Source organism: Idiomarina ramblicola (assembly GCF_003987255.1).
Taxonomy (GTDB): Bacteria; Pseudomonadota; Gammaproteobacteria; order Enterobacterales; family Alteromonadaceae; genus Idiomarina; species Idiomarina ramblicola.
On sequence record NZ_PIQC01000001.1, the window covers coordinates 519045 to 576715 of the forward strand.

The following is a 57671-nucleotide window of genomic DNA, read 5'->3' on the forward strand; positions in this document are numbered from 1 at the left end:
CGGGGTTATTGGTACTGATGAATAAAACATCCAATAAAACGGTTTGACGAAAACGGGCCGTTTCAACCACTTCGTCACCATTATACAGTTTACCTTCAACTTTTAGCTCTTCGTACTGAAACAACGGATTGGGTAAAGGGTTCGCTTCAAAGCGAATATCAGAAATGACTAAGGCTTTATTTTCTTCATCGATACGTCCAGCTGCCTGCCACGGCCCTGGTTGAGGTTCCTTAATCCGGATGATGTCAAAATTTGGATCCGTATACCAGGTTACCTGTTCTTCAGGATAACGGGCGTCATACCATTTGCTGCCATCCGGCTTTATTAAAACCAACGGCTTACTTCCCGGCTCGCGAAAGAATAGTAGCGTGATCTCTTCGACATTCTCATCGATACGAAAACTTTGCCCTTTAATTGGCAACTTATTGGTAATGTCCCCTTCTATCAGGCTCATAGCTCGCTTTTTAACCTGTTCTTCCGAATCAACATCGGTAAAGCTTTGCACGGCATAAGCCTTTGAGCTACTCACTAAAACCAATAATAACGCTATGAGTCTTGCCACAGACAATGTCCACCTTCTTCTTTTACTCGCGCCAGACGCTCTTGATGTAATGCTTCTTCATCGGCTGTTGCACGCAAAACCTTTAATGCCGGAGGATGGGTCACTCGCTGATGCTCGACCTTTTGCGAACCACCCTGATTGTCTTTGCCATGACTGGCAAGGTTCAACGCGGTTTGCCCGCCGGTCATCATGAGATAAACATCAGCCAGGATCTCGGCATCAAGTAAAGCGCCGTGCAGTTCCCGTGATGAATTATCAACACCAAAAGCGCGGCATAAAGCATCCAGATTATTTTTTTGCCCCGGCCGCATTTCGCGGGCTAATTGCAAAGTATCCAGCACGGAACAAAAGTCATTGGTTAACCCAACTGTCGGTCTTATTCGACTAAACTCAGCATCCATAAAGCCCACATCAAAAGGCGCGTTATGAATAACTAATTGAGCCCCTTTGATAAACTCAATAAAATCATGGACCACTTGAGCAAATACTGGCTTGTCCGTTAAAAAATCATTGGTTATGCCGTGGATCTCAATCGCTTCCTGCTCAACCACCCGCTCAGGATTAATGTAAACATGGAAATGATTACCGGTTAACTTGCGGTTAATAAGCTCAACACAGCCTATTTCGATAATCCTGTGACCCTTTGCAGGGTCGATTCCGGTAGTTTCTGTATCTAATACGACCTGACGCATGCTGAAATCCTGATATACTCGCTGGAAACAAAGGATATAGTAGCAAGTAACATGTCGAACTCAAAAACTGTTCATTTATATACTGATGGCTCTTGTCTTGGAAACCCTGGTCCCGGGGGGTACGGAGCCGTACTGGAATACGGAAAAAACCATAAAGAGTTAAGTCAGGGGTATCGCCTGACCACGAATAACCGTATGGAAATGCTGGCGACTATAGCGGGGTTACGGGCGTTAAAACGCTCTTGTCACGTTATTCTTACCACTGACAGCCAATACGTAAAACAAGGCGTTGAGCAATGGATGCATCGCTGGAAACAGAATGGTTGGCGCACTTCCGCGCGTAAAGCAGTAAAAAACAAAGACTTATGGCAGCAGTTGGACGAAGAAGTTAATCGCCATAAAGTTGAGTGGAAATGGATAAAGGGTCACTCAGGGCATCAACAAAATGAGCGCTGTGATGAGCTGGCCCGCAACGCCGCAACGCGCGAGCCTATGCTTGAGGACAAAGGGTTCAACGGCGAATAAACTATTCGCCGGCAACCACTGGCAGCTTTTTCTCTTCCCACGCGCTCATACCGCCATCTACGCTGTATACGTTATCGAATCCCATACGCTGCAGACTTTCAGCCGCCAAGGCTGAACGTCCGCCAGTACGACAAATAAGATATAACGGCTTTTCGGCGATGCGATCCAGGGCGTTATCATAGCCCGCTACATCGGGGTGCTGATTTAACTGCATTTCTAAAACGCCACGGGGCATGTTCACCGCTTCTCGAATGTGGCCCTGACCATACTCAGCAGGCTCACGGACATCAATGACACGTGCACCCTGCTCTATTGCGTTTTGCAAATCTTCGGTATTCACTTCTTTGACATTAGATTTTGCTTTGCCACATAACTCTTGTGCTGTAATCATAGCTTACCTCTTAAATTGCTCTTAGATTTTGAAAACGGTTTTGTCGACATTGCTGTCGCTGTCTGTCTTCCATTAACAGCAAATTGCTTACGCTGAACCGATGGCTTTAACCGGTTTACTAATGTTTGCTTCCGGGCCACGATAAAATAAGCAGCGCGCAGTCCCGGTATCGTTTCGCTTAACTTCGTTGACCAGTCACTTCCCCGATGTTCACTGTGATGTAAAAAGTGCGAGACATAAAATTCGGATTCCAGTATTTCGAACCCCAAGACTTCCAGCCAATCTTTTACTCTTATCAAAGTAAAGTAACGCCCACACCAAGGAAAACTCTTTTTATGCCGGATGAAAAAACCACTGGCCACCGCCGGACTGTATGGATTAAATCCTGTCAGGATCAGCACACCATCCTCGTCAAGTACCCGAGTTGCCTCTCTTAATAACTGGTGCGGGTTCTGGCAAAATTCAAGGACAAAGGGAGCAATCAAATTATCAATGCTGTTTTCTTTTAATGCCAGTTCGGTCAATTTACTGCGCACCGCAACTTGCTGCCCGGCACCAACAGTCAACCAGTCAGCGTTGCTTCGAAAGCAATCGTTAAGGCCCGGCCCCAATGAGCCAACGACCACCGTTTTCCCCGGCTTTAGCCGTCGTTGATGCAATCGAGTCAACTCAGCAGTTTGCTCCATAATATATTGGCCACAAGCCATGTGTTGCCAATTCTGTGGAGCCGCTAAATCAATTTTCGAATACGCTGGTTTAATTAACACGGCTAATTCCTGTATTATGAATTTATCTGCAAATTACTCGCTGGGTTTCTCATCCTAGCGCTATAGGGGCTAACATGCGAGTTCACGCTATTGAAGCGTTCGATGACAATTATATCTGGGCGATTGAAACTAATAATAATGACAAAGTTATTATTGTAGACCCCGGTGAAGCGAAGCCAGTTCAACAATGGTTAGAACAAAACAGTAAAACTATCGACACCATCTTAGTTACTCACCATCATTACGACCATACGGGTGGAATAGCCGAGTTAGTCAAACAACAACCCTGCCCGGTCATAGGGCCAGATAATCCCGAAATTAACACTCTGACCCAAACAGTAACCGAGGGGGATGAACTGACCGTTGGCGGAATCCAGTGGCAAGTATTTACCACGCCTGGTCATACGTTAGATCATATTAGCTTTTATACTCCCGGCTTTTTATTTTGTGGTGACACTTTGTTTTCCGGTGGCTGTGGACGGATGTTCGAAGGTACTCCGGAGCAGTTCACACAGTCACTTTTAAAACTACGCCAACTTCCGGGAGAAACCCGGGTATTTTGTGCCCACGAGTACACCCAGGCAAATTTAGGCTTTGCACTAAAAGTTGAGCCCAACAATGCTGTCTTACAAAGTTATGCCGAAAAGGTCAAAATGTTGCGCGAACAAAATCAAATCACGCTGCCAAGCACGCTGCAGCTAGAGTTAGCGATTAATCCGTTTCTCCGTTTTGATCAAAAAAGTGTTATCTCAGCAGCCAGTAACCATGCAGGAAGTGTAAAAAATACCCCTGAGGACGTTTTTTACACAATTAGACAGTGGAAAGATAACGCGTGATTCTTTAAACTCCTCAAGATTTTAACAATTATCGGAAGTAAATTACGCATGACAGACAGCAAACGAAAGAACGCATGGTTCAAATACTGTATGGTAGCCAGTGGCCTGGCATTAGGTGGCTGCCAAAACACAATGCTGTTTAGCAATAATGACCCGATAGAAGCCAACCAACCATCTGAACTAAAGCTAACGCCCATTCCTGAAGAAGTCATTAGTCAACCGGCTGAGGAAGAAGTTGCAGCCACTGAGCCTGTAGAACTGACTCCGCAACAGCAGGATGATCTTTGGGTACGAATTCGGCAACAGTTACGCTTTTCGGTACCTGATGTACCCAGAGTGCAAAGTCAGCGCAACTGGTATGCAAGCCACCCTGAATACTTAGATCGCGTTGCCAAGCGAGCCGAACCTTATCTTCATCTGATTGTGGAAGAACTGGAAAAGCGTGATATGCCAATTGATCTGGCCTTATTACCCATAGTCGAGAGCGCATTTGATCCCTTCGCCTATTCGCACGGCAGTGCTTCGGGTGTTTGGCAGTTTATTCCCGGCACTGCGCGCCAATATGGTTTGGACATCAACTGGTGGTATGACGGTCGTCGTGACGTTTTCGCCGCAACTCATGCTGCTTTAGATTATTTACAAGCATTACACCGATACTTTGACGGAAACTGGATGCATGCACTGGCTGCCTACAATTCAGGCGAAGGCCGTGTTGCAGCCGCCATTCGGAAAAATAAACGTTTAAATAAACCAACCGATTTCTGGAACCTCTCGTTACCACGCGAAACGCGAGCTTACGTACCAAAATTATTAGCGTTAGCCGAGATACTGGCCAACAGCGATGAGTACGGTATAGCCTGGTATCCAATAGAAAACCAGCCAAAACTCGAGGTCGTTGAGACACCCGCGCAAATTGACCTGGCTTTAGCCGCCGACATGGCGGATATGCCGCTGGATCTATTGCACCAATACAATTCAGGCTATAACCGTTGGGCCACAGCTCCAAGCGGTCCGCACCGTTTAATGCTGCCGAAGCAGAACGCAGAAAAATTCAAGCTGGCTTTAAGTAAAACAGAGCCTAAAGATTGGTTAAGCTGGACCCGGCATGAAGTGAAGTCCGGTGAAAGCCTGCTGACGATTTCAAACAAGTACAATACCTCGGTTGATGTAATTCAACAGGTTAACGATATCAGCAGTCACATTATACGAGCGGGCGAACACTTATTAGTTCCTATAGCGACACTCAATATCGAAAATTACAAACTATCGAAAGACCAGCGCCGTGAAGACCGACAAGATCAAAAACGATCCGGTAAGCGTATAGAGCATATCGTTCAGTCCGGTGATACACTCTGGGATCTGAGTCGTGCCTACAGTGTCAATTTACGAGATTTGGCACGCTGGAACTCGATGGCTCCTGGTGATTATTTGAGACCAGGGCAAGAACTAGTGGTTTGGACGGAAGCTGAACCCTCTTCGGCAGTACAAAGCGGTATCAATAGCATTATGCGTAATATCAGATATCGCGTACGCAGCGGTGACTCACTGGCCAGGATTGCTGATAAATTTAATGTCACCATTCGACAAATTGAGCAATGGAATAACATTCAGCGCAATCGTTACCTGCAGCCTGGGCAAATGCTTAAGCTAAAAGTAGATGTGACTGAGGTTAGTAGTTGAGGCACTAATGAAAAATTTAAAACACGTTTTTACCATTATAGCGTTGCTCTTCAGCGGGCAAACATTAGCCGACTGGAAAGCAGAGGGTAGCGGTAAAGTCATCTACCCATCAGGCCGTACAGAGCCTTTAGATTTTGGTTTTGAGTATAAAAAAGTCTATGACACCATTATTTTTTCGGCAGGCAAGTCGCAAATGCGTACTTCAGAAATGCCGCCAAACTATATTCTCAACGTCTTTGTTAATAAAGAAGGACAAGTTTATGTGGCGGAGTTTGCCAGCGGCTTTTTCAAAGGTTTTGAATTAAGTATTGGTGATCATCAAATCAGTATAAATCACCGTCGCGAATTTGATGCGGAAGAGCCACTTAAACATCTGCGTGTACAAATTAATGATCGCAGCTACTTATTAGACACAACGCACCCAACGATAAAGTTTGAGTTTGATGAAGAAAAAGGCATAGTGAATATCAACGGTTCAGGCCTGTTAAAAGACCTGAGCTCTCGCGGACGTTAATCTTTTAGCAACTGATGTAATGCCTCTTCATCCAATATCTCAAGCCCAAGGGACTGGGCTTTTGTCAGTTTTGAGCCTGCGTTTTCACCAGCAACCAGCGCCGTTGTCTTTTTAGAAACACTGGAAGCCACTTTTGCCCCTAATGTCTCCAGCGCCGATTTCGCGTCATCACGAGTCATGGTCGACAAGGTTCCGGTAATAACATAAGTATTTCCCGCAAGACGATCACTTTGGATGGAACTGGCCTCTTCACCTTCCGGCCAGGAAATAAACTCTCGTAATTCCGTGACTACCTGCTGATTATGAGATTCATGGAAAAAAGCCACAATATGCTTAGCGACAACAGCACCAACATCAGGAACTTCCTGTAGTTGCTCGCTTTGGGCGGCAATTAGAGCGTCAAGGTTTTTAAAGTGATTCGCCAGCGCGTTTGCTGTAGCTTCCCCTACTTCCCGAATACCCAAAGCGTAAATAAAGCGGGCTAAGGTTGTTTCCTGTGTCGCCTTAATGGCATTTCGAAGATTTTCAGCAGACTTAGCGCCCATTCGCGGCAACGTTGCCAACTCGGCTTTTGATAAACGATAAAGATCAGCCGGTGATTTTATCCAATCTCTTTCCACCAATTGTTCAACAATTTTGTCGCCTAAACCGTCGATATCCATGGCTTTGCGGGAAGCAAAATGCTTAATCGCTTCCTTTCGCTGAGCCGCACAATACAAACCACCGGTACAACGGGCAACGGCCTCTCCCTCAACCCGTTCAATCTCGGATTGGCAAATCGGACAGTGCTGAGGAAATTCAATAAACTCAGTGTTTTCGGGGCGTTTATCTTTTATGACGCTAACAACTTGTGGAATCACGTCTCCGGCACGACGAATACTGACGCAGTCGCCGATTCGCACACCTAAACGAGCAATTTCATCCGCATTGTGCAAGGTGGCATTGGATACGGTAACACCGCCCACATTGACAGGCTCTAAACGCGCAACGGGCGTTATTGCCCCAGTACGACCAACCTGAAAGTCGACGCCGGTAATGGTCGTAAGCTGCTCCTGCGCAGGAAACTTACGAGCAATTGCCCAACGCGGTGCGCGGGCGACAAAGCCTAAGTCTTGTTGAAGCCGAATAGAATCAACCTTAAAAACCACGCCATCGATGTCATAATTTAACGCGTCTCTTCGATCTAAAATAGCTTCATAATAATCGTCACAGCCTTTTATTGAGTCAACCGTCTTTATCTCAATATTAACGGGTAGTCCCCAGTCTTTGAGTTGCTGCAAGCGCTGATAGTGACTGTCCGGCAGCTCCGTCGTTTCTGAGATCAACCCCAGACTGTAAGCATAGAAATGCAGCGGCCGTTTTGCGGTAATTCTGGAATCCAGCTGTCGTAAGCTGCCTGCAGCGGCATTCCGGGGGTTAGCAAATACCTTTTCCTCACGCTGCCGGGCGTTTTCGTTGAAGCGCTCAAATGCGCCAAGGGGCATAACCACCTCACCGCGAACTTCCAGCCGTTCAGGCACGTTACCAGACAGTTTTAAAGGCACATTGCGTATGGTTTTTACGTTCTCGGTAATATCTTCACCGCTCTGTCCATCGCCACGAGTTGCACCGCGCACTAACAGCCCATTTTCGTACAGTAAACTGACCGCAGCACCATCAAGCTTAGGCTCACAGCAAAAAGTCACGGTCTGATTAGTATCCAGTCGCTGTTCAACTCTTTTGCTAAAAGCCTCAAATTCATCCACCGAAAAAGCGTTATCCAACGATAGCATTGGCACTTCATGCTGAACGTTTTTGAACTGCCCCAGAGGCTTGCCGCCCACTTTCATTGTCGGAGATTGAGCATTCTTTAAGTCAGGATATTCAGTTTCTAACGTTCTTAATTCACGAAACAAACGATCATACTCAGCATCAGGCACAGTAGGCTCATCGTTTTCGTAATATTCTTTATTGTAGCGATTAAGTAATTCTTCCAGCTCTTGCATACGCTGGTGAACAGACTGATTCATAGTGACCTGTGTTTAAGCTGAATGTTTACGTTCAAACTCACGAATACGTTGACGAGCTTCGTGAATAGACTGACGAGTCAACAATTGACGCTGGCCATCCAAAACTTGCCCCTGGGGAATTTCAGTAGCGAGTTTTTTAGCCGCATTGAGCATCATGTTAAAGGCTTGCTGGCCGTCAAATTTCATGGGTAATGCCATGAAAAAAGCAACACCTTCGGTCTCAAAATTTTCCATATTATCCAAGTCGAAGGTTCCGGGATTAAACATATTCGCCACACTGAAAATCATCGACCCGGTACCGGCCGTATTTTCATAACGGTGAAAGATACCCAGTTCGCCGAATTTACAGCCCAGCTCTGTCATCATTTGCAGCAATACAGCACCCTGTACTGGCCCTTTTACATGTAACGCAATTACCTCTTCGGGAACCGTTTCGAAATCGTCTGTGGCGTCGTTTTCGGTTTGCGCTTCGTGCTCCCGTATTGTTTCGTTTGGAGGATCTAGTTCATTATCTTCCTCAAATTTCAGCTCCGTCTGCTCCACCTCTACCTTTTCGTCGTTACTGACCCGCATCGACGGTAACGAATCAGATATCGCTTCATCGCTACCAAGATCCATCGACATCTGCTCTATATTTTCGTCTTCTTCATCTTTTTCTCGCGCATCGCTTTTTGCCGGCGATACCTGAGAGTCACTTTCAAACGGTTCCTCTGCTTCGGTTGCCGTTGAAGATTGCGTCTGTTTAACCACCCGAACTTCACCAATACCGTCAGAATCAAAGTCTGTCGATTGTTGCTGACGGTTCTCCGCTACACGTTGCTCGCGCTGACGCTGTTGCTGGTTGCCTTTGCGTATTTTCCATAACCCATGCGCAACAATACCGGCAATTGCCAGAATTCCAAGAATACTGAGGGTAATTTGTAAACTGCCCATTTTCGCTCCATAAAGCCTGTTTTTAACCAGCGTCTGTCATCGCCACGGCCTGTTCGACATCAACCGCTACTAACCTGGAAACGCCGGCTTCTTGCATGGTGACCCCGGCCAGGTGAGTTGCCATTTCCATTGCCACTTTATTGTGGCTGATATAAATAAATTGCACCGACTCAGACATCTCGCTCACCAGACGACAAAATCGTCCTACGTTGGCGTCATCTAAAGGTGCGTCGACCTCATCTAACAGGCAAAAAGGTGCCGGATTCAAACGAAATATCGCAAACACCAATGATAATGCGGTCAATGCTTTTTCTCCACCGCTAAGCAAATGAATTGTACTGTTTTTCTTGCCCGGTGGCCTTGCCATTATGGTAACGCCTGTTTCCAGTAAGTCATCATCAGTAAGTTCAAGCGTAGCGCTGCCACCACCAAACACTTTCGGGAACAGAATTTGTAAGTCATGGTTTATCGCATCAAAGGTCGTTTTAAACCGATGACGCGTCTCTTTATCAATCTTTCGAATCGCGGCTTCCAGAGTTTCTAACGCCGATGATAGATCATCCACTTGTTGGTCGAGATACTGTTTACGTTCTCTTTGCGCTTCGGCTTCGTCAATTGCCGCCAGGTTAATCGCACCTAAGCGCTTTATCTTATTCTGTATTGATTCCAGCTCTTGAAGCCACGGCTTTTCATCAGCTTCAGAGGGCAATTGTTCCAGTACACTTTTCAGAGTCAGTCCGGTTTCGGCTAATGTTTCCAGCACCGCCTGACTGCGTTCCTGCAATTTAACCTGCTCAATCTCGGTGCTTTGCATAGCCTCTTTGGCCTGGCTAATTTTGCCCTGGATCGCCGATTGTCCCTGAGTAATTTGTTGTAAGTCATGTTCAAGACTCGACAATTGCTGTCGTTGCTCCTGCAATTGTTCCGCAACGTCGCCGCGTTGATCCAATAGCTCCGTTAATTGCTCATCCAACGCGCTGTCACTCTCGTCAGTACTCGCATTCTGTTGTTCATTTCGTTCTTGCAGAAGCTGTTGATAGCGCTGTTCGCTACGTTGCAGTAACTTCTGCAACTGTTCAGACTGAGCCTTCAAATTCTGTTGTTGCAGCGTCATCTGCTGCTGTTGACTGCGCAGTTGCTGTAACTGGTTATCTTCGGCACGAACTTTAGACTCCAACTGCTCGCCTTTGTCTTCATCAAGCTGCTCCGTTTGCTCCAGTAACAGTTCGAACTCTTCTAACTGCACTTCAATTTGCTGTTGCTTCTCAGCGGCATTTTCCGCATGCAGCCGCTGCTCTTGTTGCTTATCTTGCAGGCTTATTAACTGTTGCTGTATTTGTTCAGTCTGCTGTAAGTTCCATTGCAGCCGCTCTTCAACTTTACTCTGTTCGTTGCGAGTTTGCTGGACTTGCTCCTGAGCCTGTTCCAGCTGTTCTTGTGCCTGCTCAACCTGTGTCTCGGTTTGCTGCAGTTGCTGGTCGCTTTCGGACAATTTGGCAGTCAAAACCTCAACCTGTTCTAATAAAGTTTCGCGCTGCCTATGAAGATGAAGAACACTGTTATCTTCATCAATACGAGCCGCAATAAAACCGTCCTGCCAATACCAGTTTCCGGCTTTGGACACGGCAAAACTGGCATCGCTCTGTTGCAATTGCTGCCCGGCACGTGCCTCTTGCTCAATTGCCAAACACTGCTGCAACAGCGTCCAATAACGCAGTGGACCTTTGACTTTACTGGCCAAAGACCAGCTTTCCGGCTCTTGTCGATGAACAGGCCAAACCAACTTAACGCCAGAAACCGCTTCTAGTTCTTCCGGAGCTTGTTCCAGAACCACAGCATCCAGCCAGTCATACGCCAGTTGTTCAACCGCCATTTCCCAGCCGCTTTCCGCCTGCAGTAAGTCCCTTACCCGTCGACTGTCAGGATAGTTTTCTTGTAACCATTTTTCACTGCGGCTGTCGTTATTTTGTTTTCCTTCCAGCAGTTGCTCGATGGCCGTTAACTGAGCCTGAGCTTTATCTTGTTGCTGCTGAGTGTGCCGGTGTTGCTCCTGCAGCCCTTTAAACGCTGTGTGACGTTCCTGCTGTTGCTGTTTGCTGCTCTGATACCGAGCTTCATCCTGTTCCAGCTGACGTTTTAAGTCACTCAGAGCCTGGTCGTTCTCATCAACGGGTAACGCCTGTTTCTGCTGCTTTAAATCTTGATACTGACTTTGGAGTTGCTCTACTTGCTGCAGCGCATACTGCTGGCTCTGTTTGAGCTCTTGCTGTTTCAATTGCGCCTGCTGTTGCTGCTTTTCAACGTCTCGTTGTTGTTGCTGCTGCTGTCTTTGTTGCTGTTGCCACTGCCGCCACTGCTCACTGCTTTGTTGAGACTGTTCAGCCACGCTTTCCAGCTGTTCCTCAACCTGCTCCAGCTGAGGCTCCAGCATCAATTGCTGCTCTTCCAGTTGTTCTCTTTGCAAACGGTCATCCGCCAGTTGCTCATCCAGCTGGTTAATTTCTTCGTTTAACTGCTGCTGCCGCTGACTGCGCTGCTCTTTTAACTCTTGCTGATGCTTCAGTGTTTGCTCAATACGGGTTATTTCATTGCCCACCGAGAACATCTTTTCCTGCGACTGCTCAACCTTCTCGCGCGCTTCCTCAGCCTGCTCTCTCAGTTCAATAGCGCCGCGCTCATCACCGCTTTGCTGTGCCTGCCAACGTTCAAGTTCAGTCTGCTGTTCGGCGTATTGCGTCTGCAATTGCTGTCGTTGGTTATCAAGCTTCAGCCAACGAAGAGCCTGCAGCTCGCCCTTAAACTTTCGCTCATTGGCTTTCAATTCTTTATAACGAATAGCCGCGGCAGCCTGACGCTCCAGTTTTTCCAATTGCTGGGCAAGCTCTTCTCGCACATCACTTAAACGCTCAAGGTTTTCGCGCGTATGCAGCATCCGGTTTTCAGTTTCTTTGCGACGTTCTTTGTATTTCGAAATGCCCGCAGCTTCTTCGATAAAAACACGTAGTTCCTGAGGACGTGATTCAATCAGGCGGGAAATCATGCCTTGTTCAATAATGGCATAACTGCGCGGTCCCAAGCCGGTTCCCAGAAATAAATCGGTAATATCACGACGGCGACAACGGCTGCCATTCAAAAAGTAGTTAGACTGACCGTCGCGAGTCACCAGACGTTTAACTGAAATTTCATTAAACGCCGCGTACTCGCCCTGAATGCGACCAGAGCTATTATCAAACACCAGTTCAACGCTGGCCTGAGAAACCGGTTTACGGGCAGTGGAACCGTTAAAAATCACGTCACTCATGGCATCGCCACGCAGGTTTTTCGCTGAACTTTCACCCAGCACCCAACGCACGGCATCAATCACATTGGATTTGCCACACCCGTTCGGACCGACGACGCAGGTCATTTGGTCAGGAAAAGGAACTTTGGTTGGATCCACAAAAGATTTAAAACCAACCAGTTTGATGTGTTTTAGGCGCATTCAGTTGTTTTTATTCGTTATTAGCACGACAGTTTATTATCACAAGACTCTAGCAGATCCGGTAGCCATTTGTAACAATTTAGCCCGCACATTGCCATTGTATTGCCTTATTATAATAAGCAAATTTAACCCTCTGGAGTTTTCATGCAAAAAGCAGTCTACAGCGACTCGGGACTCGCTTACATCGGACGCGGATTACAACTTATCCGAACCAAGGGTCTTCGTCGTTACGTCGTGGTGCCTATTTTGACTAACCTTATCCTGTTCTCGCTTGCGTTCAGTTGGCTGTATGGCGAAGTCGACTACTGGCTGAATCGCTTTATGGGCTGGCTACCAGATTTCTTTCAATGGCTCGAATTTCTTTTATGGCCGCTGGCGGTTATTACCATTATCGCGCTCTTTTCATTTGTTTTTAGTACCATCATGCACTTAATCGCCGCACCATTTAATGGGCTGCTGGCAGAAAAAGTCGAGCGTTATGAAAGTGGAGAAAGCTTAGGTGACGAGGGCTTCTTAGGTCTTTTTAAAGATATTCCGCGAACATTAAAGCGAGAAATGCAAAAGCTGCTGTATTACATCCCGCGAGCGCTGGGTTTCTTCCTGTTGTCGCTCATTATTCCGGTTATTGGGCAGGTGCTGTGGTATATCTTTGTTTGCTGGATGATGTCGATACAGTACCTTGATTACCCATTCGACAATCACAAACTGTCGTTTCCGCGCATGCGTTCCGAGCTGCATAAACGACGCGGTAAAACGCTGGGTTTTGGATTCGGTGTGACCGTACTCACAATGATACCGCTGATTAATTTAATTATCATGCCGCTGGCGGTTTGTGGAGCAACCTCATTGTGGGTTGATCATTATCGTCGCAGCGCGCTCAATTGATAAAAACAAACGACTGAGCGTTGGCTCAGTCGTTTTTCTTATCTGCACCGTCAGACTCAATACCTTCCGGAGAGGTTTCGTCAGAATCAAGATAATCTGGATTTAACCTTTTATTGGTTTGCACACCCATCTGACGGAACTTATCGACCCGTCCAATGAGGTTGCCGCGCCCGGTACTCAGCTTTTTCATGGCTTCCTGATAACGGTTATCCAGAGTTTGTAGGCCATTACCAATTTTTTCTAAGTCTTCTACAAATCCTACAAACTTATCGTACAAACGCGCCGCATCGGTCGCAATCTTTTCAGCGTTCTGATTCTGATACTCGTACTGCCAGATGTTGTGAACCGTACGCAACGCAACCAATAAGTTGGTCGGGCTGACCAGCATAATCTGGTTGTCCAGCGCCAGCCGGATAAGCTCAGGATCACGATCAACCGCCAGCAAGAACGCCGGCTCAATAGGAATAAACATCAACACGTAATCCAGCGTGCGCAGCCCTTCCAGTTGATGATAGCTCTTTTTACCCAGCTGTTTTATGTGTTGCTTCAGCGACTGAACATGCTCGTTTAATGCCCGTTCGCGTTCTGCATCATCATCAGAATTAAAGTACCGCTCGTAAGCCGACAAACTGACTTTCGAGTCAATAACCACGTCTTTTTTATTCGGTAAATGCACAATCACATCCGGTTTGAAGGACTTGCCGTCTTCGTCACGATGATGCGCCTGTGTCTGATATTCGTGTCCTTCGCGCAGACCGGACTGCTCCAGAATACGCTCCAGTACGACTTCGCCCCAGTTACCCTGTTGCTTGGTATCGCCTTTTAATGCGCGGGTTAATGCTTCAGCTTCAGACGCCATTTGGCGATTCAAATCCTTAAGCGACATAACCTCATTTTTTAAAGCAGAACGCTCTTTGGTTTCGTCAGTATACTGCTGAGTAATTTGCTTTTTAAACGCTTCAATTTGCTGTTTAAAAGGCTCTAGCGTCGCCTGCAGAGACTGCTGGTGATGTTGCTGCAGCCCTTTGGACTTCTCATCAAAAATGCGATTGGCTAAGTTTTCAAACTGCTGAGTCAGTCTTTCTTCGCTGACTTTTAGTAAGTTTAGCTTTTCCTCGGCAGTTTTTTGCTCATGCTCTGCTCTGGCAAGGGTTTCACGTAAGCGACTGTCTTTTTCATACACTTCGTGCTGAAGCTCATCAATGCGCTCGCGAAGAATATCCGCCTCTTGTTCCAGTGCCGTATTTTGTTGATCTGACTGTAAACGCAAACGGCGCTGCTGTTGCCAAAGCAACAACAACGCCGTAATGACAGTCACAACCGGCACTCCAATTATTGCCATCCATTGCCACAGTGCCAGCGACATAATTAAGCTCCTAGTTTTTCATTAAGGTCGGCAATCTTCGCTTTCCAAATTGCAGGGCCTTGAGTATGCGCGTTTTGACCATCGCTATCCACAGCAACAGTGACCGGCATGTCTTCCACCTCAAATTCGTAAATGGCTTCCATACCTAAATCTTCAAAGGCCACCACACGAGATTTCTTAATGGCTTTAGCTACCAGATAAGCTGCTCCGCCAACGGCCATCAGATAAACGGCTTTGTGTTTACGAATACTTTCTACGGCTTCAGGGCCACGCTCTGCTTTACCGACCATGCCAATAATACCGGCTTCTTCGAGCATCTGGTCCGTAAATTTATCCATACGCGTAGAGGTTGTAGGACCTGCCGGACCAACAACTTCATCACCCACAGGGTCTACCGGCCCTACGTAGTAAATAAAACGGTTGTTGAAATCAACCGGTAACTCTTCACCGTTATCCAGCATACCTTTAATGCGCTTGTGCGCCGCATCACGCCCGGTCAGCAACTTACCGGACAGGAGCACGGTTTCACCCATTTTCCAGTCCTGTATGTCTTCTTTGGTTACTTCATCCAGGTTCACACGGCGGGCATCATCGCCCAGCTCAAAGGTGACATCCGGCCAGTCTTCCAGTTTCGGCGGGGTTAAATCGGCTGCACCACTACCGTCTAACGTAAAGTGAACGTGGCGAGTAGCCGCACAGTTTGGAATTAAGGTGACAGGTTTAGAGGCTGCGTGGGTCGGCAGTGATTTAATCTTTACGTCCAGCACCGTTGTTAAACCACCCAAGCCCTGAGCACCAATACCTAACGCGTTAACGCGGTTAAAAATTTCTAAACGCAGCTCTTCTTCAGCATTTTGCGGGCCACGCTCAATAAGCTCATGGATGTCGACAGACTCCATTAAGGATTCTTTTGCCAATACCGCAGACTTTTCAGCTGTACCGCCAATACCAATACCCAACATACCCGGCGGGCACCAGCCAGCACCCATCTTAGGCAGAGTTTCAACTATCCAGTCGGCAATCGAGTCGCTCGGGTTCAACATCGCCATTTTTGATTTGTTTTCAGAACCGCCGCCTTTTGCAGCAATCATCACTTCAACTTCATTACCCGAAACCATATCCAGGTGAACCACGGCAGGCGTGTTATCGCCGGTATTTTTACGGGCGCCCGCGGGGTCAGCCACAATAGAGGCTCGTAGAGGGTTGTCCGGATTCTTATAAGCACGGCGAGTACCTTCATCCACCATTTGCTGAACGGTCAAGTCTGTTTTATCCCATTGCACGCCCATACCCACTTTCACAAAGCAGGTCACAATACCGGTGTCCTGGCAAATTGGACGGTGCCCTTGTGCCGACATACGCGAGTTGGTCAACACCTGAGCAATGGCGTTCTTCGCCGCTTCGCTCTCTTCACGCTGGTATGCCTCGTCCAGTGCTTTAATAAAGTCCAGTGGGTGATAATAAGAAATGTACTGCAACGCATCGGCAATACTGTCAATAAAATCAGCCTGACGAATGGTGGTCATGGAACTGCCTCTTGGTTAACTTTTGCGTGGCGCTATAATAGCGTTTTCACTAACAACTGACCAGTGCCACTGACCGGTGAATATTTGCTGTGGTAGTATATCGGTCATGACTAACCAGCCCGAATTGCGAGCATGATGTGAGTGTTTTCCCGGATCTCTGTGCCATAAAACTTGATTGCCAGATTGATAACCAAAATACAGCTATTGAGTTGTTTCAACGTTGTCAGCATGAAAGCTACGCACTGCTACTGGACTCAGCCGCACAGAGCCATGAAAACGGCGCTTACGATATCATTTTCAGGCAACCAGAGCTGGTTTTAAGCTGCAAAGCAGGCAAGCTAAAAGTATCAACAAGCACTTCGTTAGAACTACCGCCTGCCCCAGAAGATGCTGCCGGGCTTTGCCGTTACGCCGAGCAACTGAATCAGTTATCCGGTCATTATTCGGGGCCTGATGAACTGCCTTTTCAGGGTGGCTTTGCCGGCGCTGTCGGCTATGACCATGGCCGCTCACTGGAAGTCATTCCTGAGTTTAATGCCGACACTTACCAATCGCCTGATGCGGTATTAGCCTATTATAGCCAGGCGCTGATTATCGACCGGCAAACCAATACCGTCTGGTTAGTTGCGCCAGTAAATCAGTCAGAAGCACTACACGAATTCTGGAGTCAGCCAGTAGCAACGAAAAAGCCTGAGGCTTTTCAATTATTAAGCAACTGGCAAAGCAACATGAACCAACACCAGTACACCGACAAATTTAATGCCGTGCAAAACTACTTACTGGCCGGAGATGCTTACCAGATTAATTTAGCGCAACGATATTCAGCCAATTACCAGGGCTGTGAATGGTCGGCTTACCTTAAGTTACGACAAGCCAACTCAGCGCCGTTTTCGGCCTTTATGCGCCTGCCAGAGAGCGCTATTTTGAGCCTGTCGCCGGAGCGCTTTTTATTAACCGACGCCTGGGGTCCGGTAGAAACTAAGCCCATTAAGGGCACCCGTCCCCGCTTTGACGATAAAGACCAAGACCAGGCCAGTCAGCAAGCGCTGTTAAGTTCGGCAAAAGACAGAGCAGAAAACCTGATGATTGTTGACTTACTGCGTAATGATCTCAGTAAAAACTGTGAGCCGGGCAGCATCGAAACGCCAAGCTTATTTGCCATCGAAAGCTTTCCGGCGGTTCATCACCTGGTATCAACCGTTATTGGTAAACTGCAGCCTGATCGTACCCCATTAAGCCTGTTTAACGGGGCTTTCCCGGGGGGGTCTATTACTGGTGCGCCGAAAATTCGGGCCATGCAGATTATTGAAGAACTGGAACCACACCGCCGTAATATCTACTGCGGCAGCATTGGTTACTTTTCTCAGCACGGTCGTAGCGACACCAGCATTACCATTCGCACGCTGCTTGCCGAAGACGGTAAGCTTTACTGCTGGGCCGGTGGTGGTCTGGTCGCTGACTCAACAGCGGCGGATGAATACCAGGAAACCAAAGACAAAGTGTCACGCATACTGCCGGTATTAGCCTCATGACCATTAATACTCGTGCAGACTTTATTCGTCGCTTTAGCCTTTACCCTTCACCACCTGTTGAGCGCAGAATTGATGAACCTTTGCGTAAACGTTTACGCCCGGCAGCGGTTTTAATTCCAATTATTGAGCGCCCTCACGGGCTGTCACTGATACTCACCCGGCGTTCCAGCAAACTGCGCAAGCACGCGGGTCAAATCAGTTTCCCCGGTGGTCGCTTTGATGCAACCGACACCGACTTACTGGATACCGCACTGCGAGAAACGGAAGAAGAAATCGGCTTGCCCCGTAGTCAGGTCGAAGTCATAGGGCGCTTACACGACTACCCTGTTTTATCGTATTTTATGATTCGCCCTTATGTCGCTTTCGTATCGCCACAGCAGCCTTTAATTGCCGAAGAAAGTGAAGTCGCTGAAATTTTTGAAGTACCGCTGGCTGATATTCTCGACCATGGGAATCACTACGTTTATCGTATTCGCAAGTTTATCTACGACCGGGTGTATTTTATCCCCTGGCAACACCGCAATATTTGGGGGGCAACCGCCGGTATCTTGCGTGAATTATCAGAACAGCTACAACCCGATGGCAAGAATCACTTCAGACCACTGAACTGATCACTTATTTTCGCTTAAAACTTGCTTCCCCCCACATGAATCATGCGACAATACTATAATAAACGAAACAAGCATGCGCGATAGGTAAGGATAACTATGATCAGCGTTTTTGATATCTATAAAATTGGTATTGGCCCTTCCAGTTCTCATACGGTAGGACCAATGAAAGCTGCTTATGATTTTTTGCATACCGCTAAAGAAGCCGGGCATCTTAATAACGCCGACGGTATAAAGGTTGAGCTGTTTGGCTCACTAGGACAAACCGGTAAAGGTCATGGCACCGGCAAAGCCGTTATTCTTGGACTAGCAGGCGAGACACCGGAAACTGTCGACACTGACAGCGTTGAAGATTTTCTGGAACAAACCCGCAAGACCGAGAGCCTGAACTTATTGGGTGAGAAGGAAGTTTCCTTCCCCAGTGAAGGCGCTATCACCTTTCACCGCCGCAAAACTATGCCCAAACACGCTAATGCGATGGAGCTTAAATTACTGAAAGACGGTGAGATCATCTATAGCGACCTGTACTACTCCATCGGCGGTGGCTTCATTGTACGCGATGAAGATTTTGACGAGACACTGGAAGAAGCGATAGAACAGTCATCTAAACCTATTCCATATCCGTTTGACAGTGCTGCAGATCTTCTGGCGCATTGCAAAGAACATGGCATGAGAATGAGTTCATTAATGATGGCCAACGAAAAAGTCTTCCGTAGTGAAGAGGATATTCGTGCTGGTTTAATGAAAATTTGGCGCACGATGCAGGAAAGCATCAAAAACGGCATTACTACCGAAGGCATTCTTCCCGGTGGACTTAAAGTACGCCGTCGAGCGTCGTCTTTATATCAGCGTCTGAAAAAAGAGAAGTCAGGCGATGCCATGCAAGTAATGGACTGGGTTGACTTATATGCCTTGGCGGTTAATGAAGAAAATGCTGCCGGGGGCCGTATTGTTACAGCACCTACCAACGGTGCCGCAGGTATTATACCGGCGGTAATGAGCTACGCTGACAGATTTATTGAAACTCTGGACGAAGACTCCGTGGTTCGTTTTCTGTTGACCTCGGCTGCTATCGGCATTTTGTACAAGAAAAACGCCTCTATTTCGGGCGCTGAAGTCGGTTGTCAGGGTGAAGTAGGTGTTGCCTGTTCAATGGCCGCTGGTGCCCTGGCCGAATTTATGGGCGGTGACCCGTCCAGAGTCGAGAATGCAGCGGAAATTGGCATGGAGCATAATCTGGGCTTAACCTGTGATCCTGTCGGCGGTTTAGTACAGGTACCTTGTATTGAACGCAACGCGATGGGCTCAGTTAAGGCCATAAATGCTGCCCGCTTAGCCATGCGCGGCGAAGGTGATCACAAGGTGTCGCTGGATAAAGTGATTAAAACCATGTGGGACACCGGCAATGATATGAAAACCAAATACAAAGAAACCGCTCGCGGCGGTTTGGCAGTCAATATTATTGAGTGTTAATTGATCAATGACACTGCCGGTGTTTAACGCATCGGCAGTGAACAGCTTTCGAACAACTTATCAATTTCATCCTGAGTTTTCAGTTGCGTTGCTTTTTGCACGCGGTCCCGAGTTAAATGCGGCGCGAAGTTTTCTATAAAGTCGTACATGTAAGTGCGGAGAAACGTTCCCCGACGGAAACCTATTTTCGTTGTACTATGAGCGAATAGGTGCTCAGCCGGTATGGCGACTAAATCAGTATCCTCTTTGGGATCATAAGCCATACTAGCCAGGACGCCAATTCCCAGTCCCATTCTCACGTAGGTTTTTATCACGTCAGCATCCGTTGCTGTAAAAACAATTTTAGGTTCATGACCCGCGTCGGAGAATGCTTTATCCAGTTCTGAACGCCCGGTAAAACCGTGCACATAAGTGACTAGCGGAAACTGAGCTATTTCATTGATGCTGATTTTAGTTAGCTGGGTCAATGGGTGCGATTTGGGCACCACAATAGAACGGTTCCAGTGGTAGCAAGGTAGCATGATCAGGTCGTGGTATAAGTGCAGTGCTTCTGTAGCAATGGCAAAGTCCGCTCGCCCTTTTGCTGCCGCTTCGCTAATTTGTTCAGGTGACCCCTGATGCATATGCAGTGACACTTTCGGGTACTGCTGAATGAACCGCTCAATAACAGTAGGTAATGCATAACGCGCCTGAGTATGAGTGGTCGCAATATTGAGTTTCCCCTGGTTAGGCAAAGTATGCTCGGCAGCCACGGTTTTTATTGACTGAACGTTATCCAAAACTTGTTGTGCAACGGCAATAATGTCTTTACCAGCTGGTGTAATGTGGGTTAGATGCTTTCCCGTGCGGCCAAATATCTGTACGCCCAGCTCGTCTTCCAGCATTCTGACTTGTTTGCTGATGCCGGGCTGAGAGGTGAACAAGCTTTCAGCCGTAGCAGAAACATTCAGATTGTGATTCATTACTTCAACAATGTAGCGTAACTGCTGTAATTTCATTGAGGAACGTGCCACTCTATTTGCGAAATGTGATATAAGAAAATACTATAATAACTTCAATAACTATGACAAATATAAAAGCTCGCACAACCGTATTTTCTCAAAGCTTTTATTTGGACTACAGGAATTGCCTTCTATGACTCAACGCACCTTTGATTTTTCAACCGTACTGGCTTCTTCTGTACATGATATGAAAAATTCATTGTGCTTGCTCATTCAGATGATAGAAGAGGTATCTGAACAGGTCACTGACAGCAGTGCAACAGAAAAAATGGCGAAAGTCCATTATGAAGCACAACGGATCAATTCTAATTTGATGCAGATGCTGACCCTCTATCGAGAAAATAACGATGCGTTAGCGTTAAATGTCGATCAGCATCACTTGGATGAACTGGTCGAAGAGCTCGTCCTAAATAATGAAGTCTATCTTGAGCAGCGCGGCATCACTGTCAGTATAGAGATTGATGAAACCGCTACGGGCTGGTTTGACAGAGATCTGATATTTCACTTGCTCAACGACATCATCATTAATGCAATGCGCTATACCGCCGATAAACTCTTTATTAAGGTTGAAGTAACCGACGACGATGGATGCAGCATTATGGTCCATGATAATGGTGATGGTTTTCCTGCCGAAATGTTGGAGAGCGCCGCAGTGCCAATACAGCAATTGAACGTTCAGCAATCACGGACTGGGCTCGGACTCTATTTCGCTCAACTGATTGCTGGCGCGCACGAACGAAATGATAAAAAAGGTTTTATCGAGTTAAAAAATAATGGACACTTAGGTGGTGGTGTTTTCTCTTTAACATTACCCTGAAAACAATAATAACCTAATGAGCGTAATATGATTTACACCATTGTTATCGCACTGATTATATTACTGATAATACTGGCAATTGTTGTCGGTGCGGTGCAACAGCATAAACAACGTTTAGAACTGGAACGTCGTAAGAAAATGGCGCGCTTCCGCAGTTCTCTTGAGCAGATTGAAGATCTTATTCATATGTCGAGCTTCTTCCCTATCGGTAAGTCTATGCTGGTCGTCTTAAATAGCCGTGCCCTGGAAGTACTCAAGAGTATGAACAGCGTTTCTCCTTCAAAAGACTATCAGGCACGAATACAAGATTACGAAGAACGTATAGAAAGTGTTGATCGGAATGACACCTCTCTTATTAGTGAAGACTTTGAAATTCCACAAAATAATAAGCAAATTATTGCGATGATTAACGGACTCAAACGCTTGCGGGCAACATTACGCAATGAGCATTCCCGCGGCAGAGTCGACAGTAACGTGTTTAGTGTTGAAGACCAGCGTTTAACCAAGCTGCAGCTAAAAATCAGTATTGAAACCTTAATACGCCGTGGCCGCCATGCTTATGAAAGCCAAATGTTGGGTTCCGCAAGGCAATATTATGAAAAGGCTTTACGCACCATTGAAGACCAAAACTTCAGTGATGACTATACAGAATCCCGTCAGCAGTCAATAAAACAGGCACTCGAACAGATTGCACAAGAATTGAAAGATGCCCATGCCCGGGATAAAGCTAAACATAAAAAAGAAGACGATTTAGAAGAGTTATTTCAACCGAAGAAAAAGTGGTAGGTATAATGTCGGACTGGAAAGACCAACTGAGCCAAATGGTTTATTCAACTGACTCGGGTCGGGTTGACCCCGAGCCTGAACCCGAAGAAGTCCCTCACGGCGATGGCATTGTTCGCCTACGAAGGGAAACAAAAGGCCGAAAAGGTAAAGGGGTCACTATTGTCACTGGGCTGGATAAGCCACAAGCCGAGTTAAAGGCAATCGCCAAAAAACTAAAACAACACTGCGGTGTTGGCGGCTCGGTAAAAGAGTATGAAATTGAGTTACAAGGTGATCAACGGGACAGTATTGAAAACTGGCTGAAAAAAGAAGGCTACAAAGTTAAGCGTGCGGGAGGCTAAGGTCGTACTCAATATACAAGCGACGACCGTCATCACGCCAATCAACATAACTTGAAAAGTTTCTTATCAACTGCAAGCCGCGTCCAAAAGTTAACAACTCATCGTCTTCAGTATTATCCTGACACTCAATAAAGCCGTTTTCACTATTCGATGCAATGCTGAAAGAAAGTAAGCTGTTGTCTGGCTGATATTGAATGTCTATCTCTATTTCGACGTCTTCTAATTTGGCCAGACGTTCTTCCCGTGTGCGGTAATACTCGTCAAACCCTTGCCCCGTCTGTTTTATTCCTGAATCAAGCTGCAGTACGCTGTGTTCAAGCGTATTGTTGAATGCTTCAGCCAACAGCAGATATAAGGTGGTTTTATGAGCCCGGATACCTTCCAGATGACTCAGTGAATCCACAAGCTTAATGATGGGGTCTCGTCCCTTAATCTCATCTTCTTTCAGATAAACAACTAACCGGAAAGGCAGATGAGTGACGTTAGTGTCCGGCCTGCTCACGGGTAAATTGGTGACACCGCAATTTAGGCATACCAAGGAGATATCATCCAGTTGCTCCTGATCTTGCTGAAAATCCTGTAATGCCCCGACTAAACCGTCAAAGTCCCGCTCCCGTGCGTAGCGTAGAAGCAAGGTTTCAAACCCCCGCTCAGATAACCTTTCGTCAGCTTTATTTGTCATCTCCACAACGCCATCGGTATAAGTTATCAGGCGTGTGTTTTTTTCAACGAAGCAATGACTGACCTGACTACTAAACTCTTCTGGTGACAGAATCCCCAGCGCCATATGCTCAGGCACCAGTCTTTTTTCAACTTGCCCGGCTTCATTAATCAACAACGCGTCCGGAATACCGCCGTTCCAATAGGTTAAACGCTCTCCGTTGGCTGATAACTCTGCTACAAAAGCAGCGCAGAACATATCATCGGGTAACAACTTAACCAGCTTGCGATTAAACTCTTCTACCATATTAGCAACGGAGAGACCTTTTTCAGCTAAATCAAAAAAGGTTTGGGAGACAGGCAAGGCACCGGTTGCAGGCGCCAACCCATGCCCGGTAAAGTCACCGACAAACAGATAAAAGTTACCTAAAGGCCCTCCCTTAGTCAGAACTAAGTCTCCATTGAACTCATTGGCAGGTGCAAGGTAGGTTTTTAAAAATGAGTATTCTGTTTGATTTTCCTGTAAGGCGTTTGCCAGCATATGGCTGACAACATTCTGCTCACGCTCCATACGATTGGAATGATAAGCCAGGGCTTCGTTTTTACCTTTCAGAGAATGACTTAACTCCCGAACACGAGCGTGCGCATTCAACTTAGCCTGCAACACGACAGGCTCAAATGGCACGCTAATAAAATCATCACCACCCGCTTCCAGACATTTCAGCAAGGTTTCCTGATCATCCAAAGCAGTAATAAATAAAATGGGTAAATGAACATCGCCACTCAAAGCTTTTAAACAGGGCGCAGTTTCAAACCCATCCATAATGGGCATCATAACGTCCAGCAGAACCACGTCCGGGGCCAGACTGGTGAACATATCAATGGCTTCCACACCATTTGAAGCACAGGTTACGTGATGGCCAAAACGCTTAATTAAACCACTCAGCATCACCTGGTTAGCAGGCTGATCATCGACAATCAGTATGTTCATCAGGCGATAACGAACATCTTATCAAAGCGCGAGATATCCAGAATACGCCGCACGTCCGGCTTGGCATTCACTAACTGAATACCTTTTACGCTACTGCCTAAAGACTTACGCATGTTAAGCAACATACCCAGCGCCGAACTGTCCAGATAGTCGGTTTCCCTCAAATCGATAATGACGGTAGGCTGTGAATCGCCTATATGGCTATACGCCTGACGAAACTCCTGCACCAGACTAAAATCAAATTTTCCTTTTATGGCAATAACTAATTGCTTACCATCATTTGAAAAGTCGCGACTAACGCTCATATTTCCCCCCTTTTTTAATGAGCTTAACACAGATTTTCTGATTGAGTTTATCCTCTGAATACCCTACTCTTTCCGTCACAATAAATCCTAGTTATTTAATTCTGGCCTAATTATGGCAATAGCCTTTGACGAACTCCGTATTTTGCTCATAGAGCCATCTGATGTGCAACGAAGAGTTATCACTCAGCACCTGAATCAAGCAGGTATTCAGCATACCCGCGGCGCTTCTACCATTGCCGAAGCTAAAGAAGAAATACTTCGCTGGCAACCCGATATCGTCACCAGCGCAATGTACTTTTCTGACGGTACCGCACATGAGCTGATTCAGTTCATTAACGCCAATGACCTGGAAGATACCTTACATTTTATGCTGGTGTCGTCAGAGCACCGCGCGGATCAGCTCGAACAGTTCAAACAAGCCGGTATTATTGCCATTCTACCAAAACCCTTTACCCCAGATCAGCTGCAACGAGCCATTACCGCCACCATGGATATGATGGAGCCAGAACCGCTTCATCTCGAGCTTTATGATATCGAAGATTTGAGAGTACTCATTGTGGACGACAGCATGACCTCCCGACATGTATTAAGACGAGTTTTCGAGAATCTTGGGGTGGAAAGCTTTGTTGAAGCAGAAAATGGGCAGCAAGCCATTGATATTTTAGCAGAGCATCAGTTTGATTTGATTGTTACCGACTTCCATATGCCACAAGTTAACGGCAGCGAATTAGCCCAATATATTCGTAACAGCTCAGCACATGCTCACACACCGGTGTTAATGGTTACCGCTCGTGCAAACGAACCTCAACTAGCCAATATCAAACAAAGTGGCGTAGATGCATTGACAGACAAGCCATTTGAACCCGCTACGCTTAGAGCGCTTATAGCACGTTTATTAAGTAGTTAAATTTTATTCGTGGCTTAAATGAAAAGCCCCTGTCAGTTTAACTAACAGGGGCTTTCTTCTTTTAGTCTTAGCCGAAAAGCATCTATTCAGAAGGCTTCTGACGATACTTCTCGTAGAGTTCGGTATGACGGCTGCTTAAAGTCACTTTACGCCCGTCGATATAAAGGTGCGTTAACTTCTGACCTATCGGGTCCAGTAAATCACCTTTTGATACGCTAAGTGACGCGCTTTTACCTACTTCCAGTGACCCCAACGTATCAGCCACACCCATAATTTCTGCTGGCTTTAAAGTAATTGCCGCGAGTGCTTGTTGTTGATCCAGACCAAAAGCAACCGCATTACCAGCGGCAAACGGCAGGTTACGCACGTCCCAGTATCCTGGGTAAGAAATAGCAAAGTTAACTCCCGCCTCTGCAAGACGAGCAGGTGAAGAGAAGTCCTGATCATAGCCTTCATCGTCTCTTGCCGGCAGTCCATAAGGCGACCCAAAGACAACCGCTATATTCAATTCCGCTAATTTGTCGGCAATACGCCACGCATCTCTTGCGCCCATTAACACCAGTTCAAACCCATACTCCTGGCTGGTATTAATAGCCTGTTCTAGTTGGCGTTTGTCATCAGCATGTACATACAGCTTTTTGCTGCCATCAAACAAGCCGGTCATTGCTTCCCAGCGCTGATCTAAATCAATGGCCCGATCCGCCTGTTTCGCATCATAATAAGCTTTTGCATCAGCAAAAACCTTCATCAGCTGTTGACGGGCTTCTTCGTTTGCCTTGCGTTGTTCTTCTGCCGAACGACGTTCCCACCAAGTATTCACAACGTAAGTGCGAGGCCATGAAACATGAACCCCCATTTCAGCCGAAACCAATGCGTCCTGATAGTTCCAGCCATCTAAGTGCATTAATGATGATTGACCTGCAACCAACGACCCCTCAGGAGCAACCTGAGCGTGGGTAATGCCGTGATAACGTATCGTTGGGATAATCTCCGAATCTGCGTTAAAAGCAATGTGTGCCGCAACTTCCGGATGAACATCCCCCACTTCACGGGCATCCCGCGTGGCACGTACCGCTGCAATTTCATTCAGACCAATCGTTGTATCCATGGCAATAACGCCGGGATACACGTGCTGACCTGAAATATCTATCACCTCAGCTCCATCCGGAATACTGACATCGCTCCCGATAGCGGTAATTTTGCCATTTTCGAAAACCAAGTCAGAGTCAGTTAATACACCGTTAGCTACGGTGTGCAAGGTTCCGCCCTGAAGTACAATAGGGTTGTCTTGTTTATCGCCCGGAACTTCGTCGTGTGCTACTGCACTATTGAATGCCAATGCACTCACTAAAGCAGCACTAACGGTTGTAAGTAATTTATTCATTAGTGTTGTCCTCCGTGCTGATGCCCTTTACCGGTGAAGTGATCCAACCAAAAGTCATGCTCAGTATCACAGTGCCAGGTTGGCTGATCGGATTTATAACCATCTTTATCACCTAGTTTGGCATCATCACCTGCCGCTAAAACTTTCTGGATAAGTGCGTTTTTCTCTTTCTTAACTGCCTGTTGACGTTGCTTATCCAATTCGCGGTCAAAGAATTTACGACCATTGATCCAGGTTTGCTCTGCACGCGCATAAGCGCTCAAAGGATAGTGACTCCACAAAACGAAATCGGCGTGTTTACCTTCTTCAATCGATCCCACATAGCTATCCACTTTCAATTGCTTAGCCGGATTAATCGTTATCATCTTCAACGCTTCATGTGGCTCCATACCACAATAACGCACTGATTTAGCAGCTTCAGTATTTAAACGACGTTGTAAATCATTACTGTCCGAATTAATACTGGTTAATACACCTCGGTCATTCATTAAGCAGGCGTTGTGTGGAATAGCGTCGTACACTTCAAACTTATACGCCCACCAATCCGCAAAGGTTGAACCACTGGCTCCGTGCTCAGCCATTTCGTCCGCTACTTTGTAACCTTCCAGAATGTGAGTAAACGTGTCCAGCACAAAACCAAAATCTTCTGCAACTTCCATTAACATCAATATTTCTGATGCAACATAAGAGTGTGCATGAACAAAGCGTTCACTGTTTAAAATCTCCAGTAAGGTTTCCAGACGGTAATCTGGACGTGGTGCCGCAACTTTACTCCGCTCTGAACGACTCATGCGCTCATAAGACTGTTTCCGCTGCTGATACTCAAGTGCAGCCTGAAAGCCGTCACGCATAATAGTTTCAACGCCTAAGCGAGTTTGCGGGTAACGAACCGTCATGTTGTCACCCCAGTTGCTCTGCTTAACGTTTTCGCCCAAGGCGAACTTAATCGACTCTGGCGCCGCATCAAACTTCATAATATTGGCATCAGTTCCCCAACGCAGCTTGATCACTTGCGCCTGTCCGCCAATCGGGTTCGCTGAACCGTGAAGCAATTGCGCCATAGTCGTACCGCCAGCCAGAGAACGGTAAATATGAATATCATCGGGGTTAACCACGTCACCAATTTGAACTTCTGATGTAATAGCTTCTGAGCCCTCGTTAACACCGCCTTCAATAGCAATATGCGAGTGTTCATCGATGATACCCGGCGTCAAATGCATTCCGGCACCGTCAATTTCAGTCACACCAGAAGGTGCCGACAAGTTTTCGCCAATTGCGGCGAATTCACCATTTCGAACCAATACATCCGTTTCTTTCAGAATGCCTTCGTCACCTGCCGTCCAGACAGTGGCATTGCGAATAAGAACATCTTGTCGTTCAGGCAGACCCTCCAGACCATAAGCAACATTAGGGAAAGTCAATTCACTAACGTATTCAACCTGATCAGCTTCTTCTGTTGCGTCCGTTTCGTTCTCAGCTGCATCCATCTGTGCCTGCAAGGACACTTCGTCACCTTCCGGAGAAACTGCAGTTACCGCAAAGGCTCCCTGTGCTTCAGGCTCCAGTTTAAAACGCCAGCTACCGGCAGGCTCCAGTTCTAAATCGGCAACAAACGATAAGGATTCTGTGCTTGATTGTACGTTTCGTAAAGCGCTGGTTTGCTCTCCTACTTTAACGTCCCCGGATAACAGAGCTCCGGGCTTGATCGCAATTTCTACTTCACGGTCATTCCAGTCGATACGGTAGTTACCAACAAAATCGACTTTATCGCGGGATACCAGTTCTTTTTCTTCACCCTGTAGCCAGACAGACTGAATGGTGCCATCCGCGAACAAATCGCCTTTTACCATCACAAAATCAGCCATATAGCCCTGGGCTAGCTTTCCAGCTTTATCTTCTATTCCGGCTATTTTCGCCGGTGTTGTGGTTAATGCCGCAAGGGCTTGTTCTTCACTCAAACCGTGCTTAACCGCTTTGCGTAAATTAGGCCAAAAACTGTCTGACTTTTCTAAATCATGCAGAGTCAGCGCAAAATTAACGCCGGCTTCAGCTAACATAGCGGGGTTAGCCGGAGCACGCTCCCAATGCCGTAATTTGGCTAAATCAACATCCAGATGACCGTCAACACCAGCAACATCCGGTGCGGCCGGGAAGTTCAATGGAAGAATTAAATCACTTTCAGCATTCTTAACCGCGTCTAAGCGTGCGTACTCATAACCTGAACCGACGTATACTGAAGGAACGTTAAATTGATCAAAAACATCATCGGCGCGCAATAGTGACTTTTCATCACTCACCTTAAAAACAATTCCCTGGTTCTCAATCGTGGTCAGCGAATCAAGCGCCGCGTTAAATTCTACCGGCTGGTTATGCGACTGTTTACCGTAAGATGTCTCATACCAGTTAGCATCAGATAAGGTTTGTCGTACCAAGGCTATACTTCCCATCAAAGACGACGGGTATTGCTGCTGGGACGAACCTTTATCAAAAGAACCAAAATGTTTCGCTTCACTTTGGTAAATAACATCATTTGGTATTTTGTCAGCTAATGAAACGGTAACGGCCTGGCCCTGAAAAATACCATCTAAGTTAGCTGACTGTACGCTGGTAAAACCCTGAGAGACCCACTTGTTGGCATCTTCTGAATTGGTTTTAAATTCATTGAACCAGCGCTTTTGCGAATGAATGGCGTCGTTTGCCGCGTTGCCACCCTCACGCTCATTATTATAGATGGGGGTGTCCGAGCGTTCTTGCTCCGCACTGGCTTTAATCCCATAGCTACTGTAAGGGTCAATAAACCCTGGATAGATCGTATAACCCGTTCCATCAATAACCCTGGCCCCTGACGGCGCCCGGTTATTACGTTCAATAGACTGAACGGTGCCATTTTCAATAACCAGAGTCGCATTACTAATCGACTTTCCTGGTTCAGTAATAATTGTCGCATTTTGAATTGCTGTCAGACTTGGTGTGTTATCTCTCATCCCGTTGGTACGGGAAGTCTGATCAGCAGCAACCGAAGCGGTCAGTATCGACGTAACAGCTAACGTCAATGCACTGAGCTGATGCACTTTTTTCATGAATTGTTCCCCATTGTGACTTATTTTTTTAGTCTGGTTATCCCATATGACAACTTACTTTGTTATATATAGGAGTGACAAGCATTAACCGACAGATCGTGTATTATTAACGATTAGTGCATTCAATAAACGGAGTCTTTTCAATGAAAAAACAACTATTAACAACAGCTTTAGCTGGCTTGATAGGCCTTTCATTCAACGTCAGCGCCGATGAAACTGCTTTTAATGATGCCGATAAAGCCGTCGAATACCGCCAAAAAGCCTTGTCAGTGATGAAAGAAAACTTTTCTGCTATGGCAGCTATGGTCAAAGGCGAAGTTGAATACAACGCTGATTTTTTCCAACGGCGTGCAGGCGATTTCGAAAAAATGTCAGGAATTCCGTGGTCTGGCTTTGCTGTTGAAGGTGCAATGCCTGGCAATAACTCTGACGCTTTGACCGCAATCTGGGACAACTGGGAAGATTTTCAGCAGCGTGCTAATGATTTACAAGAGTACGCTGCCAAGCTTGCAGAGGTGAGTCAGCAAGGTTCTCTTGACTCCATAAAACCCGTTTTTATGGACACCGCAGAAACCTGCAAAGGCTGCCACGACGAATATAAAGATTAATTAAAGCAGTAACATTAAAATTAACCATACGGCAATCGCCAAAATAAGTCCCTGCCAGCCGGGCTTTAAATTTGGTGTTTGCTGGCTGGTTATTCTGTAGCCGTGCACCATCGAAGCAATAAGGGGTGTTCCTCTTACACGATAAAAAAGCACGGCCAATATATGCACGGCAACAACGATTAATATCACGTCAAATTGGCTTTTATGCCAGCTGGTTACTGCTTTCTGCCCGTCAGATGATAACCAGCTGGATAATGGCCCTGAAAATAGAATACCATCGGTTGAAAATAGGCCGGTCAATACTTGGCTTATTAATATTCCGAGCATCACAATGACCGCCCAGCCGCCGGCCGCGCTGTGGGTATTTTCTGCTTGGTATTTTCCTTTATAAACCGTGCACAAGTGCTTTAAAATCGTGGAAGGTGACCTTAAGAAAGTCCGAAACCTTGCGTTTTCACTACCAAAGATACCCCAGCCTATCCTGACAATAAGCAGAGCTAACAACGCAATTCCAATATCCTTGTGAAGCTCCATACGGCCGTTTTCGGCAGTCCACCAAAGCCCTCCCAGGAAGATAATGAGTAAACCATGAAACACACGAATAAAGCTATCCCAAACTTTTATAGAATTTCCTTTCTGATTCATATTGTTAGCTCCAAATTACTGGGAATATAAAAAGCTAAGTGCTAGGGTATAATTAATTCTGTTTAATGGGTAGTGACTATGCGTAAAGTACTTATTGCTGACGATGATTTTATCAGTCTTGAAGTGTTAAAAGCGATGCTTGCTAATTTTGACGTCGACATTTTAACCGCGATGACAGGCCAGGAAGCTCTGGCATTAGCAGAGCAACAGCCTGAGCTTATCTTTCTTGACTATGAAATGCCCGACATGTCTGGCGCAGAGGTTTGTCAGCAACTCAGACAAAACGATATACATAAAAGAACACCGATAATAGCCATCACCAGCCACCAGAGTGCCAGCGAAATGAGTGCGTGCCGTGAGGCAGGCATGAATGCCACGCTGCATAAGCCGGTTTCTCCGGAAGCACTCAGTGAATTAATGTCAGAATATCTATAAGCGCTATTCTTTTTCTTAACTACTGATGTCTGAATCTTTGGTCGTCTGCCAACTGCACCAAAGATTCACTCTCTTTCAAAAACTGACCAGAAAATTCACCAAAGTATTGGCTAGTTTCGTTAAAAAGCTGGATAAAGTCTGCTTTCTTGCCATTTTCTATATCATCAATAATGGAAGAGAATCGCTGCAAATAGCGCCTAATCGATGAAAATTGAGACTTATTTGCCGCTATAATATCAGCGTAAAGTTCTGCATTTTGCGCAAATAGGCGGCCAATCATCATCAATTCCATCCGGTAAATTGGAGAACTTAGCTCCAACAGCTCCTTAATATCGACCCGCTCACTAGCCAGATGAAAGCCGTAAGCAAAAGTACTTAGGTGCCGCATCGCCTGGATCCAACCCATAGCATCATCATGTTTATTAGCATCAACTTCGTGTAAATGCGCTCCCCAGTTAATAAACTGTTCCAACACCCACTGATATTGCTCCCGATCACGGCCATGTGTCATCACAACCAACTGCTTTGCGAGGTTTTGCACTGATGGACCAAACATTGGATGTAGACCAACCACCGGGCCACAGTGTTGCTGCAGCATTGCATCTAAAGGCGCTGCTTTAATACTAGTAACGTCTGCCAGTACACAATCTTTTGCTAAAGGTGGTAACCGCTTGATCAATTCTACTGTTTTATTAACTGGAACACTCATTAATACCAGCTGCGCTTGAGCTATTTCATTTTGAGTAGGCCAGTCATCGTCTTTATCTATTGTTACGACCAAATAGCCCGTTTGTCTTAGCTGACTGACTAAACGGGCCCCCAGAGCGCCCTTACCGCCGAAGACAAAAATCGGTCGCTCAAGCTGCGACGAAGTGGCCGCCGCCTGAGCGGTTTGAGTTCGATATGACTCGCGAATAATACGACGCACAACATCTTCAATTAACTCTTCCGACAACCCAGCATCTTTTGCTTTTTTTCTGCGCTCTATTATCAAAGAGCGCTCTCTCTCGGGAACGTAAAGAGGCTGTTTCAATGAACGTTTTACTTCACCCACTTCGGCAGTCAGCTTTGCCCGCCGGGCAATAATTTCAATAAGTTCATTATCAGCAGCATCAATCTCATCGCGTAATTCTGATAATCGTTTATTCGGGTTATCACTCATCGGTGGTTACTCTATTTCCTCTGTTATTACTTCAATAACGCGGTGGTAGGCTTTTTGAACTTTTTGCATTTTTGCCACGCTTCCGCCTTTATCAGGATGATACTTATGCACTAACTTACGATATTGCTTTTTTATAAAAGAGCGGGTTGCTGGTGGCTCAACCTCCATAAGTTGCCATGCCTCAGCGGCAGGCATGTCGTTTCCGGCTTTAGAGGAAGAATGGCCCATGCGATGCCAAAAATCATCCAGCATTGACTCAACATCGGCTTCCGATGTTGTGCTGAGTTGATTGAGATCTAAATAGTATTCCGCCAATGGATCATTTTCCGCAAGAGCCGACACACCACTGTGCCAAGGCTGGCGTTCAATATTCAGAGTGTGAATAAAAAGTTCATATTTCTGTTGCACCCGCCAGCGCTCACGTAGTTTGTACAAACAATGAAACAACAAAAAATGTGTTTGAAACAGCGTTAAAGGGTCACGCAGAGCTTCTTTGTCAAAAAACTCATAACGAGGTGACTGTAACGACTCTATTAACTGAAGTTCAGTCCAATGGTGCTGAGCTTCCAGGTTTTCAGCCAGAATTTGGGTGAGTATTTCAATATCTTCTTCCATTTTTAAAACACTAACAAAAAACCCAGCACAAGGCTGGGTTTTTCTTTGCTATTTCGTTTTTTTGCTAAAAGCTTAAGACAGCTTCTCGCGGATACGTGCAGACTTACCAGAACGCTCACGCAAGTAGTACAGTTTCGCGCGACGTACCGCACCACGACGTTTGACTTTGATGCTGTCAACTAATGGGCTGTGCGTTTGGAAAGTACGCTCTACACCTTCACCGTTCGATACTTTACGTACAGTGAACGCTGAATGCAGACCGCGATTACGAACACGGATAACAACACCTTCAAACGCCTGAAGACGTTCGCGGTTACCCTCTTTTACTTTTACATTTACAACAACAGTGTCACCTGGTGCAAACTCAGGTAAATCTTGTTTCATCTGCTCTTCTTCAAGAGCCTTAATGATGTTTTGGCTAACTTTTGCCATTTTCGTATCTCCTATCCTAGATAAACTGTACTTTATTCGCTGGATGATTGCTGCGCGATAAACTCGTTCAACAATGTTTCCTGCTCGTCAGTCAGAGCTAGGCTATGAATTAACTCTGGTCGTTGCAGCCAGGTTTTACCCAAAGACTGCTGTAAACGCCAGCGACGTATCTTTTCATGATCACCGCTTAATAAAACCGGCGGCACTTGCTGTTCATTATAAATTTCCGGTCGAGTATAGTGAGGGCAGTCCAGTAACCCGCTGGCAAAAGAGTCTTCTGCCGCTGAATCCTGGTGTCCCAACACCCCGGGAATTAATCGTGAAACCGCGTCAATAAGCACCATTGCCGGTAACTCACCACCGCTTAATACGTAATCCCCTATCGACCATTCTGCATCAACGTATTGCTTAATAACGCGTTCATCAATGCCTTCATAACGGCCAGCAATCAAAATCATTCGATCACTTGTGGAGAGCTGCTGCACTCCGCTGTGATCTAGTTTTTGCCCTTGTGGTGACAAATAAATAACAGGAGTATCCTCTCCCAGGTTTTGTTTTGCTGCGTTGATAGCATCCACAAGTGGTTGCACCATCATCAGCATACCCGGACCACCGCCATACGGCCTGTCATCAACAGTCCTGTGGCGATCATGAGTGAAATCACGAGGATTCCAGACACTCACTGTCAGCAAACCTTCCTTTATTGCTCTGCCGGTAACACCGTAATCGGTAACGGCCGCGAACATTTCAGGAAACAAACTGATGATGCCAACCTGCAAGGGTCTACCCATCAAAAGTCTGACGGCCACTCAACCTGAATACGTTTTTCTTCCTTATTAACCTCAGTGACATATTCACTTTGGATGAAAGGAATTAAACGTTCAGATTTTCCGAATCCGTCGTTGCTGTTTGCCTTTACGACCAACACATCGTTCGATGCAGTGGGCATAATCTGTTCAACCACACCCATATCATAGCCGTTGGTGTTTACTACACGCATACCAATAAGGTCGCGCCAGTAAAATTCATCGTCAGCTAATGTCGGTAACTCATCTGCAGTAATGCAAATATCCGCACCAGTAAGGCGTGCAGCCTCATCACGATCGGATATGCCTTCTAACCGGGCGATAAGTCCGTTGTTGTGGCGTCGCCACTCGACAACGTTCAGTTCTCGCTCAGTCTTTTGGCTGAGTAACCAAGGGCTGTATTCAAATATTGATTCTGGATCATCAGTAAATGACTGCACTTTCAACCAGCCTTTTACGCCATACACCGCACCAATGCGACCAACGACGATTTGTTCTGATTGCTGCATTAATTTACCTACCTGAATCTGTTAATGCTTACGCCGCAGCGCTTGCATCTTTAACTAATTTAGCAACACGATCAGATAACTGAGCGCCTTTGCTTACCCAGTGCTCAATGCGATCAACATCAACACGAAGTTTTTCTTCTTGACCACGAGCTACAGGGTTAAAAAATCCTACTTTCTCGATGAAACGACCGTCGCGAGCATTGCGACTGTCAGCAACTACCATTTGGTAGAAGGGGCGTTTTTTCGCGCCACCACGTTGTAAACGAATGGTTACCATTGCGTTCCTCAATATAACTGTTTTGTAAATGTAAAAAATAGCAAAGCCCTCCGACAGAGTCGGAAGGCTCGGCAATTCTACTGATTTTTACTGCAAATGCAAGCTTGACGCGCTTTTTCCTAACGTCCGGGGAACATTCCAGGTGGCATCTTTCCGCCCATGCCGCGCATCATTTTTTGCATGCCGCCACCTTTCATTTTTTTCATCATTTTTTGCATTTGAGTAAACTGTTTAAGCAACTTGTTCACGTCCTGCACCTGAGTACCAGAACCAGTCGCTATACGGCGCTTACGCGAGCCCTTTATTACGTCGGGACGTAGCCGTTCTTTAGGGGTCATGGAGTTGATAATGGCTTCCATACGTAAAGTCATTTTATCGTCCATTTGACCTTTCATCTGTTCAGTCATTTTACCCATGCCCGGCATTTTGGTCATTAATCCCATCATGCCGCCCATTTCCCGCATCTGAACTAATTGGTCACGAAAATCTTCCAGTGAAAACTGGCCTTTTTTCATGACTTTTTTAGCCACTTTCTCAGCTTTTTCTTTATCGACTTTTTGTTCAACTTCCTCAATCAGAGAAAGCATGTCACCCATGCCGAGAATTCGGGATGCTACACGGTCAGGGTGAAAAGGTTCCAGCGCATCGTTTTTCTCGCCAACACCAAGGAATTTAATGGGTTTACCGGTAATATGACGAATAGACAGAGCCGCACCACCGCGCGCATCACCGTCTGTTTTTGTCAGAATAACACCGGTTAGAGGCAGAGCTTCGCTGAATGCTTTAGCCGTATTCGCCGCATCCTGACCGGTCATAGCATCAACAACAAACAGGGTTTCAATCGGATTGATTGCCGAGTGCAGTTGCTGAATTTCCTGCATCATATCGTCGTCAATAGCCAGACGGCCCGCAGTATCCACCAACACGACGTCTACAAATTGCTTACGTGCCTGGGCAATGGCGGCATTAGCAATATCAACCGGCTTCTGCTCAGTGGTAGAAGGGAAGAACTCTACGCCGACCTGCTCAGCAAGGGTTTCCAACTGTTTAATTGCGGCCGGACGATACACATCGGCACTGACTACCATGACTTTTTTCTTCTGGCGTTCAGTTAAATATTTGGCCAGTTTACCCACACTGGTGGTTTTACCCGCACCTTGCAGGCCCGCCATGAGAATTACGGCCGGTGGCTGAGTATTTAGCTGCAACGGTGCATTGGCTTCACCCATTGCCGCTTCCAGCTCAGACTGAACAATTTTTACAAACACCTGACCCGGCGTAAGGCTTTTGTTCACTTCTGTACCAACAGCGCGCTCTTTCACTTTGCCGATAAAGTCTTTGACCACAGGCAAAGCAACATCAGCTTCGAGTAAAGCCATGCGAACTTCGCGTAATGTTTCTTTAATATTGTCTTCGGTCAGTCGGCCTCGGCCGCCAATAGAATGCAGCGTTTGCGACAAACGTTCCGATAAATTCTCAAACATGTCGATCGTCTCTTATATTGCGATTTCTGACGGAAATAGTAATGGGGGCAGTATATCTGATTTGCAAGAAAGTTTCGCCCCGTAAGTATTGGGTTTAACTGACTGACATCGTATACTCATGACTACGAACAACAGGAACCAGGGAATTCGAGCGCGTGATGCTCTCTTTATTGTTGCTAATCAGCTTATTGGGTTATAGCGCCAGCGCTTTTGTTATTCTGCAAAATATACTCAAAAACAAAGCGCTTCACCCGGCTTATCAAATTGTACCTGCCGCCTTGGCGGTCATCGCCCATGGTTGGCTTATCCTGCTACAACTTTCTTACGACGATTTCGATCACATTAATATCTCGTCAAGTTTGGCTATTGTCGCCTTTTTAATCGCTACTTTAACCTTACTAAAAAACAATCAGGCGAGTAATTTATTTCTGAAACCGGTTATTTATCTGTTTTCAGCCCTTACGACTGTGTTACTCGTTTTCACTCCGGTTGACTGGGGTGCCGACATCAGCACCGGTCACGGATTAGTCTTTCATATCACTTTGTCTTTGGTTGCCTACGGTATTTTGGCCTTAGCGACTCTCTATGCATTGCAAACCAGTTATTTAAATCGTGTCCTTAAGAATCGAAAAGGTCATATTCTGTTAAGCAAACTGCCGCCGTTAATGACCGTCGAAAAATATTTTTTTAATCTGCTCGCGCTTGGCACTGTTGTTCTGTTTCTCGCTCTTGGTACGGGGTTCATTTTTCTAGAGAACATGTTCGCTCAACAGCAGGCACACAAAACCATTCTAACCAGCATAGCGGCACTTCTTTATTTATTAGCGGTTGTTCTGCACCGAACATCTGGGTTGCGCGGACGTATTATTGTTGTACTTACCGTGTTAGCCAGCACCCTACTGACATTAGGTTATTTTGGCAGTCGGTTCGTGAAAGATTTTCTCTTATCTTGAATGAAACTTGACTTCATAGCTGAGAACTCTACATTGTCACACTCACAGTTTAATTAAGGAACAAAGCGTTGGACGAGATATCAACGAGCCTATTGCTCGTGATTTTAGCCGTACTGTTATTTTTATCCGCATACTTCTCTGGCTCCGAAACTGGCATGATGTCAATCAACCGGTATCGGCTACGCCATCTAGTACAAAATAATCACCCCGGAGCCAAACGAGTCCAGTACCTGCTTGATCGTCCTGACCGGTTGATAGGCCTTATTCTAATTGGCAATAACCTGGTCAACATTGGTGCATCTGCTATCGCCACCATTCTTTGTCTGCGCTGGTTTGGCGATGCCGGGATCGTTATCGCCACTTTCGGTTTAACCTTAATTATTCTGATTTTTTCTGAAGTCACCCCCAAAACCATTGCGGCACTGCATCCTGAGCGTATTTCTTTCCCCAGCTCTTTGATTTTGCTGCCTCTGCTGAAAGTCATGTATCCCATTGTTATTGGCATGAACTTTATTACCAATTCCTTTATGCGGATGTTGGGCGTGAATCCAAAGCAATCACAAATGGCAGATGCCCTGAGCTCAGATGAATTACGCACAGTGGTTAACGAAGCCGGAAACCTGATTCCTACCTCGCACCAGGAAATGTTGGTCAGCATTCTCGACCTTGAAAAAGTCACGGTCGAGGACGTTATGATCCCCCGTAATGAAATTGTCGGCATTGATATTAGTGACGACTGGAAGTCTATTGTTAAGCAACTATCAAACGGGCAACACACCCGCGTTTTGCTTTATCGCAACGAAATAGATGACGCTATCGGCTTTTTGCATGCGCGAGATGTGATGCGGCTAATGAGTAAAAATCAGTTTACCGCTGACAAATCCATTTTAGTCCGAGCAGCTCGCGACAGTTACTTTATTCCAGAAGGAACGCCACTCAACGTACAGCTACTTAAGTTTCAGCGCCGTAAAGAAAGGATTGGCCTGGTAGTCGACGAATATGGAGATATTCAGGGCTTAGTGACTCTGGAAGATATTTTAGAAGAGATTGTCGGCGACTTTACGACCTCTATGGCCCCTGCTCCAAGTGACGCAGTTACTCTGGATAATGACGGCAGCTTTTTAGTTGATGGCTCAGCTAACTTGCGTGAACTCAATAAAGAAATGGACTGGGAATTTCCAATTGACGGACCCAAAACACTGAGTGGCCTTATTATTGAACAGTTTGGTGATATCCCGGATGCCCGCTTATCACTTCGTTTAGGCGGATACCCGGTGGAACTTGTCGAAATTGGCGACACCATGATCAAACAAGTCCGAGTACTACCTAACCTATACCAGCGGCCAACCAGTCAATCCAATGACTAACCAAAAAATAAACGCCACAGCCAACCGTGTTTTAAATCTTCTTCGCACTTATTAAGCTGTGCGGCATAAGTCATCGAGCGACTTTTAACAACTCGGGATACTTTTACCAGCCAAGGCTTCTTTAAATAAGACTTGCGCTGGTAGCCTCCCCAGCCCTCATGATAATTAAGGTATTGTCCGTAGGCATCCCACTTCGATACCCCATTAATTTTATAAGTTTTTGAAATAAACCAACCCATAAAGTCTATCGCGTCTTCAAAGTCATCACGGCTGGCCCAGCCATTACCGGTTTCGCGTTGATAGTCTTCCCAGGTCATTGTCTTGGCTTGCGAATAACCGTAGGCAGAGCTCACTCTTCCCCACGGAATAAAACCTAATAAATAGTCTCTAGGTGGTAAGGCATTATGCTTAAATGAGCTTTCCTGGTACATCATAGCCATGGGTACGTGAATAGGAACTCCCCAGCGATCCCGAGCATCGGCTGCAGCATGATACCAATCTCGATGTTCCTCAAAAATATGACAGACATTTTCAGGGTTGGCTGGCGGCGGCGTCGCACAGCCTGTTAACGTCGCTAACACGAAGGCGCTGACCAATACTTTAGGCTGGGTAAGGAGAAAAAGTTTTATTGCCATTGAACTTTATTCACTCAGTTAACTCTCAGTAATTGAACACAAGCTGTTGCTGAGAAATGCATTCATGTTCATCCCCTGAACGTTTTATTTAACGCAGTCCTAATGGGCTGCGTTTTTTTATGTCAGTCAGATGCCTGACCCGTTCTCGCCGCTTGTTTGAAATAATTTGCCAGGAAAGTGTCGAAATCAACGTTGTTATCCTGTAAATAACGATCGTCAAAAGCCCGCTCTGATTGCAGAGCCCATTTGGCAAAGTCTTGCGGCTCATAGTAGCTGAGCTGCTGATTATTTAATTGGTCACGGTATTGTTTAGCTAGCTGCATACCTAAACTACTATTATCCCGATTTTCTTCTTTGAGCAAGCCTAAAATTTGACCCGACAAAGTTCTTTCAGGATTCAGTACCCACTCATATAAATCAGCTAAGTGATTTTGGTAACTTTTATCACCCGAGCTCTCATCTAAAACTTTCGCAAGCGGTGTGAAGTCTGCAAATAACTCCTCCAGCCAGTCTGCCATTAACCGTTCATTGCCATTTTGCTGCAAGCTTAAACGGGGATCACGTCCTTGCATAACCACTTTAGTAAAGTTTTTATCTGCCTGTTGCTGCTGCTCCCAGCTCATCTTGTCGCTTGGTTGCAGCAAACAATACAACAACATGAGGTCAAGGAAATGCATCTGCTGCGCAGTAATGCCAACATCGCTAAAGGGATTCACATCCAGCGCTCGAATTTCAACATACTCTACCCCGCCCCGCTCTAGTGCCTGGCTTGGTGTTTCCCCATCACGTGCGGTTTGTTTTGGCCGAATGGGTGAATAAAATTCATTTTCTATCTGGAGGATATTATCGTTAAGCTGACGATAATCGTCGCCTATTTTTACACCAATTTTCGAAAACTGCTGAGACGGTGTGGTAATCGCCCGGCGCAATCCTGAAACATATTCCTGCAATGAATTGTAAGTTATCTTAAGTGTTGCCTGCTCTTTGTTGGTATAACCTAAGTCACTCATGCGCAGCGAAGTGCCATAAGGCAAATAAACGGTTCCTTTACCAACGGTATCAAAGTCCCATTTCTGCAAGATTTCTTCATTATTGGTCTGACTAAAGAAAGATTTGCATAAGGCCGGCGACGCCCCGAACAGATACGGAATAACCCAAGCAATACGTTTAAAATTGCGAATTAGGCCAAAGTAGCGTTCTGTGCGGAAATCCTGTTTGTCGCTAACGCCTTCAGCCTCAGACAATTCTTCCCACATCTCTTCAGAGACAGAAAAATTATAATGGACTCCGGCAATCACCTGCATCGTGGCGCCATAACGATAGGTTAAGCCTCGACGATAAAGACTTTTCATTCGTCCGGAATGTGAGTCACCATATTTAGCAATACGGATGTCATTATCAGAACCGATATAACAAGGCATGCTCATTGGCCACAGTAGCTCATCGCCAATGGCTCTATAAGTTACCCGATGAATATCACGAAGCTGTTCCAGCGTGGTTTCAATATCGGTTGAAACCGGCGTGATAAACTCAAGCAGGTTCTCTGAATAATCGGTTGTAATAGTTGGGTGAGTCAGAGTTTTACCCAGCTCCTGCGGGTGGTCGCCAGGTGCCAGCGTTCCATTCTCTTTTATGCGCAAAGCTTCACGTTCAATACCACGTTGAATGCCCTGCCAAACTGCCGTTTTCCCCGATTGCTTAAGCTTTTCGATTACTGCTTGAAATGTTGCTTGCAAAAGACAACTCCATTCACTGAGACGGATAGTTTTCTGCCGATCAGCTTACTGGTAATTCGCTCAAAGGTCTATGTTTGTTACTGTTAATTTACGCACATAACTTGGCGATTCAGGCTCAACGTGGCAGACTACATGCCGTTTATATAACCACTCGGTTACGGACTAACCATGAATTCATTCTGGACCTTTTTACAGCTCATTTTCGTTATTCTCCAAGTAACCAGTCTGGCGTTATACGCATTGCTGCCAGCTCCCTGGAGTGACACAGCGTTAGTTGCGATGATTCTGTTCAGTTTGATCATTGGCGTTGTTATTTGGTGGTGGTCCCGTCGTAATGCCTTAACCGCTCCTTTTCGTCAGCCTTTTTTATCATCTGATTCTCTGCAGCTATTTGAGCAAGTCTTTAATGACCTGCCAACCCGTGTTTATTGGCGCGACCCTCAGCTCAACTTACTAGGCGGAAACCGGGCTTTTGCCAACGACTTTGGTATTGCACCTGAAGATCTGGCAGGTAAATCAGACGCCGAAGTCGAATCGCTGGCTAGCAATGAGGTTTTACTGGAACGAGATAAAAGAACCTTTAGCCAGAAATCCCCTTCTGTCAACGCAGAAATAGAATTAAAGGTTAATAGTAAAAGCCAATGGGTGGAGCATTCCAGCGTTCCGCTTTACGACGACGATCACAATATTATCGGTATTCTTGGCAGTTACTACGATATATCTGGAATTAAGTCGGTTGCAGAAGAAATGGAAAAAGCCAAAGAAACGGCTGAGCGTGCAAACCAGTCGAAAGGGGAATTTTTGGCTAATATGAGTCATGAAATTCGCACGCCAATTAACGCCATTGTGGGCATGGCTAATCTGTGCCTGAAAACCGAGCTTAGCCAAAAGCAAAAACGCTATATCAAAGTTATTGACTCATCTTCCCAGGCTTTACTCGGCGTTATCAATGACATTCTCGATTTCTCAAAAATTGATGCCGGTAAATTGACCGTAGAGCGTATTCCTTTCGACTTGCAGGACGTATTAACCTCATTAGCTGATATGTTCGCTTACCGAGCTTACGATAAGGACCTCGAGTTCATTATTAACTTGCCGGCAAATATCCCGACTCGTTTAATCGGTGACCCACTGCGGTTAAATCAAGTTCTGGTTAACTTGATTAGTAACGCTATTAAGTTTACTGAAGATGGTGAAATCAACGTAGCGGTTAACTTGCTCGACAGCTCTCAGGACAGTGTTTTATTGCGCATCTCGGTGACCGACACCGGCATAGGAATGGATGAAGAACAACGAGCTAACCTCTTTAAAGCCTTTACCCAGGCTGATACTTCTACAACCCGGAAATATGGCGGTACCGGGCTCGGCTTAGCTATCTCCCGTCGCCTTATCTTACTCATGGGCGGTGATATCGGCGTAACCAGTGCGTCTGGTCAGGGCTCCACTTTCTACATTGAAGTTGAGCTGCCTCTGCAAACTGAGCAGGACAACAGTCACCATCAGTACCTTCTGAAAAAGTTGACAGGTGTTCGCATTCTCGCCATTGATGACAATTTAAGTACTCGGGAAATGCTCTACGAAATGCTGCGCAGTTACCAGGTTGACGTCAAAGTTTGTCGTACAGCAGAGCAAGCGCTTCAGGTCTTTCAGCAATCTGTCGAAGAAAGTTCCCCATACCAGTTGGTTTTGGTCGATTGGCGTCTACCCGGCATGGACGGCCTGGAGTTTTGCCAAAAGATTACCGAGCGCTATGACGATGACACTCGTCCTAAACTTACTCTGGCAACGGGTTATTATGCTGAAGAGTTATCAGAAAAAGCAAAACAAGCGGGCGTCAATGACATCATTTCAAAACCCTTTACCGCGTCAACCTTAGGTAGAAGCCTGACCTCGACGTTATTTCAACGTGAACTCCCCGATGCGAACGATGCCGACAGTGGTGATGGCATCCCGGAAAGTATTCTGCGAGCACCTATTTTAGTGGTAGAGGACAATGAGATTAACCAACAAGTCGCCAGGGAAATCCTCTCAAGTCATAAGTTTAAAGTAGATATAGTAGAAAACGGGCAGTTAGCAGTAGAAGCCGTTCATAACAAAAATTACTCGCTGGTATTAATGGATATTCAAATGCCGGTCATGGACGGGCTGAAAGCGGCACAAACAATCCGCGCCGACTTCAATTACCAACAGCTTCCTATTCTGGCAATGACGGCCAATGCAATGAGTGGTGATGAAGAGCGTTCACTTGCCGCAGGTATGCAAGGGCATATTGCCAAGCCAATTGATGAACAACAACTGATTAAAGCCATTATTAAATGGGCGGTCCCGGGTGACTACACCAATAACCAACAACCAGAAACATTACCAGACCCCACGCCGGAAGAGGTTACTAAACCGCCGGTTCGCATCCCACAAGTGAAAGGTATTGAGTTTGAAGCGGCGTTGAAACGCTTACAGTATAATGTTGAGCTTTATCTCAAGTTAGTAGAACAGTTGTATGAAACCTATCAGGGCAGCGCGACAAAGGTTTCTGACTTTATTACCCGCGGTCAGCATGAAAGTGCCCGTCGCTATTTTCACTCCCTAAAAGGAGCAGCCGCAAACCTCGGTTTTACTCAGTTGCAAAACAAAGCGGCTGATCTTGAGCAATTTATGGCAGATGGAAATATTGATAAGGTCGCAGACCAAATTACTGAACTGGAAAAACGTTTACGTTATGCTCATCAGGCGGCTGTCGACCTAGAAGCTATTCAGCAACATCAGTCTTAAGGAATTGCTATGACCCGATACTTTTTTATTATTCCGTTACTACTCAGTCTGATTTGGTTGCTGTATTTGCGCGCTAATGGCTGGAGTATTAAACAAGGTTACAAAGGCTTTGTGTATATTGCGGTGATAAGCGCTGTCATCGCCGCTTTTTACACGGCGATGATGTTTCTGACCGGACGTTAAACCAATGCCAGTAAAACGCCCGCTGCAACGGCTGAGCCTAAGACTCCGGCCACGTTAGGTCCCATAGCATGCATCAGCAGGAAGTTTTGCTGATTAGCCTGTAAACCAACTTTATTGACTACCCGGGCCGCCATAGGCACAGCTGAAACCCCGGCAGCGCCAATCAATGGATTAATTGGATCTTTACTGAACTTACCCATCAACTTCGCCATTAAAATACCACTGGCAGTACCAATGGAAAATGCCACTGCACCTAATACCAGAATACCTAACGTCTGGAAGCTGAGAAATTGCTCCGCCTGCAGTTTAGAGCCAACGGCCAAACCGAGGAAGATGGTCACAATGTTAATCAGCTCGTTCTGGGTCGTTTTTGTTAAGCGTTCAACCACACCGGATTCACGCATTAAATTACCCAGGCAGAACATACCAACCAAAGGCGTTGCTGAAGGTAAAAACAGCAAAGTTAAGCCCATGGCTATCAGCGGAAAGAAAAGTTTCTCACGGCGAGCCACCGGACGTAGCTGCTCCATTTTAATCTCTCGCTCAGCCTGAGTGGTTAGCAGCTTCATTATTGGCGGCTGAATAATAGGTACCAACGCCATATAAGAATACGCCGCTACAGCAATTGCGCCCAATAAATCAGGTGCCAGCTTTGAGGCCAGGAAAATAGCAGTGGGTCCGTCAGCCCCGCCAATGATTGAAATTGCCGCAGCATCGGACATAGAAAACTCGATGCCCGGTATGCCGTTCAGAGCAATAGCACCAAACAAGGTTGCAAAGATACCGAACTGAGCAGCGCCACCCAAAAACAACATTTTCGGGTTTGCTAATAAAGGCCCGAAATCGGTTAGTGCCCCAACCCCCATAAAAATGAGCAGTGGGAACACACCAGTATCAATACCAACGCTGTATACGTAGTAAAGAACCCCACCAGGCTCGGTAAAGCCGCCTAATGGAATATTGGCCAGTATTGCGCCAAAGCCAATAGGTAATAGTAATAAAGGTTCAAATTTCTTTGAAATTGCCAAATACAATAACAGCCCGCCAACAATAATCATGCTGAACTGGCCAAATGTCATCGCGGCAATGCCGGTGGTTTCCCATAAGGTCTGCAACTTATCCATATTAGCCTACCGTCACCAAAGCATCACCGACGGTCACCGCGTCACCTTCTTTTACATGAAGAGTCTGAACTTTGCCGTCTTTTTCCGCTTTAATATCGGTTTCCATCTTCATCGCTTCCAATACCAATACGACGTCACCAGCTTTAACCGTTGTCCCTTCTTTGGCGACAACCTTAAAAATATTGCCAGCCAGCGGCGCTTTAATGGTTTCACCACCACTAGAGTTTTCCTCACCGGATGAGTCTGGCTGCGTTTCAGCTGACGATGCCGGCTTCACGGAATCTAACTGACCGGTAGATCCTACTTTGACGTTATAGCGTTTGCCGTCTACTTCAACGTCGTACTGCTCGACACCGCCCGTTGTAGCAGGAGCTTCTTTCTCTTTGCTATGAGCTTTTTCTTCGGAATCTTCACTCGGCACAGGTTCAAAAGCATCTGGGTTATCGCGATTTTTCAAAAATTTCAAACCAATTTGCGGGAACAGTGCATAAGTCAGAACGTCATCCACAACGTCATCAGCAAGACGAATATCTTCATCAGTTGCTTTATCTTTAAGCTCTTTCGTTAGTGCATCCAATTCATTGTCCAGCAAATCTGCCGGACGACAGGTAATAGCTTCCTCACCATCCAGAACTCGTTTCTGCAGATCTTTATTCACCTCGGCTGCAGTCGCGCCGTATTCACCCTTCAAAACGGCCGCTGTCTCTTTAGAAATATTGGAATAACGTTCACCGCTCAATACGTTTAGAACCGCCTGAGTCCCTACTATCTGAGATGTTGGTGTCACCAGGGGAATAAAGCCAAGGTCTTCGCGTACTTTGGGAATTTCTTCCAGTACTTCATCAAATTTATCCAAAGCGCCCTGCTCTTTCAGCTGGCCTTCCATGTTGGTCAACATGCCGCCCGGAACCTGAGCCAGAAGAATGCGCGCATCAACACCTTTTAAAGAGCCTTCGAATTTCGCATACTTTTTACGAACTTCACGGAAATAAGTGGCCACTTCAGCCAGATCAGGCAGAGACAAGCCAGTATCCCGGTCCGTATTCTCTGTCATTGCAACCAAAGTTTCTGTCGGTGAATGACCATAAGTCATGCTCATTGACGAAATCGCTGTATCCAGCATATCAATGCCGGCATCGATTGCTTTTTGATAGGTTGCCACACTTAAGCCGGTCGTAGCATGACACTGCATAGCAATCGGCAAATCGGTGTTTTTCTTCAACGCACTAACCAGTTCATAGGCGTCGTTAGGTCTTAATAAACCGGCCATGTCTTTAATGAACAACGAGTCGCAGCCTAAATCTTCCAGTTCCTGTGCCATTGCTACCCATTTATCCAGAGTGTGAACCGGACTGACGGTATAAGCCAGTGTTCCCTGCGCATGGCCGTCTACATCTTTTGCTGCTTTAATAGCTGTTTTTAAGTTACGAACATCGTTCATGGCATCAAAAATACGAAAAACATCAACGCCATTTTCTTTGGCTCGTTCAATAAAGCGCTTTACAACATCATCCGCATAATGGCGATAACCCAGCAGATTTTGGCCTCTGAGTAACATTTGCTGACGCGTGTTAGGCATCGCTTTTTTCAGCTCACGAATACGCTCCCATGGGTCTTCACCCAAATAACGAATACAAGAATCAAAGGTTGCTCCGCCCCAGGATTCCATTGACCAATAGCCGATGCTGTCGAGCTTTTCGGCAATAGGTAACATGTCTTCCAGACGCATACGCGTTGCGAGTAGTGACTGATGCGCGTCACGAAGTACCAACTCTGTCAGTAACAGGGGCTTACTCATTATGATTTCTCCTTGTTATTCGCTGCTTTCGTGCCATTGCGATAGTGATGGATGGCAGCTGAAATGGCAGCCAGTACCGCAGGAGGTGCTGTATCAGAGCTTTTATCTTCGACTGGAGTGTGACTACTGGCTACAGCCTCAGGTGTTGGGATCAAGCGTTTCATCACACCCATGGCAACGACCAGTAGGCAAAGAAAGATAATGACTGCGCCCATACCAACGAGCATGAGTTGCGCAGCTTGATTGAGTAGTTCCGACACGAAACACTCCTGATTGGTTGCTAAGGTATTGTTATAAAATTATTAAATACTATGGTAGCAAGTCATGCAAGGAGATACAGCAGTAAATAATGGGTATTCAGAGATTAAATGCGATTAAAAATTAGACTAGAAGGGAAAGTAAAGATTTAGAAGAATGGCGCGCTCGGGAGGACTCGAACCTCCAACCGCCTGGTTCGTAGCCAGGTACTCTATCCAGTTGAGCTACGAGCGCGTATTCAGATTAGTAACAATGTGGCGCGCTCGGGAGGATTCGAACCTCCGACCGCCTGGTTCGTAGCCAGGTACTCTATCCAGCTGAGCTACGAGCGCGTATTGTTACTATAAAACGACTGGCGGAGAGGGAGGGATTCGAACCCTCGATAGGGCTACAAACCCTATACTCCCTTAGCAGGGGAGCGCCTTCAGCCACTCGGCCACCTCTCCAAATCGTTGTGGCGTGAATTCTAGCGATGTTGGCAATAATGTCAATCGCTTTTTTAAAAACTCGGGTCTAAGTGTGGGATAATTGACCATCTCGCGTGAATTTTCTGCAAAATGGGCAAAAACATAAAAAAAGACCGGCTTTCGCCGGTCTTAGTCTAAAAGATTATTCTTTCTCTTGCTCATCGTCCTTTTCGGACTGAATACGCATATAGATTTCTTCGCGATGAACGGAAACGTCTTTCGGGGCATTAACACCAATACGCACTTGGTTTCCCTTGACGCCGAGAACAGTGACCGAAACATCATCACCTATCATCAATGTTTCACCTACACGGCGAGTTAAAATTAGCATAAATTGCTCCTTCAATACTGTTCCGATTCTTACCGCGAATATCGAACTTTTCCCTGAACTGTCGTACGCAGTCTACCAATACTGAGAGCGATTACACTATAACGAAGCGCATAATTCTTCGTTGTGTTTTCAACTCTTACAGCAACAGTTACAACTGTTGCTGCAACCAAGTCGTAGCAGTAGCCAGAGCCTCATTCAATTGTTCCGGGAGTGAACCACCCGCTTGGGCCATGTCCGGACGACCACCGCCCTTACCGCCAACCACATTTGCCGCTTGGTTCACTATATCTCCTGCTTTAACTTTAGACGTTAAATCGGTAGTAACGCCAGCTATTAAGCTGACTTTATCACCATTTGCAGTTCCTAATACTACGATACCCGAACCAATTTGGTTCTTCAGATCATCAACTAATCCTCGTAAAGATTTAGGATCGGCCTGTTCTAACTCAGCAATTATTACTTTAATGCCATTGATATCAACAGCCTGGGCAACTAAACCACCACCGGCCTGTTGAGCCATTTTTTTCTGTAACTGATCATTTTTACGCTCTAATTCTCTGAGTTTAAGTTGCAAGTGCTGCACTTTATCAGCCACAGCGGTCGGTTCAGTCTTTAACTCGCCAGCAAGGTGCTGCAATACACTTTGCTGTTGTTGAGTATAACGTATTGCGGCTTCGCCAGTTACCACTTCAATACGCCGTACGCCCGACGCTATACCACCCTCAGAGGTTATTCTGAATAAGCCGATGTCACCTGTAGCTTTAACGTGCGTACCACCGCAAAGCTCCATGGAGAAGTCACCCATACGCACAACTCGCACTTGCTCATCATACTTTTCGCCAAACAAAGCCATAGCGCCAGCTTCTTTTGCTTCATCAATCGCCATTAACTGAGTTTGCAGTGACAAATTAGCCCGAATTTGTGCATTAACTTCACGTTCAAGCTGAGCTAACTGCTCATTTGTGACAGGCTCAAAATGAGAAAAATCAAAGCGCATTTTATCAGCTTCAACTAACGAACCTTTCTGCGTAACGTGCTCACCTAACAAGTTTCTGAGCGCCGCGTGAAGCAAGTGAGTTGCCGAATGGTTTCGTTTAATATTTTCCCGGCGTTCTGAGTCAATTTCAGCTTTTACACTGTCATTTAACTTCACGGTTGCCTTTGCGACACCATGATGCGCTATCGCTTTGCCAATATACTGAGTGTCTGTCACTTCAAATACTGAACCATTTGAAACCAAAACACCTTTATCACCAATCTGACCACCACTTTCTGCATAAAACGGGGTTTCTGATAAAACAACGATGCCAGTTTCGCCCGCTTGTAATTGATCTACGGGCTTTCCTTCTTTAAAAAGCTCAACAACTTTTGCTTGCCCGGCAATATCATCGTATCCCGTAAATGCTGTTTTGTTCTTTGACTTCAGCTGTTGGTTGTAATCCATACCAAACTGCGATGCTTGTTGCGCACGCTGACGTTGCTCTGACATAGCCTGCTCGAAGCCCTGCTCATCAACTGTCAATTCATACTCACGCGCAATATCCGCAGTTAAATCAACCGGAAAGCCATAGGTATCATAGAGTTTGAATACCACATCACCCGGTATAACCTTGCCTTTAAGTTGTGTAATTTCGTCCGATAAAATCGCCAGACCACGTTCCAACGTCCGGGCAAATTGTTGTTCTTCGCGTTCCAGCGCGTCTTTAATAACTTGCTTCTTCTGCTCTAATTCCGGATACGCATCGCCCATTTGGCGGGCTAATTCGTCTACTAAACGGAAGAAAAAGGTGTCTTTTGCACCCAGCAAATGTCCATGTCGCACGGCGCGGCGAATAATACGACGCAGGACATAACCACGACCTTCATTTGATGGCATAACCCCATCAGCAATCAGGAATGAACACGAACGAATATGATCAGCAATTACCCGCAACGATTTATTATCAAGATCATCAGTACCAATAATTTCTGCGGCTGATTTAATCAGCGCCTGGAACAAGTCTATTTCATAGTTGCTGTGAACGTTCTGCATAATCGCAGAAATGCGCTCAAGCCCCATTCCTGTATCAATAGAAGGATCCGGTAAAGGCTCTAAAGTACCGTCGGCCTGACGGTTATATTGCATAAACACCAGATTCCAAATCTCAATGTAACGATCGCCGTCTTCTTCCGGCGTACCCGGAGGACCACCCCACACTTCTTCGCCATGGTCATAAAACACTTCGGAACATGGACCACAAGGGCCCGTATCGCCCATGGACCAGAAATTGTCTTTTTCACCAATGCGAGAAATACGGTTTTCTGGTACGCCAATGTCTTTCGCCCAGATGTCGTAAGCTTCATCATCTTCGATAAACACCGTGACCCAAAGCTTTTCAGCCGGCAGCTTCAATTCATTAGTCAAAAAATCCCAGGCGTACTGTATAGCCTGCTTTTTGAAGTAATCACCAAAGCTGAAGTTACCCATCATTTCAAAAAACGTATGATGTCGAGCCGTATAGCCAACATTTTCAAGATCGTTGTGCTTACCACCGGCACGCAAGCAACGTTGAGCCGCAGTCGCTTTATTGTAACGGCGTTTGTCAGTACCCAAGAAAACGTCTTTGAATGGAACCATCCCCGCATTAGTGAATAATAAGGTGGGATCGTTACCAGGAATCATTGATGCTGACGGAACTTTTTCGTGTCCTCGTTCAGCAAAGTAATTTAAAAATGCATCACGAATTTGGGCACTGCTCATGCTCATATTGAGTCCTACTTTTCTTAACTGAGTGACTTTGGGTCAATGTTTTAGTACTCTTAGAATATCACGAAGTAGCCGTCTAGCCTAGCGTCGTGGTCGATTGACGCAAGCGAAAATTTGCTCCGGAGTAAAGCCCCGTTGCTGTAAAAAGCGCACCTGTCGGCTCCACTCTTTTTCATCGGCGGGGTCATCATCACCAAACTTTTTTTGTTTGAGCTCTGCACACAATTCAAACCAGTCGATCTCCATCGCATCGAGCAGCTTCTCCGCAATGTCAGTGGCAATTCCTTTTTGTTGAGTCACCTGCGCCATAATTTTTAACCGACCTTGCTTTTGTCCTACTTTTTCTCGGATAAAACTTGTGGCAAACCGTTCATCACTTTGCCAACCTTCTATATTAAGTTCTTCAACGACACGCTTGACCATATCTGCAGGCCACTGCTTCTGTATTAATTTACGTTTTAATTCAGTACGACTCTGTTCACGTCTTGCCAGCAGCCTAAAAGCACTGTCCCGTAACGCTCTTTCGTCATACTCTGAACTTTCGTCCATGATTAATACTCCAACGCTTAACTATGGAATTCGATTTAAGGATGCTTAATATGACTCACAGTCACTCAAAATCAAGGTTTCTCTTAGTCAGTCTTGCTTTTCTTACAGCATTATTTGCCACTGTCACTCAAGCTAATGAACGCACATTATCAACATCCGGCACTGGCAGTGTATCGGCTGTTCCGGATCAGATGACACTCACATTCTGGATCGAAGAGCGAGGTAATAAGCTCAGCTCGCAAAAAACTCTGGTCGACGAAACGACCAACCGTTTGATCAAAGATTTAAATAATAAAGGAGTGGACGATAAAGACATACGCTCCTACCAGTTACAAATTTATCCTCGTTACGAACAAAACGACGATGGCAAAACCGAGCAAAACGGGTTTGTTGTTCAGCGAGAAGTTCAGGTGACCTTATTAGAACCAGAAAACTACGACAGTATTATCGATCTCGCTTTAGCGCGCGGAGTCACTCGTGTTGGTCAAATTAATTTTGAGATTAGTGATCAACAAGGCTTATATGAACAAGCGCTTATTAATGCCTACAAGCAGGCAAGAGCAAAAGCTCAACGTTTGGCGACTTCTGCCGGGCTTGAACTTATTGGAACCTTAAATATTGCGGAGCAGTCAATGTCACGGCCGGTCGTAATGCAAATGGCTGAGGCAAGCAGTCGCTCAGATAAAGTGTCTTTACCTGGTCAACAAACCATTGAAGCTCGTGTTGAAGTCACCTTCTCAATTCAAAGCCAGGAAAGCTCTAATAATTAAATTATTGCTATGCTGTGCACTCGGAGTAAGATAGTTGATACTTCAACATTTTTTTAACAGTCAGGGTCGTTTTGTTCCAAAAAATCCTTAACATTTTATTTATTATAATGCTGGTAGCCACTCCGTTGGTAGCAGCCCAGGAGTGGCAACAACAACGCGTTGATGCCAGTAGTAATCCCGATGTATGGATCAAAAAAACCTCTGAACTGATAGACAAATACGATAACCAACGTCAATTTGAAGAACTGGCTATGGCCTATGCGCTGCAAGCAGAAGCTTACCGTTATTCTGGTAACGAAAGTGAGGCGCAAAAAGCCATCCAGGAAGGCTTACGTTTTGCTGCGTTGGCTGAATCAAAAGTTGCAAAAACTCTCCTGAAAATGAATCAGACCTGGTATTTCCTGCAAAGAGGTCAACTCCGGCAAGCGAATGCCAGTATTGTCTACGCCATAGAACACGCCAAAGAATCCGACAATAAAGACTTGCAGATTGAAGCTGACATTCTGCACGCCCAGGTAATGCAAAATACCGGAGATATTGCCAGAGCGCTTCAAATTCTGGAGCAACTTAACCGTGAGGCTTATACCGCCCGACCACGTCTGCAAATGGAATTCCACGCACTCATTGGCTCTATTTACATGGATGTCGGAGCCAATGATATTGCGTTAACGCATATACAGGATGCTCTGGAAATAAGCCGTGAACATCTTGGAGAGTGGGATGTATCCGTACTAGAGTATAACCTCGCCCGGGCCTACCAAGGCGCGGGAAACGACAAACAAGCCGAGCAGCACTATAAAACGGCTTTAGAAATTAGTGAGGCGATTAACGATGACCTGGGCGTTGCTTACGCACTGTTTCAGATGGCCTCTATGGATATAGAAGAGGCCGATTATCAACAAGCCCTAATGCGCCTGAATAAAGCGCTACCTCAGTTTAAATCGGCCGGGGCACACCCAATGGAAGCCCAAAGTCGCTTGAGTATTGTGTCAGTCTATTTAGGAACCCAGGAACTCGACAACGCGTTCAGCCAGTTAGAATCTGCAACCTCTGTCATCAATACACTGACCGATGATAAGTTGCACCAAAATCTACACGAGCGCTGGTCTGAGTATTATCAAAGCCAAGGGAACTACGAAGCCGCGCTTGAGCATTACAAAACATCCGTAGACTACATGCAAAAAGTGCAAAAGCAGACTCGGGATAAACAGGTTCAGGAAATTATGGTGCGCCTGGAAATAAAAGAACAAGAAACCACCAACGAACTATTAAAGAAAGAAAACGAATTACAGCAACTGGAACTGCAGGAGCAGCAAACTTCATATTACCTGCTGATATGGATTATTATCTCAGGCTTCTTAGTCGTAATTATCGTTTCAGCCTTTTTATACCAACAGTGGCGTGCTCGTAAGAACTTTGCCGAGCTAGCACTAAAAGATGACCTGACGAATGCGCCGAATCGGCGGGCTATCGTGCGCATTTGTAAAAAAGGCCTGGAACAAGCCCGAGAACAGCAGCGCCAACTGGCTTTAGCCGTCATAGACTTTGATCATTTCAAAACAATCAATGACCAATTCGGTCACGATGTGGGTGATCATGTCTTACAGCGTTTTGCGGAAGTTGCCAAACTCAGTCTGCGAAACCAGGATAGCTTTGGTCGCCTGGGTGGTGAAGAATGGCTACTGGTCTTTTTTGATGTCAGTAAAGAGGACGCTAAGAACATCTTTGAACGTATTACAGACAAACTGAATAGCAAACCTATCGAAGGTCTCCCGGACGACTACCGAATCACCTTTAGCATGGGCTTTACCAACGCTCACCCAGAAGATGATTTCGATTCATTGTACAAACGTGCAGATAATGTCTTGTTTGAAGCGAAAGATAAAGGTCGCGAACGCCTCATCATTACCGATTAAGCTCTTATTCAATTGCTGATGAGGGCAGGTTATGGCTAATACAATGTAAGCCCCCGCCACCTAAAACAAACTCGCGCGCATCAAAAGCAATCACTTGCCGCTCGGGTAGCGCCCTGCAAATGGCTTGCAAAGCGTTATGATCGGTCGCTAACCCAAATTGGGGCACGACCACCAATTCGTTAGTTTGTAGAACATTCACATAACTGCACAACAATGGCAGATCAACCGTTCGCTCTAAACTCAAGCGGGTTAACTCGATACCCAACCTTTCGTCTTTGGTTGCTAATTGAGGGAGTGGTAATGGTAGCGGAATCTTTTTAATAGACTCAGGCAACTCTCTCACCTTATTTTTCAATAATTGACAGGTTTCATAATCAGGGTGTGTTTCATTATCGGTAGTGGCATACAACAAAGTATCGGAATCCACAAACAACGCCATGTTATCAATATGTCCGCCAGTTTCATCCGCGCTCAAAGAGCCTTCAAAAAAATACAGACACTGCTCAGGCAACAACTGACCTAATGCTGATTTAATTTCGTTGCCCGTTAATTCCCGGTTTCGTCGCTTAAGACACGTCAAACCGACTAACCAACAACCATTGCCGTTATGCGTAAAGGCACCACCCTCAGCAATCAGGTTGCTTTGATGTAGAGGGCGTTTTAACTGAGTACATAGCTTCCTGGCAAAGCACTTATCTGCCGCAATCGCTTGTTGAATACCGCCCCAACCATCAAAATCAAATGACAACGCTTCCAGCCCACTTTCCGTGTGCCGCCACAGCGGTCCAATATCACGAAGCCAGATATCGTCGTAATCAATTTCAATGCAGTGAACAGGCTTTAAAGTGCGGGGAAAGTCACTGCCCAAATTAGCAGGGACAACAAGCGAAAAAAGAGTATTATCAGGCAACTGCGCGATTAATTTCAGCAAAGCCTTACGAGCAGGCTCGGCCTTCTCCCGCCACACGTCGTTTCGATAAGGCCAGGCTAATAAAATACGCTGGTCTGCCGAAAAATCAGGTAACCAGCGCTCAGTCGTTGCCACTTATTTACCCCGGCGTTTACTCTGCTTTTTATCCTGGCGATGACGGGCTGTCGCTTTACGGATTTTCGCAAAACGCCGTTGTTTAGACTCTTCATGGCGAGGATCGAGGAACGAATGTTGCTCCGCTGGCAAGTTTACCTGCGCTCTTAACACATTAACCTTAGGCAGTGACATTTCCGCCCAACCACCTTGTGGTAGACCGGCTTCCAGAGGGATATCGCCATAACGAACACGAATAAGACGACTCACCTGCACTTCCTGAGATTCCCAAAGACGGCGAACCTCACGATTACGTCCTTCACTGATGGTGACATGGAACCAACGGTTCATGCCGTCACCACCTGCTGGTTTTATGCTATTGAAATGTGCCGGACCATCTTCCAGCTGAACACCTTTTCTCAGGCGCTGCATCATGGCTTCATCAACTTCGCCAAAAACACGTACCGCGTATTCCCGCTCAACCTGCTGACTTGGGTGCATCAGGCGGTTAGCCAGTTCACCATCTGTCGTAAACAACAACAAACCAGACGTGTTCACATCCAGACGCCCTACCGCCACCCAGCGCGCACCACTCATTCTTGGTAAACGGTCATACACCGTCGGACGCCCTTCCGGGTCCTTGCGGGTGCATAGCTCGCCCTCAGGTTTGTGATAAATCAGGACACGACAAATGACCTCTTCTTCCGGTTTAATCTGAACCTCATGGCCATCAATACGCACCTTGGCATCGGCGTCAATACGCTCGCCTAGCTGTGCGACTTTGTTGTTCACTCGAATTCGGCCAGCGGAAATTTTTGCTTCAATTTCACGGCGTGAACCATGTCCAGATCGGGCTAAAACCTTTTGTAATTTCTCGGTCATTACGAATCATCTCTCTCGTTAGTCGCTGTCTCAGCGGTACGTTCATCATCTTCACTGAGTGTATCAATATCAGGCAGTCCCGATAAATCACTCAAATTAAAATCATCTAAAAAATCGTCAGTGCTGGCATAAAGTTGAGGACGTCCAGGCACTTCTTTGTGCCCGACTACCTTCACCCAGCCTCGTTCCTGCAATGTTTTCATAATTTGACTACTGACACTCACACCGCGTATTTGTTCAATTTCGCCACGCGTAATGGGCTGCCGGTAAACAATCAAAGCCAAAGTTTCCAATAACGCATTGGAGTAACGAGGCGGCTTTTCCTGCCAAAGTCCTGCCAGCCGTTGGCCTAACTCTGCCCGTGTCTGAAAACGGTAACCCGAAGCCACCTTAACCAGTTCAATACCACGTTCTTGGTAATCCGACTGCAGCTCTTTAAGTTGCTGCTTTATCGTGGTTAACGACGCTTCCCCTTCATTGAGCAAAAGCTGATGCAGTTGTTCAGCCGATAGTGGCTGCGGGTGCGCAAATAAAGCTGCTTCGATAAGTTGTTTAAGCTGTAACGGATTCATCTTGATTGTGCTGTCTCAAACTCAGCCGAATATCACTCATAGGTTCCACTTGTGACAATTCTACCATTGATTCTTTCACAAGTTCTAAAATTGCTAAAAAACTCACCACTGCCCCAGCGCGTCCCTCTTTTCGCGTGAATAGCTGACTAAAAGAAACGTATTTTTTATTGCTGAGCAATTCCAGAACCTGGCTCATTCTTGCCCGCGTAGACAGTTGCTCTCGCTTTATTTGATGATGTGCTTTTAGCTCAACTTGTTGTAAAACACGGCTAAAAGCAAGCGTTAAGTCTTCAAGAGTAACTTCCGGTGGCACAGCCGTTACCCACTGGCGTGCATTCGTCTCAACCTCACTTAGCAATATATCCCGTCCCACCTGCGGTTGCTGTTCAATATATTCAGCACCCTGACGTATCGCCTCATATTCTTGCAGACGACGGATAAGCTCCGCTCTTGGGTCCTCTTCCTCATCGTCGGCCTGAGGTGGCTTCGGTAATAACAGTCGACTTTTAATTTCAGCCAGAATTGCCGCCATCACCAAATAGTCTGCCGCCAACTCCAGTTTTAGC

General features: G+C 46.1%; 54 protein-coding genes and 3 tRNA genes (2 of these 57 cut by a window edge). 20 read left to right on the top strand and 37 right to left on the bottom strand.

Going from position 1 to position 57671, the window contains the following annotated elements; translation table 11 throughout:
• Both CWI78_RS02525 and dnaQ read right to left on the bottom strand, forming a co-directional pair.
• Window positions 1-562, bottom strand: the 5' end (the start) of a protein-coding gene (locus CWI78_RS02525) for a TIGR03503 family protein (RefSeq protein WP_167468591.1). Its footprint begins 767 nt before the window's first position; 562 of the gene's 1329 nt are visible here — the first part of the coding sequence; its start codon is at window positions 560-562; its stop codon lies off the left edge, out of view.
• Window positions 547-1254: a DNA polymerase III subunit epsilon gene (gene dnaQ / locus CWI78_RS02530; protein WP_126779951.1), complete on the bottom strand. Its 708-nt coding sequence runs from the start codon at window positions 1252-1254 to the stop codon at window positions 547-549. Before dnaQ ends, CWI78_RS02525 begins: the two co-directional genes overlap by 16 nt.
• A 51-nt stretch (window positions 1255-1305) precedes the next feature.
• Between dnaQ and rnhA the strand changes: the two genes are divergently transcribed.
• Entirely contained in the window at window positions 1306-1779 is a 474-nt protein-coding gene (rnhA, locus tag CWI78_RS02535) for a ribonuclease HI (protein ID WP_126779953.1), read from the top strand.
• 1 nt (window position 1780) lies between these two features.
• Here the strand turns inward: rnhA and CWI78_RS02540 are convergent, their stop codons facing one another.
• Window positions 1781-2170 (bottom strand): rhodanese-like domain-containing protein, encoded by a 390-nt coding sequence (locus CWI78_RS02540; protein WP_126779955.1) that lies wholly within the window; start codon window positions 2168-2170, stop codon window positions 1781-1783.
• Window positions 2167-2937 (bottom strand): methyltransferase domain-containing protein, encoded by a 771-nt coding sequence (locus CWI78_RS02545; protein WP_126779957.1) that lies wholly within the window; start codon window positions 2935-2937, stop codon window positions 2167-2169. The genes CWI78_RS02540 and CWI78_RS02545 overlap by 4 nt, the downstream gene beginning before the upstream one ends.
• Window positions 2938-3011: 74 nt before the next feature.
• Between CWI78_RS02545 and gloB the strand changes: the two genes are divergently transcribed.
• The 3 genes from gloB to CWI78_RS02560 are packed head-to-tail and all read left to right on the top strand — an operon-like array spanning window position 3012 to window position 5967.
• Complete coding sequence (gene gloB / locus CWI78_RS02550) at window positions 3012-3773, top strand: hydroxyacylglutathione hydrolase (RefSeq protein ID WP_126779958.1); 762 nt, start codon at window positions 3012-3014, stop codon at window positions 3771-3773.
• A gap of 48 nt (window positions 3774-3821) precedes the next feature.
• Window positions 3822-5453, top strand: coding sequence for a LysM peptidoglycan-binding domain-containing protein (locus CWI78_RS02555; protein WP_126779959.1), 1632 nt, complete (start codon window positions 3822-3824; stop codon window positions 5451-5453).
• 7 nt (window positions 5454-5460) lie between these two features.
• Window positions 5461-5967 carry a hypothetical protein gene (locus tag CWI78_RS02560; RefSeq protein WP_126779961.1) on the top strand — a complete coding sequence of 169 codons (507 nt, stop codon included), beginning with the start codon at window positions 5461-5463 and terminating at the stop codon, window positions 5965-5967.
• Here CWI78_RS02560 and ligA read toward each other — a convergent pair.
• From ligA to smc, 3 genes are read right to left on the bottom strand one after another with little or no spacing between them, the layout of a single operon-like run.
• Window positions 5964-7976, bottom strand: a complete 2013-nt coding sequence (ligA, locus tag CWI78_RS02565; RefSeq protein WP_126779963.1) for an NAD-dependent DNA ligase LigA — start codon at window positions 7974-7976, stop codon at window positions 5964-5966. The two genes, CWI78_RS02560 and ligA, sit on opposite strands and share 4 nt — an antisense overlap.
• 12 nt (window positions 7977-7988) lie before the next feature.
• Window positions 7989-8909 carry a cell division protein ZipA gene (gene zipA / locus CWI78_RS02570; RefSeq protein WP_126779965.1) on the bottom strand — a complete coding sequence of 307 codons (921 nt, stop codon included), beginning with the start codon at window positions 8907-8909 and terminating at the stop codon, window positions 7989-7991.
• A gap of 22 nt (window positions 8910-8931) precedes the next feature.
• Window positions 8932-12390, bottom strand: coding sequence for a chromosome segregation protein SMC (smc, locus tag CWI78_RS02575; protein ID WP_126779967.1), 3459 nt, complete (start codon window positions 12388-12390; stop codon window positions 8932-8934).
• A 144-nt stretch (window positions 12391-12534) separates the two neighbouring features.
• Between smc and cysZ the strand changes: the two genes are divergently transcribed.
• The gene (gene cysZ / locus CWI78_RS02580; RefSeq protein WP_126779969.1) at window positions 12535-13275 is read left to right on the top strand and encodes a sulfate transporter CysZ; all 741 of its coding nucleotides are present in this window, start codon (window positions 12535-12537) and stop codon (window positions 13273-13275) included.
• Between the two features lie 25 nt (window positions 13276-13300).
• Here cysZ and rmuC read toward each other — a convergent pair whose 3' ends face one another.
• The gene (gene rmuC, locus CWI78_RS02585) at window positions 13301-14641 is read right to left on the bottom strand and encodes a DNA recombination protein RmuC (RefSeq protein ID WP_420809833.1); all 1341 of its coding nucleotides are present in this window, start codon (window positions 14639-14641) and stop codon (window positions 13301-13303) included.
• 2 nt (window positions 14642-14643) lie between these two features.
• On the bottom strand, window positions 14644-16167 hold the full coding sequence (locus tag CWI78_RS02590) for a fumarate hydratase (protein ID WP_126779973.1): 1524 nt from the start codon (window positions 16165-16167) through the stop codon (window positions 14644-14646).
• A gap of 137 nt (window positions 16168-16304) precedes the next feature.
• Here CWI78_RS02590 and pabB point away from each other — a divergent pair, with 137 nt between their 5' ends.
• From pabB to CWI78_RS02605, 3 genes are all read left to right on the top strand, one after another.
• The gene (gene pabB, locus CWI78_RS02595; RefSeq protein ID WP_126779975.1) at window positions 16305-17699 is read left to right on the top strand and encodes an aminodeoxychorismate synthase component I; all 1395 of its coding nucleotides are present in this window, start codon (window positions 16305-16307) and stop codon (window positions 17697-17699) included.
• Window positions 17696-18310 (top strand): CoA pyrophosphatase, encoded by a 615-nt coding sequence (locus CWI78_RS02600; protein WP_126779977.1) that lies wholly within the window; start codon window positions 17696-17698, stop codon window positions 18308-18310. The genes pabB and CWI78_RS02600 overlap by 4 nt, the downstream gene beginning before the upstream one ends.
• Before the next feature lie 96 nt (window positions 18311-18406).
• Window positions 18407-19780: an L-serine ammonia-lyase gene (locus CWI78_RS02605; RefSeq protein WP_126779979.1), complete on the top strand. Its 1374-nt coding sequence runs from the start codon at window positions 18407-18409 to the stop codon at window positions 19778-19780.
• Window positions 19781-19803: 23 nt separating this feature from the next.
• On the opposite strand, the gene cysB is transcribed toward CWI78_RS02605, so the two are convergent.
• On the bottom strand, window positions 19804-20778 hold the full coding sequence (gene cysB, locus CWI78_RS02610; RefSeq protein WP_126779981.1) for an HTH-type transcriptional regulator CysB: 975 nt from the start codon (window positions 20776-20778) through the stop codon (window positions 19804-19806).
• Between the two features lie 136 nt (window positions 20779-20914).
• On the opposite strand from cysB, the gene CWI78_RS02615 reads away from it, so the two are divergent.
• From CWI78_RS02615 to yciH, 3 genes are read left to right on the top strand one after another with little or no spacing between them, the layout of a single operon-like run.
• Window positions 20915-21598: a sensor histidine kinase gene (locus tag CWI78_RS02615; RefSeq protein WP_126779983.1), complete on the top strand. Its 684-nt coding sequence runs from the start codon at window positions 20915-20917 to the stop codon at window positions 21596-21598.
• A 27-nt stretch (window positions 21599-21625) separates the two neighbouring features.
• Complete coding sequence (locus CWI78_RS02620) at window positions 21626-22384, top strand: hypothetical protein (protein WP_126779985.1); 759 nt, start codon at window positions 21626-21628, stop codon at window positions 22382-22384.
• 5 nt (window positions 22385-22389) lie between these two features.
• Window positions 22390-22725 carry a stress response translation initiation inhibitor YciH gene (gene yciH, locus CWI78_RS02625; RefSeq protein WP_126779987.1) on the top strand — a complete coding sequence of 112 codons (336 nt, stop codon included), beginning with the start codon at window positions 22390-22392 and terminating at the stop codon, window positions 22723-22725.
• Here the strand turns inward: yciH and CWI78_RS02630 are convergent.
• Together CWI78_RS02630 and CWI78_RS02635 are read right to left on the bottom strand one after the other, a co-directional pair.
• The gene (locus CWI78_RS02630) at window positions 22706-24376 is read right to left on the bottom strand and encodes a PP2C family protein-serine/threonine phosphatase (protein ID WP_126779989.1); all 1671 of its coding nucleotides are present in this window, start codon (window positions 24374-24376) and stop codon (window positions 22706-22708) included. The genes yciH and CWI78_RS02630 overlap by 20 nt on opposite strands.
• Window positions 24376-24681, bottom strand: coding sequence for an STAS domain-containing protein (locus tag CWI78_RS02635; protein ID WP_126779991.1), 306 nt, complete (start codon window positions 24679-24681; stop codon window positions 24376-24378). The genes CWI78_RS02630 and CWI78_RS02635 overlap by 1 nt, the downstream gene beginning before the upstream one ends.
• A 112-nt stretch (window positions 24682-24793) precedes the next feature.
• Between CWI78_RS02635 and CWI78_RS02640 the strand changes: the two genes are divergently transcribed.
• A complete protein-coding gene (locus CWI78_RS02640; RefSeq protein WP_126779993.1) occupies window positions 24794-25588 on the top strand; it encodes a response regulator in 795 nt (264 codons plus the stop codon).
• 82 nt (window positions 25589-25670) lie between these two features.
• Here the strand turns inward: CWI78_RS02640 and CWI78_RS02645 are convergent, their stop codons facing one another.
• Window positions 25671-26972: an amidohydrolase family protein gene (locus CWI78_RS02645; protein ID WP_126779994.1), complete on the bottom strand. Its 1302-nt coding sequence runs from the start codon at window positions 26970-26972 to the stop codon at window positions 25671-25673.
• Complete coding sequence (locus CWI78_RS02650) at window positions 26972-30052, bottom strand: amidohydrolase family protein (RefSeq protein ID WP_126779996.1); 3081 nt, start codon at window positions 30050-30052, stop codon at window positions 26972-26974. Before CWI78_RS02650 ends, CWI78_RS02645 begins: the two co-directional genes overlap by 1 nt.
• 143 nt (window positions 30053-30195) lie before the next feature.
• Here CWI78_RS02650 and CWI78_RS02655 point away from each other — a divergent pair, with 143 nt between their 5' ends.
• A complete protein-coding gene (locus CWI78_RS02655) occupies window positions 30196-30660 on the top strand; it encodes a c-type cytochrome (protein ID WP_126779998.1) in 465 nt (154 codons plus the stop codon).
• Here CWI78_RS02655 and CWI78_RS02660 read toward each other — a convergent pair whose 3' ends face one another.
• A complete protein-coding gene (locus CWI78_RS02660; protein WP_126780000.1) occupies window positions 30661-31305 on the bottom strand; it encodes a cytochrome b/b6 domain-containing protein in 645 nt (214 codons plus the stop codon).
• A gap of 78 nt (window positions 31306-31383) precedes the next feature.
• Between CWI78_RS02660 and CWI78_RS02665 the strand changes: the two genes are divergently transcribed.
• Entirely contained in the window at window positions 31384-31740 is a 357-nt protein-coding gene (locus CWI78_RS02665; protein WP_126780001.1) for a response regulator, read from the top strand.
• 19 nt (window positions 31741-31759) lie between these two features.
• Here CWI78_RS02665 and tyrA read toward each other — a convergent pair whose 3' ends face one another.
• The 7 genes from tyrA to ffh all read right to left on the bottom strand — a co-directional run bounded on the left by tyrA (window position 31760) and on the right by ffh (window position 37025).
• Complete coding sequence (gene tyrA, locus CWI78_RS02670; RefSeq protein ID WP_126780003.1) at window positions 31760-32902, bottom strand: bifunctional chorismate mutase/prephenate dehydrogenase; 1143 nt, start codon at window positions 32900-32902, stop codon at window positions 31760-31762.
• Between the two features lie 6 nt (window positions 32903-32908).
• Window positions 32909-33517 (bottom strand): DNA-J related domain-containing protein, encoded by a 609-nt coding sequence (locus CWI78_RS02675; RefSeq protein ID WP_126780005.1) that lies wholly within the window; start codon window positions 33515-33517, stop codon window positions 32909-32911.
• Between the two features lie 72 nt (window positions 33518-33589).
• A complete protein-coding gene (gene rplS, locus CWI78_RS02680) occupies window positions 33590-33949 on the bottom strand; it encodes a 50S ribosomal protein L19 (RefSeq protein WP_054488388.1) in 360 nt (119 codons plus the stop codon).
• Window positions 33950-33981: 32 nt separating this feature from the next.
• Complete coding sequence (gene trmD / locus CWI78_RS02685; RefSeq protein ID WP_126780319.1) at window positions 33982-34728, bottom strand: tRNA (guanosine(37)-N1)-methyltransferase TrmD; 747 nt, start codon at window positions 34726-34728, stop codon at window positions 33982-33984.
• An 11-nt stretch (window positions 34729-34739) separates the two neighbouring features.
• The gene (gene rimM / locus CWI78_RS02690; protein WP_126780007.1) at window positions 34740-35264 is read right to left on the bottom strand and encodes a ribosome maturation factor RimM; all 525 of its coding nucleotides are present in this window, start codon (window positions 35262-35264) and stop codon (window positions 34740-34742) included.
• 28 nt (window positions 35265-35292) lie between these two features.
• The gene (rpsP, locus tag CWI78_RS02695; protein ID WP_011234962.1) at window positions 35293-35541 is read right to left on the bottom strand and encodes a 30S ribosomal protein S16; all 249 of its coding nucleotides are present in this window, start codon (window positions 35539-35541) and stop codon (window positions 35293-35295) included.
• A gap of 119 nt (window positions 35542-35660) precedes the next feature.
• Window positions 35661-37025 (bottom strand): signal recognition particle protein, encoded by a 1365-nt coding sequence (gene ffh / locus CWI78_RS02700; protein ID WP_126780009.1) that lies wholly within the window; start codon window positions 37023-37025, stop codon window positions 35661-35663.
• 158 nt (window positions 37026-37183) lie between these two features.
• On the opposite strand from ffh, the gene CWI78_RS02705 reads away from it, so the two are divergent.
• Window positions 37184-37978, top strand: coding sequence for a cytochrome C assembly family protein (locus CWI78_RS02705; protein WP_126780321.1), 795 nt, complete (start codon window positions 37184-37186; stop codon window positions 37976-37978).
• Between the two features lie 68 nt (window positions 37979-38046).
• Window positions 38047-39345, top strand: a complete 1299-nt coding sequence (locus CWI78_RS02710; protein WP_126780011.1) for an HlyC/CorC family transporter — start codon at window positions 38047-38049, stop codon at window positions 39343-39345.
• On the opposite strand, the gene CWI78_RS02715 is transcribed toward CWI78_RS02710, so the two are convergent.
• On the bottom strand, window positions 39342-39980 hold the full coding sequence (locus tag CWI78_RS02715; RefSeq protein WP_126780013.1) for a transglycosylase SLT domain-containing protein: 639 nt from the start codon (window positions 39978-39980) through the stop codon (window positions 39342-39344). The two genes, CWI78_RS02710 and CWI78_RS02715, sit on opposite strands and share 4 nt — an antisense overlap.
• Window positions 39981-40102: 122 nt before the next feature.
• Entirely contained in the window at window positions 40103-41716 is a 1614-nt protein-coding gene (gshA, locus tag CWI78_RS02720; RefSeq protein ID WP_126780015.1) for a glutamate--cysteine ligase, read from the bottom strand.
• Between the two features lie 168 nt (window positions 41717-41884).
• On the opposite strand from gshA, the gene CWI78_RS02725 reads away from it, so the two are divergent.
• Window positions 41885-44485 carry a response regulator gene (locus CWI78_RS02725; protein WP_126780017.1) on the top strand — a complete coding sequence of 867 codons (2601 nt, stop codon included), beginning with the start codon at window positions 41885-41887 and terminating at the stop codon, window positions 44483-44485.
• 9 nt (window positions 44486-44494) lie between these two features.
• A complete protein-coding gene (locus tag CWI78_RS12905) occupies window positions 44495-44668 on the top strand; it encodes a hypothetical protein (RefSeq protein WP_167468592.1) in 174 nt (57 codons plus the stop codon).
• On the opposite strand, the gene CWI78_RS02730 is transcribed toward CWI78_RS12905, so the two are convergent.
• The 9 genes from CWI78_RS02730 to CWI78_RS02770 all read right to left on the bottom strand — a co-directional run bounded on the left by CWI78_RS02730 (window position 44665) and on the right by CWI78_RS02770 (window position 51941).
• Entirely contained in the window at window positions 44665-45792 is a 1128-nt protein-coding gene (locus CWI78_RS02730) for a sodium ion-translocating decarboxylase subunit beta (RefSeq protein WP_126780019.1), read from the bottom strand. The genes CWI78_RS12905 and CWI78_RS02730 overlap by 4 nt on opposite strands.
• A gap of 1 nt (window position 45793) precedes the next feature.
• Window positions 45794-47590: a sodium-extruding oxaloacetate decarboxylase subunit alpha gene (gene oadA, locus CWI78_RS02735; RefSeq protein WP_126780021.1), complete on the bottom strand. Its 1797-nt coding sequence runs from the start codon at window positions 47588-47590 to the stop codon at window positions 45794-45796.
• Window positions 47590-47850 carry an oxaloacetate decarboxylase subunit gamma gene (locus tag CWI78_RS02740; protein WP_126780023.1) on the bottom strand — a complete coding sequence of 87 codons (261 nt, stop codon included), beginning with the start codon at window positions 47848-47850 and terminating at the stop codon, window positions 47590-47592. Before CWI78_RS02740 ends, oadA begins: the two co-directional genes overlap by 1 nt.
• A gap of 155 nt (window positions 47851-48005) precedes the next feature.
• Window positions 48006-48082: transfer RNA gene (locus tag CWI78_RS02745), tRNA-Arg, on the bottom strand.
• Window positions 48083-48103: 21 nt separating this feature from the next.
• Window positions 48104-48180 (bottom strand) — tRNA-Arg (locus CWI78_RS02750).
• 21 nt (window positions 48181-48201) lie between these two features.
• Window positions 48202-48294 (bottom strand) — tRNA-Ser (locus CWI78_RS02755).
• 163 nt (window positions 48295-48457) lie between these two features.
• Window positions 48458-48646 carry a carbon storage regulator CsrA gene (gene csrA, locus CWI78_RS02760; protein ID WP_126780025.1) on the bottom strand — a complete coding sequence of 63 codons (189 nt, stop codon included), beginning with the start codon at window positions 48644-48646 and terminating at the stop codon, window positions 48458-48460.
• Between the two features lie 148 nt (window positions 48647-48794).
• On the bottom strand, window positions 48795-51392 hold the full coding sequence (gene alaS, locus CWI78_RS02765) for an alanine--tRNA ligase (RefSeq protein WP_126780027.1): 2598 nt from the start codon (window positions 51390-51392) through the stop codon (window positions 48795-48797).
• A gap of 81 nt (window positions 51393-51473) precedes the next feature.
• Window positions 51474-51941 carry a regulatory protein RecX gene (locus tag CWI78_RS02770; RefSeq protein WP_126780029.1) on the bottom strand — a complete coding sequence of 156 codons (468 nt, stop codon included), beginning with the start codon at window positions 51939-51941 and terminating at the stop codon, window positions 51474-51476.
• A 50-nt stretch (window positions 51942-51991) separates the two neighbouring features.
• On the opposite strand from CWI78_RS02770, the gene CWI78_RS02775 reads away from it, so the two are divergent.
• Together CWI78_RS02775 and CWI78_RS02780 are read left to right on the top strand one after the other, a co-directional pair.
• Window positions 51992-52711 (top strand): SIMPL domain-containing protein, encoded by a 720-nt coding sequence (locus CWI78_RS02775; protein ID WP_126780031.1) that lies wholly within the window; start codon window positions 51992-51994, stop codon window positions 52709-52711.
• A 107-nt stretch (window positions 52712-52818) separates the two neighbouring features.
• A complete protein-coding gene (locus CWI78_RS02780) occupies window positions 52819-54627 on the top strand; it encodes a tetratricopeptide repeat-containing diguanylate cyclase (RefSeq protein ID WP_126780033.1) in 1809 nt (602 codons plus the stop codon).
• 4 nt (window positions 54628-54631) lie between these two features.
• On the opposite strand, the gene CWI78_RS02785 is transcribed toward CWI78_RS02780, so the two are convergent.
• The 4 genes in view from CWI78_RS02785 to CWI78_RS02800 are tightly spaced (each overlapping or abutting the next) and all read right to left on the bottom strand, a layout consistent with a single transcriptional unit that may run on beyond the window.
• Window positions 54632-55672 (bottom strand): agmatine deiminase family protein, encoded by a 1041-nt coding sequence (locus CWI78_RS02785; RefSeq protein WP_126780034.1) that lies wholly within the window; start codon window positions 55670-55672, stop codon window positions 54632-54634.
• Window positions 55673-56533 (bottom strand): 23S rRNA pseudouridine(2605) synthase RluB, encoded by an 861-nt coding sequence (gene rluB, locus CWI78_RS02790; RefSeq protein ID WP_126780036.1) that lies wholly within the window; start codon window positions 56531-56533, stop codon window positions 55673-55675.
• Complete coding sequence (gene scpB, locus CWI78_RS02795) at window positions 56533-57105, bottom strand: SMC-Scp complex subunit ScpB (protein ID WP_126780038.1); 573 nt, start codon at window positions 57103-57105, stop codon at window positions 56533-56535. The genes rluB and scpB overlap by 1 nt, the downstream gene beginning before the upstream one ends.
• Window positions 57086-57671, bottom strand: the 3' portion of a protein-coding gene (locus CWI78_RS02800; RefSeq protein WP_126780040.1) for a segregation and condensation protein A. Its footprint extends 230 nt past the window's final position; only the last 586 of its 816 coding nucleotides appear in the window; its start codon lies off the right edge, out of view — the gene reads right to left on this strand; its stop codon occupies window positions 57086-57088. The genes scpB and CWI78_RS02800 overlap by 20 nt, the downstream gene beginning before the upstream one ends.

Excerpts from the sequence above, each read along its gene's own strand:
- CWI78_RS02630 (WP_126779989.1), bottom strand. The coding sequence starts at position 24,376 with ATGAACATACTGATTGTCGATGATCAGCCTGCTAACCAGGTGATGCTG.
- rnhA (WP_126779953.1), top strand. The coding sequence starts at position 1,306 with ATGTCGAACTCAAAAACTGTTCATTTATATACTGATGGCTCTTGTCTT.
- CWI78_RS02560 (WP_126779961.1), top strand. The coding sequence starts at position 5,461 with ATGAAAAATTTAAAACACGTTTTTACCATTATAGCGTTGCTCTTCAGC.
- CWI78_RS02645 (WP_126779994.1), bottom strand. The coding sequence starts at position 26,972 with ATGAATAAATTACTTACAACCGTTAGTGCTGCTTTAGTGAGTGCATTG.
- CWI78_RS02615 (WP_126779983.1), top strand. The coding sequence starts at position 20,915 with ATGACTCAACGCACCTTTGATTTTTCAACCGTACTGGCTTCTTCTGTA.
- gloB (WP_126779958.1), top strand. The coding sequence starts at position 3,012 with ATGCGAGTTCACGCTATTGAAGCGTTCGATGACAATTATATCTGGGCG.
- CWI78_RS02705 (WP_126780321.1), top strand. The coding sequence starts at position 37,184 with ATGCTCTCTTTATTGTTGCTAATCAGCTTATTGGGTTATAGCGCCAGC.
- CWI78_RS02655 (WP_126779998.1), top strand. The coding sequence starts at position 30,196 with ATGAAAAAACAACTATTAACAACAGCTTTAGCTGGCTTGATAGGCCTT.
- rimM (WP_126780007.1), bottom strand. The coding sequence starts at position 35,264 with ATGCAGCAATCAGAACAAATCGTCGTTGGTCGCATTGGTGCGGTGTAT.
- CWI78_RS02620 (WP_126779985.1), top strand. The coding sequence starts at position 21,626 with ATGATTTACACCATTGTTATCGCACTGATTATATTACTGATAATACTG.
- CWI78_RS02590 (WP_126779973.1), bottom strand. The coding sequence starts at position 16,167 with ATGACCACCATTCGTCAGGCTGATTTTATTGACAGTATTGCCGATGCG.
- zipA (WP_126779965.1), bottom strand. The coding sequence starts at position 8,909 with ATGGGCAGTTTACAAATTACCCTCAGTATTCTTGGAATTCTGGCAATT.
- rpsP (WP_011234962.1), bottom strand. The coding sequence starts at position 35,541 with ATGGTAACCATTCGTTTACAACGTGGTGGCGCGAAAAAACGCCCCTTC.
- CWI78_RS02665 (WP_126780001.1), top strand. The coding sequence starts at position 31,384 with ATGCGTAAAGTACTTATTGCTGACGATGATTTTATCAGTCTTGAAGTG.
- dnaQ (WP_126779951.1), bottom strand. The coding sequence starts at position 1,254 with ATGCGTCAGGTCGTATTAGATACAGAAACTACCGGAATCGACCCTGCA.
- cysZ (WP_126779969.1), top strand. The coding sequence starts at position 12,535 with ATGCAAAAAGCAGTCTACAGCGACTCGGGACTCGCTTACATCGGACGC.
- CWI78_RS02715 (WP_126780013.1), bottom strand. The coding sequence starts at position 39,980 with ATGGCAATAAAACTTTTTCTCCTTACCCAGCCTAAAGTATTGGTCAGC.
- alaS (WP_126780027.1), bottom strand. The coding sequence starts at position 51,392 with ATGAGCATGAGCAGTGCCCAAATTCGTGATGCATTTTTAAATTACTTT.
- ffh (WP_126780009.1), bottom strand. The coding sequence starts at position 37,025 with ATGTTTGAGAATTTATCGGAACGTTTGTCGCAAACGCTGCATTCTATT.
- CWI78_RS02640 (WP_126779993.1), top strand. The coding sequence starts at position 24,794 with ATGGCAATAGCCTTTGACGAACTCCGTATTTTGCTCATAGAGCCATCT.
- CWI78_RS02635 (WP_126779991.1), bottom strand. The coding sequence starts at position 24,681 with ATGAGCGTTAGTCGCGACTTTTCAAATGATGGTAAGCAATTAGTTATT.
- CWI78_RS02660 (WP_126780000.1), bottom strand. The coding sequence starts at position 31,305 with ATGAATCAGAAAGGAAATTCTATAAAAGTTTGGGATAGCTTTATTCGT.
- yciH (WP_126779987.1), top strand. The coding sequence starts at position 22,390 with ATGTCGGACTGGAAAGACCAACTGAGCCAAATGGTTTATTCAACTGAC.
- cysB (WP_126779981.1), bottom strand. The coding sequence starts at position 20,778 with ATGAAATTACAGCAGTTACGCTACATTGTTGAAGTAATGAATCACAAT.
- CWI78_RS02725 (WP_126780017.1), top strand. The coding sequence starts at position 41,885 with ATGAATTCATTCTGGACCTTTTTACAGCTCATTTTCGTTATTCTCCAA.
- CWI78_RS02555 (WP_126779959.1), top strand. The coding sequence starts at position 3,822 with ATGACAGACAGCAAACGAAAGAACGCATGGTTCAAATACTGTATGGTA.
- CWI78_RS02770 (WP_126780029.1), bottom strand. The coding sequence starts at position 51,941 with ATGGACGAAAGTTCAGAGTATGACGAAAGAGCGTTACGGGACAGTGCT.
- smc (WP_126779967.1), bottom strand. The coding sequence starts at position 12,390 with ATGCGCCTAAAACACATCAAACTGGTTGGTTTTAAATCTTTTGTGGAT.
- ligA (WP_126779963.1), bottom strand. The coding sequence starts at position 7,976 with ATGAATCAGTCTGTTCACCAGCGTATGCAAGAGCTGGAAGAATTACTT.
- CWI78_RS02675 (WP_126780005.1), bottom strand. The coding sequence starts at position 33,517 with ATGGAAGAAGATATTGAAATACTCACCCAAATTCTGGCTGAAAACCTG.
- rluB (WP_126780036.1), bottom strand. The coding sequence starts at position 56,533 with ATGACCGAGAAATTACAAAAGGTTTTAGCCCGATCTGGACATGGTTCA.
- oadA (WP_126780021.1), bottom strand. The coding sequence starts at position 47,590 with ATGAGTAAGCCCCTGTTACTGACAGAGTTGGTACTTCGTGACGCGCAT.
- rmuC (WP_420809833.1), bottom strand. The coding sequence starts at position 14,641 with ATGTCGCTGGCACTGTGGCAATGGATGGCAATAATTGGAGTGCCGGTT.
- scpB (WP_126780038.1), bottom strand. The coding sequence starts at position 57,105 with ATGAATCCGTTACAGCTTAAACAACTTATCGAAGCAGCTTTATTTGCG.
- CWI78_RS02650 (WP_126779996.1), bottom strand. The coding sequence starts at position 30,052 with ATGAAAAAAGTGCATCAGCTCAGTGCATTGACGTTAGCTGTTACGTCG.
- tyrA (WP_126780003.1), bottom strand. The coding sequence starts at position 32,902 with ATGAGTGATAACCCGAATAAACGATTATCAGAATTACGCGATGAGATT.
- CWI78_RS02600 (WP_126779977.1), top strand. The coding sequence starts at position 17,696 with ATGACCATTAATACTCGTGCAGACTTTATTCGTCGCTTTAGCCTTTAC.
- rplS (WP_054488388.1), bottom strand. The coding sequence starts at position 33,949 with ATGGCAAAAGTTAGCCAAAACATCATTAAGGCTCTTGAAGAAGAGCAG.
- CWI78_RS12905 (WP_167468592.1), top strand. The coding sequence starts at position 44,495 with ATGACCCGATACTTTTTTATTATTCCGTTACTACTCAGTCTGATTTGG.
- csrA (WP_126780025.1), bottom strand. The coding sequence starts at position 48,646 with ATGCTAATTTTAACTCGCCGTGTAGGTGAAACATTGATGATAGGTGAT.
- CWI78_RS02775 (WP_126780031.1), top strand. The coding sequence starts at position 51,992 with ATGACTCACAGTCACTCAAAATCAAGGTTTCTCTTAGTCAGTCTTGCT.
- CWI78_RS02605 (WP_126779979.1), top strand. The coding sequence starts at position 18,407 with ATGATCAGCGTTTTTGATATCTATAAAATTGGTATTGGCCCTTCCAGT.
- CWI78_RS02730 (WP_126780019.1), bottom strand. The coding sequence starts at position 45,792 with ATGGATAAGTTGCAGACCTTATGGGAAACCACCGGCATTGCCGCGATG.
- CWI78_RS02540 (WP_126779955.1), bottom strand. The coding sequence starts at position 2,170 with ATGATTACAGCACAAGAGTTATGTGGCAAAGCAAAATCTAATGTCAAA.
- CWI78_RS02780 (WP_126780033.1), top strand. The coding sequence starts at position 52,819 with ATGCTGGTAGCCACTCCGTTGGTAGCAGCCCAGGAGTGGCAACAACAA.